The sequence below is a fragment of the Nonomuraea sp. NPDC050691 genome (assembly GCF_040654455.1).
Classification (GTDB): domain Bacteria; phylum Actinomycetota; class Actinomycetes; order Streptosporangiales; family Streptosporangiaceae; genus Nonomuraea.
Genome location: NZ_JBFAIA010000025.1, coordinates 1 through 55426, shown reverse-complemented (window position 1 = coordinate 55426; position 55426 = coordinate 1). Strand labels below are relative to the sequence as shown.

At 71.2% G+C, this 55426-nt stretch carries 57 protein-coding genes (1 of these 57 cut by a window edge); 27 read left to right on the top strand and 30 right to left on the bottom strand.

From position 1 onward, the window contains the following. Positions 1 to 221 carry the beginning of a phosphate ABC transporter substrate-binding protein PstS gene (gene pstS, locus AB0H81_RS13700; protein WP_358373617.1) on the bottom strand. It extends 889 nt beyond the left edge of the window, so only the first 221 of its 1110 coding nucleotides appear in the window; the start codon lies at positions 219 to 221; the stop codon falls past the left edge of the window. Between the two features lie 121 nt (positions 222 to 342). On the opposite strand from pstS, the gene AB0H81_RS13695 reads away from it, so the two are divergent. Both AB0H81_RS13695 and AB0H81_RS13690 read left to right on the top strand, forming a co-directional pair. Continuing rightward, positions 343 to 816: a low molecular weight protein-tyrosine-phosphatase gene (locus AB0H81_RS13695; RefSeq protein ID WP_358373614.1), complete on the top strand. Its 474-nt coding sequence runs from the start codon at positions 343 to 345 to the stop codon at positions 814 to 816. 42 nt (positions 817 to 858) lie between these two features. Further along, positions 859 to 1656, top strand: a complete 798-nt coding sequence (locus AB0H81_RS13690; RefSeq protein ID WP_358373611.1) for a fructosamine kinase family protein — start codon at positions 859 to 861, stop codon at positions 1654 to 1656. Positions 1657 to 1662: 6 nt separating this feature from the next. Here the strand turns inward: AB0H81_RS13690 and hisN are convergent, their stop codons facing one another. Further along, entirely contained in the window at positions 1663 to 2463 is an 801-nt protein-coding gene (gene hisN / locus AB0H81_RS13685) for a histidinol-phosphatase (protein ID WP_358373609.1), read from the bottom strand. A 281-nt stretch (positions 2464 to 2744) separates the two neighbouring features. On the opposite strand from hisN, the gene AB0H81_RS13680 reads away from it, so the two are divergent. The 4 genes from AB0H81_RS13680 to AB0H81_RS13665 all read left to right on the top strand — a co-directional run bounded on the left by AB0H81_RS13680 (position 2745) and on the right by AB0H81_RS13665 (position 5451). Beyond that, positions 2745 to 3017: a hypothetical protein gene (locus AB0H81_RS13680; protein WP_358373606.1), complete on the top strand. Its 273-nt coding sequence runs from the start codon at positions 2745 to 2747 to the stop codon at positions 3015 to 3017. Then, positions 3014 to 4477 carry an MFS transporter gene (locus AB0H81_RS13675; RefSeq protein WP_358373605.1) on the top strand — a complete coding sequence of 488 codons (1464 nt, stop codon included), beginning with the start codon at positions 3014 to 3016 and terminating at the stop codon, positions 4475 to 4477. Before AB0H81_RS13680 ends, AB0H81_RS13675 begins: the two co-directional genes overlap by 4 nt. 32 nt (positions 4478 to 4509) lie before the next feature. Next, positions 4510 to 4899, top strand: a complete 390-nt coding sequence (locus tag AB0H81_RS13670; protein WP_358373603.1) for a cupin domain-containing protein — start codon at positions 4510 to 4512, stop codon at positions 4897 to 4899. 105 nt (positions 4900 to 5004) lie between these two features. Further along, positions 5005 to 5451 (top strand): DUF4442 domain-containing protein, encoded by a 447-nt coding sequence (locus tag AB0H81_RS13665; protein ID WP_358373600.1) that lies wholly within the window; start codon positions 5005 to 5007, stop codon positions 5449 to 5451. A gap of 221 nt (positions 5452 to 5672) precedes the next feature. Here AB0H81_RS13665 and rsgA read toward each other — a convergent pair whose 3' ends face one another. Together rsgA and aroA are read right to left on the bottom strand one after the other, a co-directional pair. Then, entirely contained in the window at positions 5673 to 6722 is a 1050-nt protein-coding gene (gene rsgA / locus AB0H81_RS13660) for a ribosome small subunit-dependent GTPase A (protein WP_358373648.1), read from the bottom strand. A 367-nt stretch (positions 6723 to 7089) separates the two neighbouring features. Next, the gene (gene aroA / locus AB0H81_RS13655) at positions 7090 to 8367 is read right to left on the bottom strand and encodes a 3-phosphoshikimate 1-carboxyvinyltransferase (protein WP_358373597.1); all 1278 of its coding nucleotides are present in this window, start codon (positions 8365 to 8367) and stop codon (positions 7090 to 7092) included. A gap of 139 nt (positions 8368 to 8506) precedes the next feature. Here aroA and AB0H81_RS13650 point away from each other — a divergent pair, with 139 nt between their 5' ends. After that, positions 8507 to 9259, top strand: a complete 753-nt coding sequence (locus AB0H81_RS13650; protein ID WP_358373594.1) for an SOS response-associated peptidase — start codon at positions 8507 to 8509, stop codon at positions 9257 to 9259. Between the two features lie 154 nt (positions 9260 to 9413). Beyond that, entirely contained in the window at positions 9414 to 9746 is a 333-nt protein-coding gene (locus tag AB0H81_RS13645) for a TraR/DksA C4-type zinc finger protein (protein ID WP_358373592.1), read from the top strand. An 85-nt stretch (positions 9747 to 9831) separates the two neighbouring features. Here AB0H81_RS13645 and AB0H81_RS13640 read toward each other — a convergent pair whose 3' ends face one another. Further along, positions 9832 to 10620: a methyltransferase domain-containing protein gene (locus AB0H81_RS13640; RefSeq protein ID WP_358373589.1), complete on the bottom strand. Its 789-nt coding sequence runs from the start codon at positions 10618 to 10620 to the stop codon at positions 9832 to 9834. A 233-nt stretch (positions 10621 to 10853) separates the two neighbouring features. Between AB0H81_RS13640 and AB0H81_RS13635 the strand changes: the two genes are divergently transcribed. The 7 genes from AB0H81_RS13635 (at position 10854) to AB0H81_RS13605 (ending at position 17463) form a co-directional block, all read left to right on the top strand. Then, positions 10854 to 11459 carry a sigma-70 family RNA polymerase sigma factor gene (locus tag AB0H81_RS13635; protein ID WP_358373645.1) on the top strand — a complete coding sequence of 202 codons (606 nt, stop codon included), beginning with the start codon at positions 10854 to 10856 and terminating at the stop codon, positions 11457 to 11459. Continuing rightward, a complete protein-coding gene (gene rsrA, locus AB0H81_RS13630; RefSeq protein WP_358373587.1) occupies positions 11456 to 11722 on the top strand; it encodes a mycothiol system anti-sigma-R factor in 267 nt (88 codons plus the stop codon). The genes AB0H81_RS13635 and rsrA overlap by 4 nt, the downstream gene beginning before the upstream one ends. 10 nt (positions 11723 to 11732) lie before the next feature. Then, positions 11733 to 12671: an NAD-dependent epimerase/dehydratase family protein gene (locus AB0H81_RS13625; protein WP_358373584.1), complete on the top strand. Its 939-nt coding sequence runs from the start codon at positions 11733 to 11735 to the stop codon at positions 12669 to 12671. A gap of 229 nt (positions 12672 to 12900) precedes the next feature. Then, entirely contained in the window at positions 12901 to 14286 is a 1386-nt protein-coding gene (locus tag AB0H81_RS13620; RefSeq protein WP_358373581.1) for an HD-GYP domain-containing protein, read from the top strand. After that, entirely contained in the window at positions 14283 to 15548 is a 1266-nt protein-coding gene (locus AB0H81_RS13615) for an HD domain-containing phosphohydrolase (protein ID WP_358373579.1), read from the top strand. Before AB0H81_RS13620 ends, AB0H81_RS13615 begins: the two co-directional genes overlap by 4 nt. A 280-nt stretch (positions 15549 to 15828) precedes the next feature. Continuing rightward, a complete protein-coding gene (locus AB0H81_RS13610; protein ID WP_358373577.1) occupies positions 15829 to 17217 on the top strand; it encodes a biotin carboxylase N-terminal domain-containing protein in 1389 nt (462 codons plus the stop codon). A 33-nt stretch (positions 17218 to 17250) separates the two neighbouring features. Further along, positions 17251 to 17463 carry a biotin/lipoyl-binding carrier protein gene (locus tag AB0H81_RS13605; protein ID WP_358373574.1) on the top strand — a complete coding sequence of 71 codons (213 nt, stop codon included), beginning with the start codon at positions 17251 to 17253 and terminating at the stop codon, positions 17461 to 17463. On the opposite strand, the gene AB0H81_RS13600 is transcribed toward AB0H81_RS13605, so the two are convergent. Next, complete coding sequence (locus AB0H81_RS13600) at positions 17453 to 17836, bottom strand: hotdog domain-containing protein (RefSeq protein ID WP_358373571.1); 384 nt, start codon at positions 17834 to 17836, stop codon at positions 17453 to 17455. The genes AB0H81_RS13605 and AB0H81_RS13600 overlap by 11 nt on opposite strands. A gap of 279 nt (positions 17837 to 18115) precedes the next feature. Here AB0H81_RS13600 and AB0H81_RS13595 point away from each other — a divergent pair, with 279 nt between their 5' ends. Continuing rightward, entirely contained in the window at positions 18116 to 19939 is a 1824-nt protein-coding gene (locus AB0H81_RS13595; protein WP_358373568.1) for a serine/threonine-protein kinase, read from the top strand. A gap of 6 nt (positions 19940 to 19945) precedes the next feature. Here AB0H81_RS13595 and AB0H81_RS13590 read toward each other — a convergent pair whose 3' ends face one another. The 5 genes from AB0H81_RS13590 to AB0H81_RS13570 all read right to left on the bottom strand — a co-directional run bounded on the left by AB0H81_RS13590 (position 19946) and on the right by AB0H81_RS13570 (position 25283). Next, positions 19946 to 21592: an acetolactate synthase gene (locus AB0H81_RS13590; RefSeq protein ID WP_358373565.1), complete on the bottom strand. Its 1647-nt coding sequence runs from the start codon at positions 21590 to 21592 to the stop codon at positions 19946 to 19948. A 57-nt stretch (positions 21593 to 21649) separates the two neighbouring features. Further along, positions 21650 to 22423 (bottom strand): DUF4097 family beta strand repeat-containing protein, encoded by a 774-nt coding sequence (locus tag AB0H81_RS13585; protein WP_358373562.1) that lies wholly within the window; start codon positions 22421 to 22423, stop codon positions 21650 to 21652. Then, on the bottom strand, positions 22420 to 23073 hold the full coding sequence (locus AB0H81_RS13580; RefSeq protein ID WP_358373559.1) for a response regulator transcription factor: 654 nt from the start codon (positions 23071 to 23073) through the stop codon (positions 22420 to 22422). Before AB0H81_RS13580 ends, AB0H81_RS13585 begins: the two co-directional genes overlap by 4 nt. Then, entirely contained in the window at positions 23064 to 24224 is a 1161-nt protein-coding gene (locus AB0H81_RS13575; RefSeq protein ID WP_358373556.1) for a sensor histidine kinase, read from the bottom strand. The genes AB0H81_RS13580 and AB0H81_RS13575 overlap by 10 nt, the downstream gene beginning before the upstream one ends. A 90-nt stretch (positions 24225 to 24314) precedes the next feature. Continuing rightward, a complete protein-coding gene (locus AB0H81_RS13570) occupies positions 24315 to 25283 on the bottom strand; it encodes a hypothetical protein (RefSeq protein ID WP_358373553.1) in 969 nt (322 codons plus the stop codon). A gap of 101 nt (positions 25284 to 25384) precedes the next feature. On the opposite strand from AB0H81_RS13570, the gene AB0H81_RS13565 reads away from it, so the two are divergent. Beyond that, on the top strand, positions 25385 to 25969 hold the full coding sequence (locus AB0H81_RS13565) for a hypothetical protein (protein ID WP_358373550.1): 585 nt from the start codon (positions 25385 to 25387) through the stop codon (positions 25967 to 25969). A 27-nt stretch (positions 25970 to 25996) separates the two neighbouring features. On the opposite strand, the gene bioD is transcribed toward AB0H81_RS13565, so the two are convergent. After that, positions 25997 to 26719 (bottom strand): dethiobiotin synthase, encoded by a 723-nt coding sequence (gene bioD / locus AB0H81_RS13560; protein ID WP_358373547.1) that lies wholly within the window; start codon positions 26717 to 26719, stop codon positions 25997 to 25999. 200 nt (positions 26720 to 26919) lie between these two features. Further along, positions 26920 to 27639 carry a GntR family transcriptional regulator gene (locus AB0H81_RS13555; protein WP_175604581.1) on the bottom strand — a complete coding sequence of 240 codons (720 nt, stop codon included), beginning with the start codon at positions 27637 to 27639 and terminating at the stop codon, positions 26920 to 26922. 405 nt (positions 27640 to 28044) lie between these two features. Here AB0H81_RS13555 and AB0H81_RS13550 point away from each other — a divergent pair, with 405 nt between their 5' ends. Beyond that, a complete protein-coding gene (locus AB0H81_RS13550; protein ID WP_358373544.1) occupies positions 28045 to 29589 on the top strand; it encodes a histidine kinase N-terminal domain-containing protein in 1545 nt (514 codons plus the stop codon). Between the two features lie 276 nt (positions 29590 to 29865). On the opposite strand, the gene AB0H81_RS13545 is transcribed toward AB0H81_RS13550, so the two are convergent. Both AB0H81_RS13545 and AB0H81_RS13540 read right to left on the bottom strand, forming a co-directional pair. Continuing rightward, the gene (locus AB0H81_RS13545) at positions 29866 to 30120 is read right to left on the bottom strand and encodes a WhiB family transcriptional regulator (RefSeq protein WP_113705541.1); all 255 of its coding nucleotides are present in this window, start codon (positions 30118 to 30120) and stop codon (positions 29866 to 29868) included. 278 nt (positions 30121 to 30398) lie between these two features. Then, a complete protein-coding gene (locus AB0H81_RS13540; protein ID WP_358373541.1) occupies positions 30399 to 31433 on the bottom strand; it encodes a diacylglycerol kinase family protein in 1035 nt (344 codons plus the stop codon). A gap of 110 nt (positions 31434 to 31543) precedes the next feature. On the opposite strand from AB0H81_RS13540, the gene AB0H81_RS13535 reads away from it, so the two are divergent. Continuing rightward, entirely contained in the window at positions 31544 to 31939 is a 396-nt protein-coding gene (locus AB0H81_RS13535) for a hypothetical protein (RefSeq protein ID WP_358373538.1), read from the top strand. A 7-nt stretch (positions 31940 to 31946) separates the two neighbouring features. On the opposite strand, the gene AB0H81_RS13530 is transcribed toward AB0H81_RS13535, so the two are convergent. The 3 genes from AB0H81_RS13530 to sodN form a co-directional block, all read right to left on the bottom strand. After that, the gene (locus tag AB0H81_RS13530; protein ID WP_175592535.1) at positions 31947 to 32726 is read right to left on the bottom strand and encodes an RNA polymerase sigma factor SigF; all 780 of its coding nucleotides are present in this window, start codon (positions 32724 to 32726) and stop codon (positions 31947 to 31949) included. 17 nt (positions 32727 to 32743) lie between these two features. After that, positions 32744 to 33169: an anti-sigma factor gene (locus tag AB0H81_RS13525; RefSeq protein ID WP_175592534.1), complete on the bottom strand. Its 426-nt coding sequence runs from the start codon at positions 33167 to 33169 to the stop codon at positions 32744 to 32746. Between the two features lie 127 nt (positions 33170 to 33296). Further along, the gene (gene sodN / locus AB0H81_RS13520; RefSeq protein WP_358373535.1) at positions 33297 to 33698 is read right to left on the bottom strand and encodes a superoxide dismutase, Ni; all 402 of its coding nucleotides are present in this window, start codon (positions 33696 to 33698) and stop codon (positions 33297 to 33299) included. Between the two features lie 90 nt (positions 33699 to 33788). Between sodN and AB0H81_RS13515 the strand changes: the two genes are divergently transcribed. Continuing rightward, entirely contained in the window at positions 33789 to 34097 is a 309-nt protein-coding gene (locus AB0H81_RS13515; protein ID WP_358373533.1) for a S24 family peptidase, read from the top strand. An 11-nt stretch (positions 34098 to 34108) separates the two neighbouring features. On the opposite strand, the gene AB0H81_RS13510 is transcribed toward AB0H81_RS13515, so the two are convergent. From AB0H81_RS13510 to AB0H81_RS13495, 4 genes are all read right to left on the bottom strand, one after another. Next, a complete protein-coding gene (locus AB0H81_RS13510) occupies positions 34109 to 34543 on the bottom strand; it encodes a CGNR zinc finger domain-containing protein (protein ID WP_358373530.1) in 435 nt (144 codons plus the stop codon). An 86-nt stretch (positions 34544 to 34629) separates the two neighbouring features. Continuing rightward, complete coding sequence (locus tag AB0H81_RS13505; protein WP_358373527.1) at positions 34630 to 35373, bottom strand: amino acid ABC transporter ATP-binding protein; 744 nt, start codon at positions 35371 to 35373, stop codon at positions 34630 to 34632. Further along, positions 35370 to 36206 carry an amino acid ABC transporter permease gene (locus AB0H81_RS13500; RefSeq protein ID WP_358373525.1) on the bottom strand — a complete coding sequence of 279 codons (837 nt, stop codon included), beginning with the start codon at positions 36204 to 36206 and terminating at the stop codon, positions 35370 to 35372. Before AB0H81_RS13500 ends, AB0H81_RS13505 begins: the two co-directional genes overlap by 4 nt. A gap of 3 nt (positions 36207 to 36209) precedes the next feature. Continuing rightward, positions 36210 to 37067 (bottom strand): ABC transporter substrate-binding protein, encoded by an 858-nt coding sequence (locus AB0H81_RS13495; RefSeq protein ID WP_358373523.1) that lies wholly within the window; start codon positions 37065 to 37067, stop codon positions 36210 to 36212. A gap of 279 nt (positions 37068 to 37346) precedes the next feature. Between AB0H81_RS13495 and AB0H81_RS13490 the strand changes: the two genes are divergently transcribed. Both AB0H81_RS13490 and AB0H81_RS13485 read left to right on the top strand, forming a co-directional pair. After that, positions 37347 to 38552, top strand: a complete 1206-nt coding sequence (locus tag AB0H81_RS13490; RefSeq protein WP_358373520.1) for an NADP-dependent malic enzyme — start codon at positions 37347 to 37349, stop codon at positions 38550 to 38552. Positions 38553 to 38728: 176 nt separating this feature from the next. Further along, positions 38729 to 40087, top strand: a complete 1359-nt coding sequence (locus tag AB0H81_RS13485) for a hypothetical protein (protein WP_358373519.1) — start codon at positions 38729 to 38731, stop codon at positions 40085 to 40087. Here the strand turns inward: AB0H81_RS13485 and AB0H81_RS13480 are convergent, their stop codons facing one another. The 5 genes from AB0H81_RS13480 to AB0H81_RS13460 all read right to left on the bottom strand — a co-directional run bounded on the left by AB0H81_RS13480 (position 40088) and on the right by AB0H81_RS13460 (position 48156). Continuing rightward, on the bottom strand, positions 40088 to 41575 hold the full coding sequence (locus tag AB0H81_RS13480) for a hypothetical protein (RefSeq protein ID WP_358373516.1): 1488 nt from the start codon (positions 41573 to 41575) through the stop codon (positions 40088 to 40090). A gap of 177 nt (positions 41576 to 41752) precedes the next feature. Beyond that, on the bottom strand, positions 41753 to 43288 hold the full coding sequence (locus tag AB0H81_RS13475) for a hypothetical protein (RefSeq protein WP_358373514.1): 1536 nt from the start codon (positions 43286 to 43288) through the stop codon (positions 41753 to 41755). A 430-nt stretch (positions 43289 to 43718) separates the two neighbouring features. After that, entirely contained in the window at positions 43719 to 45248 is a 1530-nt protein-coding gene (locus tag AB0H81_RS13470; RefSeq protein ID WP_358373511.1) for a hypothetical protein, read from the bottom strand. A 462-nt stretch (positions 45249 to 45710) separates the two neighbouring features. After that, positions 45711 to 46877: a hypothetical protein gene (locus AB0H81_RS13465; protein WP_358373510.1), complete on the bottom strand. Its 1167-nt coding sequence runs from the start codon at positions 46875 to 46877 to the stop codon at positions 45711 to 45713. Positions 46878 to 47076: 199 nt separating this feature from the next. Further along, positions 47077 to 48156 (bottom strand): trypsin-like serine protease, encoded by a 1080-nt coding sequence (locus AB0H81_RS13460; protein ID WP_358373507.1) that lies wholly within the window; start codon positions 48154 to 48156, stop codon positions 47077 to 47079. A gap of 301 nt (positions 48157 to 48457) precedes the next feature. Between AB0H81_RS13460 and AB0H81_RS13455 the strand changes: the two genes are divergently transcribed. The 5 genes from AB0H81_RS13455 to AB0H81_RS13435 all read left to right on the top strand — a co-directional run bounded on the left by AB0H81_RS13455 (position 48458) and on the right by AB0H81_RS13435 (position 53397). Further along, on the top strand, positions 48458 to 48715 hold the full coding sequence (locus tag AB0H81_RS13455) for an SSI family serine proteinase inhibitor (RefSeq protein WP_358373505.1): 258 nt from the start codon (positions 48458 to 48460) through the stop codon (positions 48713 to 48715). Between the two features lie 165 nt (positions 48716 to 48880). After that, on the top strand, positions 48881 to 50317 hold the full coding sequence (locus tag AB0H81_RS13450; protein ID WP_358373503.1) for an acetyl-CoA synthetase: 1437 nt from the start codon (positions 48881 to 48883) through the stop codon (positions 50315 to 50317). Positions 50318 to 50553: 236 nt separating this feature from the next. After that, a complete protein-coding gene (locus tag AB0H81_RS13445) occupies positions 50554 to 51441 on the top strand; it encodes a hypothetical protein (protein WP_358373500.1) in 888 nt (295 codons plus the stop codon). Positions 51442 to 51450: 9 nt separating this feature from the next. After that, on the top strand, positions 51451 to 52407 hold the full coding sequence (locus tag AB0H81_RS13440; protein ID WP_358373498.1) for a zinc-binding dehydrogenase: 957 nt from the start codon (positions 51451 to 51453) through the stop codon (positions 52405 to 52407). Positions 52408 to 52569: 162 nt separating this feature from the next. Continuing rightward, positions 52570 to 53397 (top strand): oxygenase MpaB family protein, encoded by an 828-nt coding sequence (locus AB0H81_RS13435; protein ID WP_358373495.1) that lies wholly within the window; start codon positions 52570 to 52572, stop codon positions 53395 to 53397. 38 nt (positions 53398 to 53435) lie between these two features. Here AB0H81_RS13435 and AB0H81_RS13430 read toward each other — a convergent pair whose 3' ends face one another. The 3 genes from AB0H81_RS13430 to AB0H81_RS13420 all read right to left on the bottom strand — a co-directional run bounded on the left by AB0H81_RS13430 (position 53436) and on the right by AB0H81_RS13420 (position 55252). After that, positions 53436 to 54173 (bottom strand): PadR family transcriptional regulator, encoded by a 738-nt coding sequence (locus AB0H81_RS13430; protein ID WP_358373493.1) that lies wholly within the window; start codon positions 54171 to 54173, stop codon positions 53436 to 53438. Next, positions 54170 to 54970 (bottom strand): DUF4097 family beta strand repeat-containing protein, encoded by an 801-nt coding sequence (locus tag AB0H81_RS13425; RefSeq protein ID WP_358373490.1) that lies wholly within the window; start codon positions 54968 to 54970, stop codon positions 54170 to 54172. The genes AB0H81_RS13430 and AB0H81_RS13425 overlap by 4 nt, the downstream gene beginning before the upstream one ends. A 105-nt stretch (positions 54971 to 55075) precedes the next feature. Continuing rightward, complete coding sequence (locus tag AB0H81_RS13420) at positions 55076 to 55252, bottom strand: DUF6104 family protein (protein WP_358373642.1); 177 nt, start codon at positions 55250 to 55252, stop codon at positions 55076 to 55078. Between the last annotated feature and the right edge of the window lie 174 nt (positions 55253 to 55426).

Sequence of the window (55426 nt, the reverse complement as noted above, 5' to 3'; positions counted from 1 at the left end):
GGGTTCTTGGACTGGAAGTCCTTCTTCCACTGGTCGATCGCGTTGGCCTGGGCCGAGGAACCGGCGGCGTTGATGGTGCCGCTGAGCCCGCTGTCTGCGGCGCCGGTGGCGGCGGCCGAACTGGTGCTCGCGCTGCCAGAGGTGTTGTTGTCTGTGCCGCACGCAGCGAGCGAGAGCGCGCCGACGACGGCGACGGCGGCGAGCCGGCCTGCATACTTCACGGTTGGGTTCCTCCCACTTGGTCCTTAGTCGCCCTTGAAGCTATGCAGGCAAAGTGACTCACAACCCCTGACGAGGGTGAACGTTCGGTGAACGGGCCCGGTCGCCCCCATGATGGGGTTTATGACGTATCGCGTATGCCTGGTGTGCATGGGGAACATCTGCCGGTCACCGATGGCGGAGGTGGTTCTCCGTCACGCGCTGGAGGAGCACGGGCTGGCCCGCCGGGTCACCGTGGAGAGCGCGGGCACGGGCGGCTGGCACGCGGGCGACCCGATGGACGACCGCGCCCTGCGCACGCTGTCCGACCACGGGTACGACGGCTCGGCCCACCGTGCCCGGCAGTTCACCCGTGACTGGTTCGACCGCTACGACCTGGTGCTCGCCATGGACCGTGACAACCTCGCCGTCCTGCGCGGGATGGCGCCGTCCGGGGTCGAGGTGAGCCTGTTCCGCGCGTTCGACCCGGCGGCGCCCGAGGGGGCCGAGGTGCCGGACCCGTACTACGGGGGGCCGGAGGGCTTCGTGGAGGTGCTGGAGCTCGTGGAGGCGGCGGCCGAGGGCGTGGCCAAGCACATCGCCGACGAGATCGGCTGAAGGGCGGGCCGATGAGGTCGGCTTCGGCTGAGAGGTGGGCCGATGAGATCGGCTGAGGACCTGGGGGCCTCGCACGGCTGGCGGCTGCGGCGCGGCGTGCTGGACGACGGGCGCCAGGTGTTCGCCAAGGTGGGGGCGGCCTCGCCGGTGTTCGCCTCGGAGGCGGCCGGCCTCCGGTGGCTGGGCGAGGCCATGGACGTGCCCGAGGTGGTGGAGGTGGCCGAGGACCGCCTGGTGCTGTCGTGGGTGGACACGGAACCGCCCACCCCGGCCGCCGCGGAGCGGTTCGGGCGGGCGCTCGCGCGGATGCACCGGGCGGGGGCGCCCGCCTTCGGCGCGCCCTGGCCGGGCTTCATCGCCGACCTGCCGATGGACAACTCGGCCGCGGACGACTGGCCGGCCTTCTACGCCACCCGCCGCGTCCTCCCCTTCGTACGGCGGGCGCGGCTTCCCGCCGAGGACGTACGGCGCATCGAGCGGGCCGTGGAACGCCTCCCGGAGGCTGCCGGTCCGCCGGAGCCACCGGCCCGGATCCACGGCGACCTGTGGAATGGCAACGTGCTGTGGTCCGGCGGCACGGGTGTGCTGGTGGACCCCGCCGCCCATGGCGGGCACCGGGAGACGGACCTGGCCATGCTGGCGCTGTTCGGGGTGCCGTACGAGGAGCGGATCCTCGCGGCGTACCAGGAGGAGAGCCCGCTGGCCGACGGCTGGCGCGAGCGGGTGCCGCTGCACCAGCTCCATCCGCTGCTGGTGCATGTGGTGCTGTTCGGCGGGTCGTACCGGGAGAGCCTGATGCGGGCGGTGGACCGGGTGACGGTTCTCGGGCGGGCCGGGTGACGGGCCTCAGGCGCGGGGGGCGCGGCCCTCGTTGAGCCGTTTGATCACCTCGTCGTGCAGGAGGCCGTTGGTGCAGACCAGGCTGCCGCCCTCCAGGCCGGCGGTGCCCTCGACGTCGGTCCAGACGCCGCCCGCCTCCTCGACGATCACCGTCAGGGCCGCCATGTCCCACGGCGACAGCTCCGGCTCCGCCGAGATGTCGGCCGAGCCCTCGGCGACCATCATGTGCGACCAGAAGTCGCCGTAGGCGCGGGTGCGCCAGCAGGCGCGGCCGAGGTCGAGGAAGGGGCCGAGGCGGCCCGTCTCCTCCCAGCCGCCGAAGCTGGAGTATGAGAACGACGCGTCGCCCAGGGCGGAGACCTGCGACACCCGCATGCGGCTGGCCCTGGCCAGGCTCTTGCCGGTCCAGGCGCCGCCCTCCGTGGCGGCCCACCAGCGGCGGCCCAGGGCGGGGGCCGACACCAGGCCCACGACGACCTTGCCGTACTCCATCAGCGCGATCAGCGTCGCCCACACGGGCACGCCGCGCACGTAGTTCTTCGTGCCGTCGATGGGGTCGACGATCCACGACCGGGCGCCCCAGCCGGTCCGGCCGAACTCCTCGCCGACGACCGCGTCGCGCGGGCGGGCGCGGCGCAGCGTGCCGCGGATGACCTCCTCGACCGCCCGGTCGGCGTCGCTGACCGGGGTGAGGTCGGGCTTGGTCTCGACCTTGAGGTCCACGGCCTTGAACCGGCGCATCGTCAGGTCGTCGGCGGCGTCCGCCATCACGTGGGCGAGGCGTAGATCGTCGTTGTAACCCTGCACGGTTTGCCACGCTACCGTGCCGGGCCGCTCGCGCATCAGGGGCCCACGTCGCCTTTCCCCCTTTGTCGGGCCCCCGCGCCTTACGGGTGCTCCGGAACCCGCCCGACTACTCCTGGCGTCGTAGTCCGGCCGATCGTTGATCCCCGGGCGGTAGTGGCAGATGACTCCGCCCGCAGGACGCCCCTGAACAGCGTCTGGCCGACGATTGCGATCACGAGGACCGCGGCCCGCACATGAGGCGGATGCCGATGCGGTCATTGATCACGAGAGGGCGGGATGTTGTGAAGATCCGACTGGTGACTTGTGCGAGCGTGGCCGCGCTGGGGGTCGGCGCGGGCATGGTGACGGCGGTTCCCGCGCCGGAGGAGACGAGGGTGGTGCCGGCCGGTGGCACGAGCCCGTTGGCCGGCTTCGATCCCGCGAAGCTGAAGTCCGCCTTGGACGGCGTTCACGGCGCGGGGATGCCGGGGGTCTACGCCGAGGTGCGCGATGCCGGCCAGGTGTGGCGCGTCGCGTCGCGTATTCCTCCGGCGCAGAGGACTGAGTCGCGGTGACAAGCAGACAAGCAGCAGACGGAAGCGCGGTCATCGAGCCGGGTGCCCGGCCGGGGACCATCCTCGCCGCGGTGGCCGTCGTGCAGTTCATGGTGTCGCTGGACCTGTCGGTCGTGAACGTCGGACTCCCGCAGATCGCCGCCGGCCTGGGCTTCGGCGCGGTGGGCCTGACCTGGGTGATCCACGCCTATGCGCTCACCTTCGGCGGGCTGCTCCTGCTGGGTGGCAAGGCCGCCGACCGGTACGGTCGCAAGCGGCTCCTGCTGCTCGGGCTCACCTTGTTCGGCCTCGCCTCGTTCGTCGGCGGTTTCGCCCAGGAGCCCGGCCATCTTGTCGCCGCTCGCGCCGTACAGGGCATCGGGGCCGCCGCACTGGCTCCGGCCGCGCTGGCGCTGCTGACCGCGACGTTCCCCACGGGCAAGGCCCGCGTCCGGGCCTTCGGCATCTGGAGCGCGCTGAACGCCGCCGGAGGCGCCCTCGGCGTCCTGATCGGCGGCCTGCTCACCGAGTACGCCAGTTGGCGCTGGGTGATGTTCGTGAACGTGCCGATGGCCGCCTGCGCGCTGGCCATGGTCTGGCGGGTCGCCGCCGGCCCGCCGACCGCTCGCGCCGGCCGTCCGGACGTCCTCGGCGCCGTCCTGGCCACCGCGGGCATGACCCTGCTGGTGTTCGGCATCGTCCGCACCGACCAGTACGCGTGGACCTCACCGACCACCCTGACCACCCTGGCGGTCGCCGTCGCGCTGCTGGCCGCCTTCGTCCACGTCGAGCGGACCACCACCCGCGAACCGCTGATCCGGCTCGGCCTGTTCGCCAACCGCTCGGTCGCCGGCGCGAACGCCTACAACCTCCTCGTCGGTGCGGCCATGGCCTCGGCCTTCTACTTCATGTCCCTCTACCTCCAACGAGTGCTCGGGGTCGGGCCGGCCCTGACCGGGCTGGAGTTCCTGCCGTTCGCCCTCGGCGTGGTCGCCGGCTCCGTGCTCGCCGTCAAACTCGGCTACCGTCTCGCGCCGCGGACCCTCCTGGTCATCGGTGGACTGCTGACCGCGACCGGCTTGGCCTGGCTCGGCCTGATCAGCCCGGACGGTGCTTTCATCACCGACGTCCTGGGGCCCTCGATCGTCACCAGCGTCGGCTTCGGGCTCTGCCTCGGACCGGTCGTCTCCATCGCCACCGGCGGCGTCGCGCCCCACGAGACCGGTACCGCGTCGGGCCTGCTCAACAGTTCACGCCAGATCGGCGCCTCGCTCGGGCTGGCCGCCCTCGGCACCGTCGCGCACGACCACAGCGGCCAGGTCGTCACACCCGAGGCCCTCAACGACGGGTACGCGCTCGGTCTGACGCTCAGCGCCGCGCTCCTGGTCGCCGCCGCCCTCATCGCCCTCACCGTCCTGCGCCGGACCAGCCCGCCATCACGGGCTGAGCAGGCGCGCGATTCGCTCCCCGTCCGGAATTGACCAGCAGATCACTGCAGGAAGGTCGTCTCGGCATGACCGTCACCCCGATCGATCTCTTCGCGTCCTCTGTGCGCCTCGAACAAGACGGCAAGATCCACGCTGGGAAAGGAGCGACGGACTCCGGCCAGGACGGCTGGCAGCTCATGACCTTCCATGCGAAGACCGACGCCGACGTCCACGCCGACCACTGGGAGGTCCACCCCGAGGCCGAGGAGATCCTTTCCTGCCTCATCGGGAAGATACGCCTCTACCTCCGCCCGGAGGGGCCGGGACAACAGGAGGAAGAGGTCACGCTGACGGCCGGAACCGCGGCCATCGTCCCGCGCGGCCGATGGCACCGCATCGAGCTGGACACCCCCACCAACATCATGGCGATCACCCTGCCGCGTGGCAGCCGGCTGGAGAAGCGAACCGAACCCTAGGCACTCGCCGTGGACCAGCGGGCAGGAAGGAAGGTCGGAGAGGCGGCGTGCTCGTCAATCCCCGGCTCGGCTGCGCATCTGGTTACCCACCAGTAGCATCGGGGCATGACGCTCGACGCCGGAGCACTGCTGCTCCAGACCGTTCCGTTCGCCCGCACCCTGGGCGTCACCTTCGACCACACCGGGGACGGGCGCGCCGTGTGCCGCCTGACCGACCGCGCCGACCTGCACAACCATGTGGCCGGGCCGCACGCCGGGGCGCTGTTCACCCTCGCGGAGTCGGCCTCGGGCGCCGCCATGCTGTCGGCCCTCGGTGACCAGCTCTCCCGCGCGGTGCCGCTGACGACCGGCGCGACCGTCCAGTACCACAAGCTCGCCAAGGGCGACGTGGTCGCCGAAGGCCGCCTGCTCACCACGCGCGAGGAGGTGCTCGCCGAGTTGGACGCGGGCAAGAGGCCCGAGTTCGACGTCGCGGTGGAGATCAGGAACGCGGAGGACGTACCGGTGTGCTCGTTCACGTTCACCTGGACGCTGCGGCCCAACCGCACGTGACCACGGCGCGGAAGCCCTGAGCCCGCGAGCGCCTCGTGGGGTGGGGACAGGGCTGACTCGCTTGCCCGGTGGCGAGATCTTCGGTGGCGGGCGGGCTCGTCAGATGACACTGTCGGGCGACGTACACGCTGGTCAGGTGGCGAGACGTCCGGTGACGGGCGAGCTGGTCAGGTGGCGGGTCGGCCTGTGACGGGCGGGCCGGCCCGGGACGGGCGGGCCGGTCAGGTGGCGGGGGACTCGTCCGGGGCGCCCTCGCGGCTCGCCAGCAGGCGGCGGAGCGACTCCAGGCGGGCCGGGTCGGCGTGTCCCGCCGCCACCCATGCGTCCAGCGCGCACCCGTCACTCAGATGGGTGCACCCCTTGGGGCAGCTGACCGTGCCCTCCACCAGGTCGGGGAAGCTCGCGAGCACCGTCTCGACCGACACGTGCGCCAGGCCGAAACTGCGTACGCCGGGCGTGTCGATGATCCAGCCGCCCTCCGGCAACGCCAGCGCCACGGCCGACGTCGAGGTGTGGCGGCCGCGCCCGGTCACCGCGTTGACCTGGGAGACCGCCCGGTTGGCGTCGGGCACGAGCGCGTTGACCAGCGTCGACTTGCCCACCCCCGAGTGGCCCACGAGCACGCTGATGTGGCCCGCCAGGTGCTCGCGCAGCTCGTCCAGCGGGCCGCCCTTGTGCACCACGACGTGCGGGACGCCGAGCGGCTGGTAGAGGGCGAGCAGGTCGCCGGGCGGCGCGAGGTCGGACTTGGTGAGGCAGAGCAGCGGTTCGATCTCGGCGTCGAAGGCGGCGACGAGGATCCGGTCGATCATGCGGGGCCGCGGCGGCGGGTCGGCCAGGGCGGTGACGATGACGAGCTGGTCGGCGTTGGCCACGACCGGCCGTTCGATGCCGTCGGTGTCGTCCGTGTCGTCGGCCGAGCGCCGCAGCATCGAGGTGCGCGGCTCCACGCGCACCACCCGGGCCAACGAGTCGGGCTGCCCCGACACGTCGCCGACCAGCGCCACCCGGTCGCCCACCACGATGCCCTTGCGGCCCAGCTCACGGGCCTTCATCGCGACGACCAGGCGGGAACGCTGCTGCGCGCCACGCTTGGCGGCCGAACCCTTGGGCCGCTCCGCCTCGACCAGCGCGGTGTAGCGGCCCCGGTCGACCGCCACGATGAACCCTTCGACGGCGTCCTCATGCGCAGGACGGATCCGGGTCCGCGGCCGTGACCCCTTGCCCGGCCTGACCCGCACGTCGTCCTCGTCGTACTCCCGCTTTCTCAGCGGTCTTCACCCCTGTGATCGCTCCTGCATGCCTCCGCCGGCCCCCACGCCCGGAGTCCGGGCGTCGAGGCCGCGCGTCCTGCGTCACCCTGCCCACCGAACGTGGGTGATGACACCTTCCGCGCCTTCCCGTCCGCCTGGGAAGACGCGTTTGCTGACGCTGTAGGTGTCTTCCCGGCCGTCCCGGGCGCGCGCGAAGGCGCTGTAGGTGTCTCCTCACGCGACCCGCGTGCGTGCGATGACGCTGTACGCGCGCCCCTCAGCGTCCCCGGCTCAGACGTCGAGGCCGTGCGCGCCTTTCCTGGAGCCGGCGTCGGCGGATGCCACGTCGACGGCCGGCGCGCCGCCGGCCCGTGCCCGGGCGCGTTCATCTCGTGTCCAGCATCGACGCCCACATGTCCGTGAACTCCGGAAGGGTCTTGCCCGTCGTCGCGATGTTCTCCACCTCGACGCCCGGCACCGCGAGGCCGATGACCGCCCCGGCCGTGGCCATGCGGTGGTCGTCGTAGCTGTGGAAGACGCCGCCACGCAGCGGGCGCGGACGGATGATCAGGCCGTCGTCGGTCTCCTCCACGTCGCCGCCGAGCCGGTTGATCTCGGTGGCGAGCGCCGCGAGCCGGTCGGTCTCGTGGCCGCGCAGGTGCGCCACCCCGCGCACACGGCTCGGGGAGGAGGCCAGCGCGGCCAGGGCGGCGATCGTGGGTGTCAGCTCGCCCACCTCGCGCAGGTCGGCGTCGATGCCCTCGATCCGGCCCGAGCCCGTGACCGACAGCTCGCCCTCGTCGCTCAGGCGGACGGTGGCGCCCATGTCGGCGAGCAGGCCGCGCAGCGCGTCGCCCGCCTGCGTGGTGACGGCCGGCCAGCCCGGGATCGTGACCGTGCCCCCCGTGACCATGGCTGCCGCCAGGAACGGAGCCGCGTTCGACAGGTCGGGCTCGACCGTCAGGTCGCGGGGCGCGATGGGGCCGGGCTCGACCCGCCACACGTCACGCTCGCCGTCGTCCACACGCACGCCCACCTCCCGCAGCATCTGCACGGTCATGTCGATGTGCGGCTGCGACGGCACCGGCGGGCCGGAGTGGCGGATCGTGACGCCCTTCTCGAAGCGCGCCGCCGTGAGCAGCAGCCCCGAGACGAACTGGGACGAGGCCGACGCGTCGATCGTGACCTCGCCGCCCGCGACCGGCCCGCTGACGGTGAACGGCAGCGCGTCGCCCTCCACGCGGGCGCCCAGGGCGCGCAGCGCGTCGAGGATCGGGCCCATCGGACGCTTGCGCGCGTGCGGGTCGCCGTCGAACGAGACGGGGCCGTCGGCCAGCGCGGCCACCGGCGGGACGAAGCGCATGACCGTGCCCGCCAGGCCGGCGTCGACGTGCGCGCCGCCGCGGACCGGGCCGGGCGCCACCCGCCAGTCGACCGACGCCGAGGTCTCGGCCACCGGCTCCAGCGTCGCCCCGAGGGCGCGCAGGGCGGCGACCATGAGGTCGGCGTCGCGGCTGCGCAGCGCCCTGCGCACGGTCGCGGGGCCCTCGGCGAGGGCGGCGAGCACGAGGGCGCGGTTGGTGACCGACTTGGAGCCGGGCAGCTCGACGGACGCGGTCACGGGGCCGGTGGCGGCGGGAGCGGGCCAGTGCTGAGCGGGCATGGGGCAAGCCTATCGGGCGAGGCGTGAAGCGGCCGTCGTCCTCGTGGAGGGCCTGTGGACAGAGGTGCGTGGCGACGGCCCACCTGTGGACGGGGCGAGGGAACACGCGAGCGAAAGCCGTACGTGGCAATGTGGGGGCATGTGCGGTAGATACGCGTCGGCGCGCAAGAAGCACGAGCTGCTGGAGGAGTTCCAGGTCGAGCTCGACGGCGATCCCGACAAGGAGCTGGGTCCCGACTACAACGTGGCCCCCACCAAGAACGTCTACGCCGTGCTCAGCCGCGTGCCGAAGGAGGCCGAGCGGGCGGTGCGGCAGCTCAGGATCGTGCGCTGGGGGCTGGTTCCCGCCTGGGCCAAGGACCCGTCGATCGGCTCGCGCATGATCAACGCCCGAGCCGAGACGCTGGCGGAGAAGCCGTCGTTCCGGCAGGCGTTCGCCAAGCGCAGGTGCCTGCTGCCCGCCGACGGCTACTTCGAGTGGATGCCGGTCGAGGGCGACGACGGCAAGAAGCACAAGCAGCCGTACTTCATCCGCCCGGACGACGGCGGGGTGCTCGCGATGGCGGGCCTGTACGAGTTCTGGAAGGACCCCTCGCGCGAGGACGACGACCCGCTCAAGTGGCTCGTCACCTGTACGGTCATCACCACGGACGCCGAGGACGAGCTGGGCCGCATCCACGACCGGATGCCCATGATGATCGAGGCGGACCGGTGGGGCGAGTGGCTCGACCCCAAGCTCACCGACACGGAGACCGTCTCCGGGCTGCTGGTGCCCGCGAGCCCCGGCCGGCTGGCGGCGATTCCCGTCTCCACCGGCGTCAACAACGTCCGCAACAACGGCCCTGACCTCATCAAGCCGCTCCCGCCCGAGGAGGCTCCCGCCCTCTTCTGAAGGTGTAAAAGGACGGTCAAGTGGGCATTCGGTGAGGAAAGCGGTGCATTCGCTTACTAGGAGTCACCGCCGCCACATTGCCCCCCATGCGCCGCGCGGGACAACCGGGGAGTCCTGCCGCGGGTTGCCGTCATTCACCCGGAGGTGCGGATCCGTGGAGGCCACGTCCGCTCGCGAGCGGCTGCAGAAGATGCTCGCCGACCTCGACCGTTCGATCGGGGTGCTACGAGGAGACCCCCGCTCGGTCAACGACCGCTCGCCGGCCGACGCCGGCTCCGACCTCAGCGACGCCGATCGCGCCCAGGCCATGCTGACGGTCGCCACGGCGCAGCGGCGGGCCGTGCTGGACGCGCTCAAACGCCTCGACGAGGGCACGTACGGCAGGTGCGTCGACTGCGCCAAGCCGGTGCCGGAGGGCCGGCTGGAGGCACGTCCTGAGGCGGCGCGGTGCGTGCAGTGCCAGGGGAAGCGGGAACGCCGCCGCTGAGCGAGCCCGGCCGCCGGCCTGGACGCCGCCGCTGACGGAGCCCGGCTCCCGGCCCGGACGCCGCCGCCGAGGGACGAGACGCGCGTCAGAGCTTGCGGGCGCTGGCCACCAGGTGGATGCCGACCGTGTCGTCGTCGTCCGGGTGCGCCTCCAGCTCCGTGCGCACCAGCCAGGTCAGCGCGCGGGTGCCGGAGCCGAGCACGTGGTCGACCGTCGAGGGCGACAGCACCGTGCGCGGGCGCACCCACTCCACCTCCAGGCCCGCGCCCATGAGCAGCTCGCGCAGCTGCGCGCTGCTGAAGCAGCGGGTGATGCTGCCGTCGGGCCAGGGCACGAGCATGACCTCGCCGGTCTGGCGCAGGTGCTGCCACTGCCCCTGCTCGGCCAGGATCGCCATGCCCAGCACCAGCGAGTCGACGCAGACCAGCACGCGCCCGCCGGGCCGCAGCACGCGCGCCACGTCGCTCATCGCCGACTCGGCCATCAGCTCGATCGACATGGCCCGCTCCTCTGCGACGACCGCGTCGACGCTCTCGTCCGGCAGGAACGACAGGTCGTCGGCGCGTACCTGGCGCACCTCGCCGGCCTCGTGGCCCGGGGCGTCGGCCTCGCGCAGCCACGGCTGGCCGTCCACGGCCCGCAGCCTCGACTGGGGGTCGGCGACCCGTCGGAAGTCGAGCACCTCGATCACGTGGTGCCCGGCCCTCGCGAGCTGGCCGGACCACCGTCCGCGGCCGCCGGACAGGTCGAGCACCATGGAGGGTGCGGCGGGAAGCCACCGGCTCAACTGCTCGGCCACGACGGCACGGTAGAAGGTCCAGTACGGTCCGAGCGTCCCTGAGCCGTTCAGTTCCTCGGCCGGAATGGGCAGCACACGCGACTCCTGGGTTCCGGAAAATGGCTACCAGCCGGTACGTATGGTTTTCCCCGCACCGGGTCGTTCGTCACCTTCCATCTTGCGGGAACAGACGCGGGCACGGGCGTGTTGCGACGAGCATGCTCACACTGATCGACCCTCTCCCCGGTGGCCGGGTGCTGCAGGACGAGCGGGTATTCTCCCCTGAGTACGGTGTCCCGTCACAACCGGCCACCGGTGATCTTAGGGGGGTGGGCCTGGTGCCCGCGACAGGCGCGGAGACTCTCGAGCAGCGAAGCGAGCGGTTCGAGCGCGAAGCGATGCCCTATCTCGAGCAGCTCTACTCCGCGGCGCTCCGGATGACCCGCAACCCATCCGACGCCGAGGACCTGCTGCAGGAGACCTTCGCCAAGGCGTTCGCGTCCTTCCACCAGTTCCAGGAGGGCACCAACCTCAAGGCCTGGCTGTACCGGATCCTGACGAACACCTTCATCAACAGCTACCGGAAGAAGCAGCGCGAGCCGAAGCAGTCCGGCACCGAGGAGATCGAGGACTGGCAGCTCGCCCGCGCCGAGTCGCACACGTCGAGCGGCCTGAAGTCCGCCGAGGTCGAGGCACTGGAGCATCTGCCCGACGGCGACATCAAGGAGGCGCTCGCCGCGCTTCCCGAGGAGTTCCGGATCGCCGTCTACCTCGCCGACGTCGAGGGCTTCCCGTACAAGGAGATCGCCGACATCATGGGCACTCCGATCGGTACCGTCATGTCGAGGCTCCACCGCGGCCGCAGGCAGTTGCGGGCGCACCTGGAGGACTACGCGCGCGAGCGTGGCCTCGTCCCCGCGGAGGGTTCGAAATGAGCTGCGGCAACCCGCACGAGACCGACTGTCGTGAGGTGCTCGACAAGGTCTACGCCTACCTGGACGGCGAGCTCGACGAGGGTGACTGCGTCGACATCCGCGTCCACCTCGACGAGTGCGGCCCCTGCCTGAAGGAGTACGACCTCGACAAGGTGGTCAAGCAGCTGGTCGCCAAGCACTGCGGCTGCGACCCGCTGCCCGGCGACCTGCGCTCCAAGGTGCTGGCGCGGATCGCGCGGGTGAGAGCCGACCTGTCCGACTAGGATTCCCCCCATGCGCGTGCTCGTCACCGGGGGTGCCGGCTTCATCGGGTCCCATCTCGTCGATCGGTTGCTCGCCGACGGCCACGAGGTCGTCGTGGTGGACGACCTGTCGTCCGGCGACCGCGACAACCTGGCCGACGCCCTGACCAGCGACCGGTTCCGGCTGCGGCTGCTCGACGTGTGCGATCCCGCGCTGGCCGACCTGGCCGCCGAGGCCCGGCCGGAGGTGATCTGCCACCTGGCCGCGCAGATCAGCGTCCGCCGCAGCGTCGCCGACCCGCTCCACGACGCCCGGGTCAACGTGGTGGGCACCGCGTCGGTGCTGGCCGCCGCCCACGCCGGCGGCGCGCGCAAGGTGGTCTTCGCCTCCTCCGTCGCCGTCTACGGCCGTCCCGCCACCATCCCGGTGCCCGGCGACGCGCCGGTCGATCCCCGCTCGCCGTACGCGGCCTCCAAACTCAGCGGCGAGACCTACCTCGCCACCTTCCGCGCCCTGCACGGCATCGAGTACACGACCCTCGTGCTGTCCAACGTGTACGGCCCGCGCCAGTCGCCCGAGGGCGAGGCCGGTGTGATCGCCATCTTCACCGACGGCCTGCTCAGCGGCACGCCCACGGTCCTCTACGGCGACGGCACCCAGACCCGTGACTACGTCTACGTCGACGACGTGGTCGACGGGTTCGTCCGGGCGTGCGGCCCGGCCGGCGACGGGCGCAGGTTCAACATGGGCACCGGCATCCAGACCACCGACCGCAGGCTGCACACCCTCATCGCCGACGCCGCGGGCCGGCCCGACAAGCCCGGGTTCGCCTCGCCCCGGCCGGGCGACCTGCCCGCCATGGCGGTCGATCCCGTGCCCGCCTACGACGGGCTCGGCTGGCAGCCGCGCACCGACCTCGCCACCGGTCTGAAGGCCACGGTCGAGTGGGCCAGGAGTCGCCGCGGGTAGCCGGTTGATTACGCTTTGCTTGCGATTCGTGACTCGGCGGGTGCGATGACGCCGTCTTCTGTAGCGTGAGCCCCAGGACTCAAGGGGGAGGCACGCGGATGTCGAAGCCATGGATCGCCCGCCTCATCACGGGCATCTCGTTGATCGCTCCTGTCGCGCTGCTGATCACGGGTGGGGGCCTCGTCCCGCCCGGGGTCTCGTGGACCTGAGCCGGCCGTGAGGGGCCGCAATGCGTGAACTGTCGTGGCCTGCGAGGGTCTACCTGGTCGCCGTCATCGTCGTCGCGGCGGGGGTCATCGCGCACAGCGTGGCCTCCATCGGGCAGGCGATGGCCCCCGGGCACCCGGGCGGCGAGGGAGTGGGCGCCGAGGAGCTCGGCACGCTGCTCGTGCTGGCCCTGCTGTTCCTCGTGTGCGAGTCGATGCCGACCCTGCTCAACGTGGAGCAGTTCGCGGTGTCGGTGAGCTTCTCGGCCGCGCTCGCGGCCGTGGTGCTGATCGGGCCCGAGGGCACGGCGCTCGTGGGGTTCACCGCGGTGTTCAGCGTGCGGCCCGGGTTGCCGCTGGTCAAGCGGCTCTTCAACGGTGCCCAGTTCGCCATCTGCGGTCACGCGGCCGGCTGGGTCTACGTACGGCTGGGCGGCCGCATCGGGGTGCCGGAGGTGCACGCCTTCGACGACCTGATCGGCCCCTACGTGGCGGCCACGGCGGTCTTCGTGCCGCTGAACATCGTGCTCACGCTCACCATGATCCGCCTGGCGACCGGGGTGCGGGCCATGGAGGTCCCGATGCGGGGCCTGGCCCAGTTCCTGCTGTCGTACCTGGGGTACGGCACGTTCGGGCTGCTCGTGGCGGGGCTGTGGGCGACCGTGCAGTCGATCTCGGCGGTGCTGGTGCTGCTGCCGCTGTTCGTCGCCCGCTGGGCGCTCGGGCAGTACCACGCGCAGCAGCGTTCGTACGACGCCACCATCGCGGCCCTGTGCCAGGCGGTGGAGACCAAGGACTACTACACCCGGGGCCACTGCACCCGCGTGTCGGCCGCCTCCAGCATGATCGCCCAGGAGATCGGCATGGGCCAGGAGCGGCTGCGGGCCATCCGCTACGCGGGCATGCTGCACGACGTGGGCAAGCTCGGCGTGCCCACCAAGGTGCTGCAGAAGGAGGGGCCGCTCACCGAGGAGGAGTTCGCCGCGATCCAGCTCCACCCCATGCGCGGGCTGGAGATCGTCCGCGGCATCGACTTCCTCGACGAGGCGTACGCCGGGATCATGCACCACCACGAGCGCCACGACGGCAGGGGCTATCCCATGGGGCTGGCCGGTGACGAGATACCGGAGTTCGCCCGGATCATCGCGGTGGCCGACGCGTTCGACTCGATGACCTCCGACCGCTCCTACCGGGGCGCGCGGCCGGTCGAGGTGGCCGTGGAGGAGCTGCGCAAGAACGCCGGCACCCAGTTCGACCCCGTCATGGTCAGCGCCTTCGTCAAGGCGCTCGAACACGAGCCGTGGCAGCCGCCCCGCCGTGTCGAGCCGCCACCGCCCGAGGCGGACGAGGCGGCGGTCAAGGACCACGACGACCCGACCATGCCCATCGAAGTGGTGAGCGGGCCGTGAGCCGGGCCTTCCAGGGCCTCGACTCCGGTCAGCTCCTGCTGATCTGCGCGGCCGGGCTGGTCGCCGTCGCCGGGGTCGCGCACACGGCCGCGACCCGGCTGGACCATCCCGAGATCGCGGTCGGGTTCGGCGCGCTCATCGCGGTGGGGGAGCTGGCCCGGCTCACCATGCCGGGCAACAGGGAGGTCGCGCCCATCGGGGCCGCCGCCGCCCTCGGCTACACGCTGCTGCTGGATCTCAGCCAGGACCAGCTCCGCCACTCGGCGCTCCAGGTGGTGGCGGTGATCGCCGTCGGCATGATCGCCGGTGCGCTGCCGCACCTCGCGGTCGGCCGGCCCCCGCGGCTCGACGCGATGGCCCGGCGGCTGCTCACCGGCGCGCTGCTCGCCTTCGCGTTCCGGCCGCTGGCCGACCCGCTGTTCAGGCTCACGCAGGGACCCGACCCGACGTGGTGGCCGGCGCTCGCCGTGATGGTGGTGCTGATCGCCGTCACGCTGCTGGTGGACGTGCTGATCGCCGCGCTGCTGCGGGCCGAGCAGGTGCGCACCGCCTTCCGGGTCGCGGTGCGCGACGAGCTGAACATGGCGTTCCCGCTGGGCGCCGCGGTGGCCGCCTCCGGCGTGCTGCTCGCCCTGGCCACGCACAGCATGGACCTCGTCGCCCTGCTGGTGTTCGCCGCGCCGCTGCTGGTGACGCAGGTGGCTTTCCGCAAGTACGCGGGGATCCGCGCCACCTACCTGCAGACCGTACGGGCGCTGTCGCGCGTCACCGAGGTCGGCGGGTACGTCGAGCCGGGCCACTCGCGCCGGGTGAGCCGCCTGGCCGTGGCCATCGGCCGGGAACTGGGAATGGCCGAGCCGGAGCTGCTGGAGCTGGAGTACGCCGCGCTCATGCACGACATCGGCCAGCTCTCGCTGCGCGACCCGATACCCGGCGGCGCCACCGTGCTGGCCGATCCGGAGCAGGCGCGGCGCATCGCCGAGCTGGGCGCCGAGGTCATCAAGCAGACGGGCGTGCTGGACCGGGTGGCCGACGTGGTGCGCCGCCAGTGCGACCCCATCAGCGACGACCCGCCGCTGTCCAGCCGCATCATCAAGGTCGCCAACGCCTACGACGACCTGGTGGGCGGCTCCACCGACCGTGACCGGGCGGGGGCGGCGCTCGAACGCATCCGCCTGGCCGCCGGCACGGCCTACGACCCGGCCGCCATCGAGGCGCTGTCGCGGGTCATCGACCGCCTCGCCGCCGTCCACCGCCTCTGAGGGGGATCGTCCCCGCAAGCGCCCCAGGGCCACCCAGCCGCGCCCGAGGACCACCCCAGCGCCGCCCCAGCGCGGCCCCAGTCCCGCCCCAGCGCCGCCTCCCGTCCGGGCAGGGCGGCGAGGGCGGGCGGTCGTCCGACCTCTATAGCGCGAACGCCCGCATCCCCGCTTCCGCGTGGTCCGGATGGCGCATCTTTGTGGGATTCCTACAGATCGCGCTCTTCTGATCGGTGGCTTCAGCGGAACGGGCGGGAATCGCGCCGCCCGTAAGGTGGGCGGCGTGCTTACTGAGACGCTCGGACCCGTTCTGGTCGCCAACCGAGGGGAGATCGCGCGGCGGATCATCCGCACGGTCAAGCGGTTGGGCCTGCGCGCCATCGCCGTCCACTCCGAGGCCGACGCCGGCCTGCCGTACGTGCGCGAGGCCGACGAGGCCGTGCTGATCGGCCCCGCCAACCCCGCGCAGAGCTACCTCGACGCCGGCAAGGTGCTGGAGGCGGCGCGCGCCACCGGGGCGCGGGCGATCCACCCCGGCTACGGCTTCCTCGCCGAGAACGCCGCGTTCGCCCGCGCCGTCATCGACGCGGGGCTCGTCTGGATCGGCCCGTCGCCCGAGGCGATCGACCGGATGGGCGACAAGATCAACGCGCGCAACCTGATGGAGGACGCCGGCGTGCCGGTCGCCGCGGGCACCCGCGAGCCCGTCACCGACCTGGAGCTCGCGCAGAAGGCCGCCCTGGACATCGGCTACCCGGTCATGGTCAAGACCGCGGGCGGCGGCGGTGGCATCGGCATGAGCGTCGCCCACGACGACGAGGGCCTGGCCAAGGCGTTCGAGCAGGCGGCCAGGGCGGCGGCCCGGTTCGCGGCGGCCGCGGCGGAGGGCGGCGAGGGCGACGCGCCGGCCGGTCCCGCGATCCTGCTGGAGCGCTACATCGAGCGAGCCCGCCACGTCGAGGTGCAGATCCTCGGCCTGCCCGACGGCACCGTCGTGGCGCTGGGCGAGCGCGACTGCTCCGTGCAGCGCCGCCACCAGAAGGTGGTCGAGGAGTCGCCGTCCCCGGGCATCACGCAGGAGCTGCGCGAGCGCATGCTGGCCGCCGCCGTGCGGGCCGGCGAGACGGTCGGCTATCTCGGCGCCGGCACTGTCGAGTGCCTGGTCGACGCCGACAAGCAGGACTTCGTCTTCCTGGAGATGAACACCCGCCTCCAGGTGGAGCACCCGGTCACCGAGCTCGTCACCGGGCTCGACCTGGTGGAGCTCCAGCTTCGGGTCGCCGCCGGCGAGCAGCCGGAGGTGCGTCCTGAGGTGCGCGGACACGCCTTCGAGTTCCGCGTCTACGCCGAGGACCCCAAGCGGTTCTTCCCCGGACCCGGCAAGATCACCGCGTGGGCGGAGCCCGCCGGTGACGGCGTGCGCGTCGACTCGGGCTACGAGGAGGGCAACACGGTCACCCCGTTCTACGACCCGCTCCTGGCCAAGCTCTGCGTTCACGGCGAGACGCGCGGCCAGGCGCTGGAGCGGGCCCGCGAGGCGATCGCCGGGTTCACCGTGGAAGGGCCGAAGAACAACCTGCCGTTCTGCGCCGAGCTGCTGGACGAGGCGGATTTCGCCTCGGGTGACTATGACACCGGGCTGGTCGGGCGGATGCGCGGCGGGCGCGCATGACATCCTTGGATCTGTTGAAAGAGGGGAGTCCCGGTGGCTGAGGTACGCGCCGAGATGGTGGCGAACGTGTGGAAGGTCGTCGTCAAGGAGGGTGACACGGTGTCCGACGGCGACACCCTGGTCATCCTCGAGTCGATGAAGATGGAGATCCCGGTCCTCTCCGAGGACGACGGCGTGGTGACGCAGCTCAAGGTCAACGAGGGCGACGTGATCCAGGAGGGCGACCTGATCGCCGTCATCGAGTAGTCGCGCGCTCCATGAACGCGGCGCGGTCGACCACCACGCGTTCGATCGTGCCACGGCCGACGACCCTGTCCTTGCCACGTGCCTCGAACGCGAAGATCAGCCGCTTGCCGTCGACCTGGGTGAGCTCGGCGGTGAACTGGACGTGCGCGCCCAGCGGGCTCGGCGCCAGGTGCTCCAGCTCCACCCGGGTGCCGACCGTGCTCTGGCCGGGCGCGAGGTGGGGGCGCACGGCCTGGACGGTCGCCATCTCGGCGAAGGTGAGCAGCCGGGGCGTGGCGAGCACCGGCACGTCACCGCTGCCGACCTTCTGAGCCGTGTCCTCCCGCTCCACCATGATGAGCAGCTGGGAGCGGAGACCGGGCGCGAGCGTCATGACGCCAGCGTACTGTGACCGCTGTGGCGGACCCGCGGGTGAGGGTGATCACGCACGTCGCGGCATGCTGATCTCGCGAATCCCCGGACAAGTGCGGCCTCAAGGCCGCAGGATAGGCTTTGTACGGCTTGTGTGTGTTAAGTGGCTTGTGGGATTTCTGAGTCGTACACTCTCGGAATTCCGTGACCTCCGTGTGATCTCACCGCGACACAAGTCCGCTTTGTTGGAGAGCCCCGGGGTGGGAGAGGTCGCAGAGGCAGAGGGGTAACGGGGGAAGTCATGGTGGCCCAAGGGACGACGCTGGCGGGGCGGTATCGCCTGGATACCCGCATCGGCGCCGGCGGCATGGGCGAGGTGTGGCGGGGCGAGGACGTCGTCCTGGCGCGCACCGTCGCCGTCAAGGTGCTGCTCCCGGGCCGCATGGACGACCCTGGCTTCGTCGCCCGCTTCCAGGGGGAGGCGCGGGCGATGGCCACGATCAACCACTCGGGCGTGGTCGACGTCTACGACTACGGCGTCAGCGGCGACACCGTCTACCTCGTGATGAAGTTCGTGGACGGCGAGCCGCTCGACCGGCTGCTGGCCCGCCTGGGCCGCATCCCGCCCCAGGCGGCGATGGAGCTCATCGCGCAGGCCGCGGCGGCCCTGCAGGCGGTCCACGAGCAGGGGATCGTGCACCGCGACGTGAAGCCCGGCAACCTGCTCGTGCAGCGCGACGGCACGCTCGTGCTCACCGACTTCGGCATCGCCCGTTCCGACCTCGCCAACCGCCTCACCGACGCCGGCATGGTCCTCGGCACGGCCGCCTACTGCGCGCCGGAACAGGCCGAGGGCGCTCCGGTGACGCCCGCCGTCGACATCTACGCGCTCGGCGTCGTGGCGTACGAGTGCCTGGCCGGGCAGCGTCCCTTCGACGGTGACAGCGCCGTCACGATCGCGCTCAAGCACATCCGGGAGGCGCCGCCCCCGCTGCCCGCGGACATCCCGCCGGCGGTGCGGGCGCTGGTGGAGTGCGCGCTGTCCAAGGACCCGGCGCGGCGCTTCCCCACCGCCAAGGCCATGAGCGAGACGGCCCGCCAGATCGCCAACGGCCAGACGCCGGCCCTGCCGGCCCCGGCTCCGCACGTCACCGGGGCCACGATGGCCACACCCACGCATCCCGGCCAGACCGGCCAGTACGGCCAGAGCGGTGCCCAGCCCGCCGGAGGCAACCTGACCGGCGCGCACCCCACCGGGGCGCACTCCCAGGACGCGTCCCAGACGGGAGCCCACCAGAGCGGCTACCAGACCGGGGCGCACCAGGGCGGCTATCAGGCGGGCGCCCACCAGGGTGGCTACCAGACCGGTGCTCACCAGAGCGACGGCTACCCGCAGACCGGCTCCCACCACGCCCAGCCCCACCAGGCGGGCGGCCAGCGCACCGGCGGCTTCCAGGCCCAGGACGCCACCACCGTGGCCAACCCCCGGCAAGGGGGCCGGCGCGGCGGCAAGGCGCCGCGCAGGGGCGGCCTGATCGCGGGCATCGCCGCCGCTGTGGTGCTCGGCGCGGGCGCCGGCGCGGTCGCCCTGACGGGCCTGAACGGCGTGGAGGACCCGCCCGTCCCCACGGCCACCACGACCGACGTGGGCTCGGAGACCTCCAGAACACCCAAGCCGACCACTTCGAAGCCCAGGAAAACCAAGCCCACACCGACGGTCCAGGAGCCCGTCGCGACGCAACCGACCGAGACCGAGGAACCGCGCGAGACCGAGGAGCCGACCCGGGAGCCCACCAGGTCGCCTTCACCCACCCCCTCGACCACCAAGAAGACGCCCACGGCCACGCCCACGCCCACGGTCGTCAAGAGGGCCGTGCCCGTGGTGCTGGACCTGCCCTATCCGAAGGCCCGGGAGCTCATCCTCGGCGCCGGCTTCACGGTCCAGTACGACGACCAGACCCATGGCGCGATGCCGCTGACATGCCTCAGGGTCGGCCAGTCCATCCCCGACGGCGGCGAGCAGCTGGCGCTCAAGAAGCCGGTGAAGTTGGTGCTCATCGAAGGCACCTCCTGCCCGACCGGGAGCGCCAGTCCGTCGACGTCCGTGTCGCCGTACAAGCGGTAGCGGGTCTCACACCCCCGTCGTGTTGCGGGGATAGGCGACCTCGGGGTCGGTGGCGATGTTGACCATGTACGGCACGCCGGAGTCGAACGCGCGGCGCAGCGCGGGCCCGATCTCCGAGGGCTTGGTCACCAGCTCGCCGCCGCCGCCGAGCGCCGTGACCACCTGGTCGTAGCGGCACTGCGGCTGGAGGTCGGCGGCCACGTCGTAGCCGTACAGCATGCGCATGGGGTGCTTCTCCAGGCCCCAGATGCCGTTGTTGCCGCAGACCATGACGACGGGCAGGCGGTGGCGCACGAGCGTGTCGACGTCCATGAGCGAGAAGCCGGCCGCGCCGTCGCCCATCAGCAGCACGACCTGCGAGGACGGCCGGGCCAGGCGGGCCGCGACGGAGTAGCCGAGGCCGGTGCCGAGGCAGCCGTAGGGGCCGGGGTCGAGCCAGTTGCCCGGGCGGCGCGGCTCGACGTACTTGCCGGCGTAGGAGACGAAGTCGCCGCCGTCGCCGATGACCACGGCGTCGTCCTCCAGCACCTTGCCCAGCTCGCCGTAGATCCGCATCGGGTGGATGGGGTCGGAGTCGGCGGCGAGCAGGTCGGCGTCGCCGGCGACGGCCGCGGCGGCCGTGTCCGCCAGGCGGGACACCCAGGCGGCGTGGTGGTCGGGCTTGACCCCGGCCTCGCCGCAGGCCGCCGTGAGGCCCCAGAAGACCACGGAGAGGTCGCCGGCGGCCGAGGCGGCCGGCTGCATGTGGGTGGTGAGCTGCGACGGCGCGTCGGCGATGTGGACCACCTTGGCCAGCGGGGCGCCCTCCTTGCCGCCGAACCAGCCGTAGCCGAGACGGAAGTCGAGCGGCGTGCCGACGACCACGACGAGGTCGGCCTGGCCGAGGGCGAGGCCGCGGGCGCGGGTGACGAGCAGCTCGTGGCCGGCGGGCAGGATGCCGCGGCCCTGGCCGTTGGGGATGACGGGCAGCCGCCAGGTCTCGGCGAAGTCGCGGGCCGCCTCCTCGGCGCGTTCCATCCACACGTCCGACCCGTAGACGAGCACGGGACGCTCGGCCTCGGCGATCAGGCGGGCGATGGCGGCCAGGGAGTCGGGGTCGGGTTCCAGCGGCGAGGGGGTCTGCGTCTCGACCTCGTGGACGGTGGACGGGGCGAACAGGTCGTCCATGTACATGTCGAGGAAGACCGGGCCGCGGTGCGGGGCGACGGCCGTGCGGAAGGCCACCTCGACGTCCTGGCCGAGGGTCTCGGCGTCGCTCGCCGTGAACGCCAGCTTGGTGATCGGGCTGAACAGCGGCGGGTGGTCCATCTCCTGCAGGGCGCCGCTGCCCCAGCGCGAGCGCGGCGCCCGGCCGCCCAGGACGACCACGGGGGAGCCGTTGAAGTGGGCCGTGGCCACGCCGCTGACGCCGTTGGTGACGCCCGGGCCCGCGGTGAGCACGGCCAGGCCGGGTTTGCGCGTCAGGCGGGCCGTGGCCTCGGCGGCGAACACGGCGCTCTGCTCGTGGCGTACGTCGAGGATGCGCATGCCCTCGTGGACGGCACCGTCGTACAGGGGGAAGACATGCCCCCCGGAGAGGGTGAACATGGTCTCGACGCCGTAGGCCTTGGACACGGCGACGGCGGCGTCACCGGCGTGCTTCGCAGACTCCATGCCGGGAACTTACCAACCAGTCACACGAGTAAACAGGGAGCAACGAAGGACGGCGGATCAGTCGCAGCAGATGTCGACCAGGCCCTCGGCCACCGAGGCGGTGATGCGGCGCGGCGCCCCGGCCTCGCGGCGGACGTCCATGTCCACGTTGGGCGCATCGGCGGTCACGTCGTAGGTCGACTTGCGCGGCACCTCGACCATGACCGTCCCGGAGGTCCGCACGACCGCCCGCACCTCGGCCGGCGGCTGACGGAAGACAAGGTGGACGCCGCCGGAGCCGACCTCGACGTCGGCGCGCTCGCCGCCCAGCGCCATGGCCTTGACGTCGCCCGAGCCGCTCCTGACGTACAGGTCGCCGGCGGCGCCGTCGACGTTCACGTCGCCCGAGACGGAGGTCACCCGCACCTTGCCATGGATCTGGGACAGGTTCAGGGACGCGGTGGCCGTGGTGGCCTCCAGGGCGGTCTCCGGCGGCACCTGGATGGCGTAGCCGACCTGGCAGGAGGGCGGGCTGCGCCGGGCGGAGCTCTGGCAGTCCGTGCTGAGCCGCAGGCTGCCGGCGCCCCACTCCTCGGTGACCTCGGGCTTGCGGTCCGTCCAGCGGACCCAGCGCTCCACGACGACCTCCCCCGCCTCGCCGGTGATGATCGACACGTCGGTGACGCCCTCCTCGATCACCAGCCGCACCTGGGCGCCCTGCCAGGGGAAGGAGCCGCGGGAGAGCTCGCTGGGCCGCTCGGCGTCCGCGAATCCGTGGAAGAGCAGCGCCGTGGAGACGATCAGCCCGGCGATGGTGGCGATCGTGCCGACCGCCAGCCAGATGGCTCTCACGGCATGCTCCTGACGTTGAGGAAGCGCAGGACGGCCAGCACGCGCCGGTGGTCGCCCTCGGCGGGGGACAGGTCGAGCTTGGTGAAGATGTTGCCGATGTGCTTGCCGACGGCCCCCTCGCTGAGCACCAGCTCCTGGCCGATGCCGGCGTTGGAGCGGCCCTCGGCCATCAGCTTGAGCACCTCACGCTCGCGGGGCGTCAGCCGGTCCAGCGGGTCGCTGTGGCCGCGCAGGAGGAGCTGGGAGACCACTTCGGGGTCGAGGGCCGTGCCGCCCGCCGCCACCCGCCGCAGCGCGTCCATGAACTCGGTCACGTCCGCCACCCGGTCCTTGAGCAGGTAGCCGACGCCGCCGGCCGCGGAGGACAGGAGCTGGGCGGCGTAGCGCTCCTCGACGTACTGCGACAGCACCAGCACGGCCAGGCCGGGCTGCTGGCGGCGCAGCACGAGCGCGGCGCGCAGACCCTCGTCGGTGTGCGTCGGCGGCATCCGGACGTCGGTGACCACGAGGTCGGGCCGGTGCTCCTCGGCGGCGCGCAGCAGCGCCTCGGCCTCGGCGACCGCGGCCACCACCCGCATGCCGGCCGCGTCGAGCAGCCGCACCAGCCCCTCGCGCAGCAGCACCGAGTCCTCAGCGAGCACTACTCGCACGGCAGTTCCACCTCGATCGTCGTCGGCCCGCCGGGCGGGCTGGTCAGCCTGAACGCGCCGTCCACCGCTCCCACGCGCTGCGCCAGGCCGCGCAGGCCGGTGCCGGCGTGCAGTGTGGCACCGCCGTGCCCGTCGTCGTGGACGCGCACGCGCAGCCGCTCACCGTCGCGCGTCACGGTGATCTCCGCCAGCGTCGCGGCGGCGTGCTTGGCGATGTTCGTCAGCGCCTCGGAGACCACGAAGAATGCCACGGCCTCGATCGTGGGCGACGGGCGGCGGTCGATGCGGACGCGCAGCCGCACCGGGAAGGGGGCGCGGGCCGCGACGCCGGACAGGGCCGCGTCGAGGCCCTGGTCGTTGAGCACGGCCGGGTGCAGGCCGCGCACGAAGTCGCGCAGCTCCTTGAGCGCCTGCTTGGCCTCCTCGTGGGCCTGCGCGATCGCCTGGCGGGCCGGCTCGGGCAGGTCGGTGAGGGTGGCCCGGGCCAGGCCGAGGTTCATGGCCAGGGACACGAGCCGCTGCTGGGCGCCGTCGTGCAGGTCGCGCTCGATGCGGCGGCGCTCGGCGTCGGCGGCGTCGATCACCCCGGCCCGGCTCTCGGTCAGCGTCTCGATGCGCCGGTCCAGCTCGGAGCGGCTGGGACCGAGCAGCATGTGGGCCACGGCGAGGTCCAGCGCGGCCATGCCGCGCGCCAGCACCGGCGCCGTCAGCAGGAGGACCGCCCCCACGGCCGTGTAGATCCCGGCGATGACCGGGTCACGCAGGTCGAACTCGAACACCAGGGGCGGAGGCTGCAACCGCGGCTGGGCGAAGGCCGACAGCCCCACCACGGCCCCGCCCCAGCCGAAGCCGACGAGCGCCGCCCCGATGGCGCTGACCACAGGGGACAGGAGGTGGTAGCCGAGCTGCCGCCACGTCGAGGCGTCGCGCCAGCCGCCGGGCCTGCCGATGCGCGGGATGTGCGCGCCCTGGAACGCCTTGAACCGGGAGCGCTGCACCAGGGTGAACGCGGGCAGGCCGCGGCGCAGCGCGGGCGGCGCGACGGCCAGCACGAGCGTCAGCGTGCCGAGGACCACGGAGACCGGCAGACCGGTCATCACGTGGGCCGTGTCGAGCCAGGCCCGCGCCGACCAGGGCCGGGGGACTTTCATGCCCATAACGGTATTGATTCCGGCCGTCCGCGCGACAGGGGCCTGGTGTGCGCTCCGGGGGTGGGGTTTGCCCCACCCCCGGGCGGGATCTCACAGGGGTGGAACCGACCAGCCCTTCTCGTGGAAGAGCGGCGCGTGCTCGGCGTTGACGAACAACCGGTCCTCGGGGTTCGGCACGCGGAAGTAGCTCTGCGGGTGCAGCAGCTCGCGGGCGTCGTCCGACAGGTCCAGCACGTACCGGTCGGGCGCCCGGCGCTGGGCCAGGAAGCGCAGCTCGAACGGCAGGATCGCGAGCGGGTCCGTGTGCTCCCACAGGCCGAGCCCGCCCTCGCGGGCCCGCCGCACCGCCTCGCGGGCGCGGCCGAGGGCGCCCGCCTCGCCGATCGAGCGGGCCGTGCCGGGCGGGGGCACCGCGTCGGCCACGCGGCCCTCCTGGCGGACGAACGGGTCCACGTTGGGCCAGATGAAGTACGGGACCACGTGCCCGGCCGCGAGCAGGCGCTCGTTGTACGGGTCGGGGCGCGGCCGGTCGCGCTGGTCGCGGTTGACGTAGCAGAGCAGCCGGCCGTACCGGTCGAGGATCTCGTGCGCGAAGGCGAGCCGGAGCTTGAACGTGGCATCAGTGAGGCCCTGCTCGGCGATGTCGGCGGCGATCATCTCCTTGAGCGCCTTCGTGGCGGGCGCGGCGTGGACGGCGTGGTTGGCGGCGGCGTGCGGGCCGAGCCGGGCCGTGAGGTTCGCGCGCAGCGCCGTGCGGAGCGCCAGCTCGGGCAGGCCCTTGGCGAAGGGATCGGTGAGGAACGTCGTCCAGGCCGGATGCTCGATCTTGACGAAGCCTCCCGGGAAGTCCGGGAAGTCGGGGCTCTGGGGCAGCTCGAAGCTGACCTCGGGGGCGTCGACGCCCAGCATGCGCACGCCGAAGTTCCCGTCGGCCGCGATGTTGATCGTGTCGCCGTCGTGGACGATCTTGTCCACGGGTTCGGCCTGGCCGTTGCGCCGGGCGAGGAGGCCGTGGCCCACCGTGATGCCGGGAACGGGTTGTTCGATCGCCTTTGCCATGCCTGCATCATCACCCTGTTCGGCCGACAAGTCCCGCGATATCCGAACCAATGGCGCACCACGGTCATCTCACGGATCAGTCAAGGACGGGGGAGGTCCAGATGATGCAGACGGGGATGGCCGTGCTGGCCCTGGCGGGGGTTCTGAGCGGCGGGGGAGGGCTGCCGAAGGGGTTCCTCCCCTCGGAGACGCACCCGCCGGCGGCCAGTTGGGAAACCTACAAGATCAGCGACTCGCTCGAGCGCCCGCTGGCACTCAACCCGTGCTTCCGCACGAAGCCGTGGGACACGGGCCGGGTGGCGGCCCGCAGCGTCGTCCACGAGAACGAGACCCAGATCGACTACGAGCAGCTCGTCCTCTACAAGAACACGGCCGCCGCCGAGCGGGCCATGCACGGCATGCGCGCCCAGCTCGCGCGCTGCGCCGAGGTGGGCAAGGGCATCAACCGCTACCGGTACTTCAGCAAGCCGCTCGACGTGGGCGACGACGCGCTGCGCGCGGGCGGGCGCTTCTTCGAGAGCGGCGAGCAGGCCGTCGTCGTCCGGCGGGGCGCCGCGGTGTACGTGGCCGGCGAGTCGGCCTACCCGAGCCGGTCGCTGCCCCTCAGCCGCTTCCGCGGGCTCGTCGAACGCGCCGAGCGGATGGCCGAGAAGGTGTGCGAGCTGCCCGGAGCGGCCTGCCGGTAGACGCCCGGTGCCGGTCCGGGACGCCGGTCACGGGAAGAGCCCGAGCCGCCGCTTGAACGCCGTGGGGTCGAAGCCGCCACCGAGTGTCATCGCGAGCCCGCGCCTCGCCTCCTCGGCGAACTCCTCGGAGCCCAGGGCCCCGATGCCCTCCCGCAGGACCCCGGCCAGCGGGCGGGCCGCCAGCATCTCCAGGTCGGCCACGTTGCTCAGCTCGGCCGCTCCCGGCTCGGCCGGCCAGGAACCGATCACTACGCCGGCCAGGCCCAGCCCGCGGTTGGCCATGGCCTCCAGCGTGAGCGCCGTGTGGTTGAGCGTGCCGGAGCCGGCGTGGGCGACCACCAGCACCTGCGCCCGGAGCGCGCGCGCCAGGTCGGCGATCGTGCCGCCGTCCTCGTCGTAGCGCACCAGGAGCCCGCCCGTGCCCTCGACCAGCACGAGCCGGTGGGTCTCGGCCAGCTCGCCGATCCGCCCGGCCGCGGCCTCCAGCGACACCGGGGCCACGCCGCCGGCCCGCGCGGCGGCGGCGGGCGACAGGGCGGCCGGGTAGCGGGCCAGCTCGAACGTCGTCGTCACCCCGGACAGCCGGATGACCTCGTCCAGGTCGCCTGGCTCGCCGGGGGCCGCTCCGGTCTGCGCGGGCTTCACCACGGCCACGCTCGAACCCCGCAGCCGCGCCAGCGCGGCCACCGCGGCGGTGACGACGGTCTTGCCGACCCCGGTGTCGGTCCCGCTGACGACGAGCACACTCACGTCTCAAGCCTAGAGGCGGGACGTGGGGCAGGGGTGAAGCCGGAGGCCCGGGAGACGGGCCGTGTCGAACCCCGGCGACGGCCCAGAGGAGCCGTGACGGCGCCCGGCCCCGTGCGGGTCAGAAGCCGTCCCCCTGGAGGTCCCCAGCCCCGTACGGCGGCCGGCGGCCTGCCTGGCGGTGCCGCAGCGGAAGGAGAAGCCTACGGACGACGCAGCCGCGTGACGAACTTGTACCGGTCGCCGCGATAGAGGGACTGCGCCCACTCGACCGGGTTGCCGTCGGCGTCGAAGGCGTGGCGGGTGAGCAGCAGCATCGGCAGGCCCACGTCCACCCCCAGCGCCTTGGCGTCGTACGGGGTGGCGAGGACCGTCTCGATGATCTCCTCGGCGTCCGTGAGCCGCACGTTGTAGGCGTTGTGCAGCGTCTCGTACAGCGACGAGTGGACCTCCAGCTCGCGCCGCAGCCGGGGGAAGCGGCGCGCCGACAGGTGCGTGGTGTCGATCGACACCGGCTCACCGTTGGCCAGGCGCAGCCGGTGGATGCGCAGCACGCGCCCGCCCGGGTTGATCGCCAGGCGGCGGGCCAGCGCCTCGTCGGCGGTGATGTAGCCGATCTCCAGTATCTTCGTGTCCGGCTCCAGCCCGGCGGTGCGCAGGTCGCCGATGTACGAGGTGAGCTGGAGCACCTGCGCCACCTTCGGCTGGGCGACGAACGTGCCCTTGCCCTGGATGCGCAGCAGCCGTCCCTCGACCACCAGCTCCGTCAGCGCCTGCCGCACGGTCGTGCGCGAGGTCTCGAACCGCACGGCCAGCGTCCGCTCCGGAGGCAGCGCCGTGCCGGCCGGGAGGCTCTTGGTGAGCTCGAGCAGGCTCCGCTTCACGTCGTAGTACTTCGGTACGCGAGGGCCGTCGTCCGTCACGCTCTCACCTTCACTTCTGCCACGGCGGTGAGGGCGTGTCGGATCACCGCTAGATCATCGGAACTCAGATTGGCCCGAGCGGTCAACCGCCGGCAAGAGCGGCCATCCGGCACCGAGGGCGGGCGCGGGCGTCGAGGCGGCTCGGGCTGATGGAGAAGGATATCCATCGTGGCGCGGGCGGCCGCAACCGAGGCCGGTACGAGGCCGGTGTCGGAGATGTACGATCTAGCCGTCTCGACCAACGTCTCGATCACCTCCGGCTCCCCAGGGCTGTTTCCCCTGGACACGAGCGCCTTGGACAGTGTGACGGTTCTCACGTTGTGAGATTCCCGGAAAAGACCGGTTGAGTGCACCAAACAGGGGGGCCGGTTTGGTCGTACGGCGGGACAGCACGCATGATGCAGTGTGCCCACTCTCAGCGACCTCGTCGTCCGTCACACCGCGCTGGACGCGGCGGACCTCGAATGGCTGCACTCGCTGGTCTCCGACTGGCAGTTGCTTGCCGACCTGTCCTTCGCCGACCTCATCCTGTGGGCGCCGCTGCTCCCGTCCGCCGCGGAGACGGGGGACGAGGGGCGCGACGGGCACGCCGCCAACGGCCACGGGGAGCGGTACGGGAACGGCTGGATCGCCATCGCGCAGATGCGCCCGACGACCGGCCCGACCGTCTACCACGACGACGTCGTGGGCACCGTCGTCGCGCGCGGCGAGCGCCACCTGATCGACACCGCCTGGAACGAGCGGCGCATCTGCCGCGAGGGCGACCCCGACTGGTCCACGGGCGTCCCCGTGCGCGAGGAGACGATCCCCGTGCGCCGGGTGCTGCCCGACGGGCAGGGCCGCTTCCTCGCGGTCATCCAGCGCTCCACCAACCTGTCGTCGGCCCGCACCCCGTCGCGTCTGGAACTGACCTACCTCCAGAGCGCCTCCGACCTGGCGCAGATGGTCGCCGAGGGGCGCTTCCCGTTCTCCGGCGACGAGCCGATCCTGGTCCGCTCGCCGCGTGTGGGCGACGGGCTGCTCAGGCTCGACCGGGGCGGCCGGGTGACGTACGCGTCGCCGAACGCGCTGTCGGCCTACCGGCGGCTCGGCCTGCACGCCGACCTCGTGGGCGCGGAGCTGGGCCGGGTGACCGCCACCCTGTGCTACTCCGACGAGCCGATCAACGAGGACCTGATGATCGTGGCCAGCGGGCGGGCCGCCAAGGAGACCGAGGTCGAGTCGGGCGGCACGATCGTGCAGCTGCGCGCCATCCCGCTGATCGTGGGCGGCGGCCGTATCGGCGCGCTGGTGCTCATCCGCGACGTGACGGAGCTGCGGCGGCGCGAGCGCGAGCTGATGACCAAGGACGCGACGATCCGTGAGATCCACCACCGCGTCAAGAACAACCTGCAGACCGTCGCGGCGCTGCTGCGGCTGCAGGCCAGGCGCCTCCAGGTGCCCGAGGGGCGCGAGGCGCTGGAGGAGGCGGTGCGCAGGGTCGGGTCCATCGCGATCGTCCACGAGACGCTCTCCCACGCGCCGGAGGAGTTCGTCGACTTCGACGACATCGCCGACCGGGTCATCGCGATGGCGGGCGAGGTGTCGGCCGCGGAGTCCGCGGTCACGCCGCGCCGGGTCGGCGGGTTCGGGGTGCTGCCGTCGCTGATCGCCACGCCGCTGGCGATGGCGCTGACCGAGCTGCTGCAGAACGCGCTCCAGCACGGCCGGCCTAGGCGGCTGCAGGTGGTGGTCGAGCGGGTCGAGCCCGGCGGCGACCGGCTCAACGTGACCGTCTGGGACGACGGTCAGGGGGTGCCCGAGGGGTTCGACCTCGACAGCTCGACGAGCCTCGGGCTGCAGATCGTGCGCACGCTGGTGGAGGGGGAGCTGTCCGGCAAGCTCTCGATCGGACCGCGCGAAGGCAGCGGCACGGAGGTCACGCTGTCGATCCCGCTGCCCGCCGGGTGACGGGCCGCGCGGCGTGCTCGTCGTCCGCCCCTCGGGGCTGGTGGCCGCGCCCGCCGCGGTGTCGCGGCGGGGGACTGGCGGCCGTACGGATCGCTTCGAGGGCTTTCAGGTCGTCGAGGGCTTCGAGGACGGAACGGCTCGGGGCGCGCCTCGGGGACGAGGCGGCGTGGAGCCGGTGGAGGACCCATCACGGGCGGCGCGGCATGCGGGACGCGCCGGGGGCGACTGCCGGGGGCAGGGGCTCCGGGGACGGGGTGTTCTACTGGTCGGGTGGGATCAGGCGGAGGCGCGGGCGCGGGCACGGGCCGTGCGGCGCTTGAGCGCGCGACGCTCGTCCTCGCTCAGGCCGCCCCAGACGCCGGCGTCCTGGCCGGACTCCAGGGCCCACTTCAGGCACGCGTCCACGGCCGGGCAGGAACGGCAGACCTGCTTGGCCTCCTCGATCTGCATGAGCGCGGGGCCGGTGTTGCCGATCGGGAAGAACAGCTCGGGGTCCACGTCACGGCAGGCAGCTCGGTGGCGCCAGTCCATGCGTCCACTCCTTAGTAGATGGAGCCTGCGGTCGGGCTCCGTGCGGCTACTACTTTGTGAAGAGTTTCACTAAGGCGCGCGAGCAGAGACCCGGACCATGGGGGACCGGGAATTGCTCGCCGGACGACCGGAACGACCTCGGGGTTCTGGTTAAACGTCCTACGTTCCGACGTCAGTCTTGAGCCTGTCAGCCACGGAGAGTGCACGCAAGGGGTTCCGGGCGAAGTTTTGGCCGTAATGGATGTCGGATGCGTCACACAATGACCGAATGTAACCAGCTAGACCAGGACTTGTAACGCGTTCGGGATAGACCGGAACGTTACGGACTCGCGTTCGCCCAGGTAGTCGCCGTCCAGCTCGAAGGCCACCGGACGCTCCGCGGTGAGTGTGAACTCGGGCTCGTCGTGCAGCTGGACGAGGTGCCGGCCCGACGGAAGGGCGTCACTCTCCGTGAGAATGTGCTGGATGAGCGGGATCATGGACGTCAATCCCAGGCGCTGGAGTCCCAGCATGTCGAGGCCGGTCTCGAAGGAGGCCCACGGCGTGGGGCGGACGGGCCGCGTGCCGACGTACGTCCATGGAGAGGTGTTGGAGACGATCGCCATGAAGATCCCCCCTGCCGTGGGGATGCCGGGACCGGTCAGCGTCATCGCGGGACGCCTCTTGTCGGTCGCGACATAGTGCCGTAGCGCGGTGTTCACGTAGCGGGCGGGCGTCGCCTTGCGGCCGGCGCCGCGCAGCCCCTCGACGGCGCGGACGACCTCGGCGTCGTACCCCAGGCCCGCGCAGAAGGTGAAATACCGGCTCTCGTGGCCCCAGAGGGCCTGGCCCAGGCCGACGGTCCTGCGGCGGCCCTCACGCAGCGCCTCCAGCACCGCGCCGGTCGCCTCGACGGGGTCGTTCGGCAGGCCGAGACCGCGGGCGAACACGTTGGCGCTGCCGCCCGGGATGACGATCAGCGCCGGACGCCCGGCGCTCGGGTCGTCGCCCGCCCCGGAAGGCCCAGGGCCGGTGTCGCCGACCGGGCCGGAAGCCTCAGGAACGGCGCCCGCGCCGGGAGGCTCGGGGGCGGTGCCGTTGACGGGGTTGAGGAGGCCGTTCACCGTCTCGTTGATCGTGCCGTCGCCGCCGAGGACGGTCACCACGTCGTACCCCTTGGCGCGCGCGGTGGCGGCCAGCGCCGCCGCGTGGCCCCGGTAGCCGGTCTCCTCGACGGTCAGCTCCATGGTGGTGCCGAGCGCCCGGATCAGGACGTTCCGGGTGCGGGCGTTCGTGGTCGTCGCCTTGGGGTTGACCAGCAGCATCGCGCGCATGATGCCAGCGTATCCATGATGGATGTCTGTCTTGTCGAGAAGATCCCGGTTTCGTACACGACGGCCCGGGCGGAGACCGGACCGGGGGCCGGAACGGATAGGGTTCCCGTGTGTCGAAGCGTCCCCTGACCCTGCTCGTCGCCGCCGTCGTCGTCGCCCTGGAGGGCCTCGTGACGCTCGGGCTGGGTGGTTTCGTGGCGGTCGAGACCGCGCGCGGGCTGGCCGACAACGTGACCAGCGCCATCGCCGAGGCCGCCTTCGGCATGCTGGTCGGCGTGGGGCTGCTCTGGGTGGCATGGGGCGGCCTGCTGCGAGGCGAGCGGTGGGGGAGGACCCCCAGCGTGCTCGCCCAGATCTTCCTGCTGCCCGTCGCGATCACGCTGATCGACTCCGACCGGCCGGACCTCGGGGTCCCGCTGGTCGTGGTGGCGGTGATCGGCCTGGCCGCCCTGCTCGCACCCCCCACCACCAAGGCGTTGTACGGCGACGGCCAGGGAACCGGCTGACGGGGCGTCAGTCGTCGGCGGTGAGACCCTCGCGCAGCTGGGCCAGCGTGCGGGCCAGCAGACGCGAGACGTGCATCTGCGAGATGCCCAGCTCGGTGGCGATCTGCGACTGCGTCATGTTGCCGAAGAACCGCAGCAGGAGAATGCGCTTCTCACGCGGCGGCAGGCGTTCGAGCAGCGGCTTGAGCGACTCGCGGTACTCGACCCCCTCGAGCGACTCGTCAACGATGCCGAGCGAGTCGGACACGGCGGGCGCGTCGTCGTCGCCGGAGTCGGGCGCGTCGAGGGACACCGTCGAATAGGCGTTGGCCGACTCCAGCCCCTCCAGCACCTCCTCCTCGGTCATCTTGAGGTAGGCGGCCAGCTCGGCGACGGTCGGCGCGCGCCCCTCGCGCTGGGACAGATCGCTTATCGCCTTCGTCAGCGAGAGCTTGAGCTCCTGCAGGCGGCGCGGCACCCGGACCGCCCAGCCCTTGTCACGGAAGTGCCGCTTGATCTCGCCGACGATGGTCGGCGTCGCGTAGGTGGAGAACTCCACGCCGCGGTTGAGGTCGAACCGGTCGATCGACTTGATGAGCCCGATCGTGGCGACCTGCGTGAGGTCGTCGAGCCATTCGCCGCGGTTGCGGAAGCGCCGCGCGAGGTACTCGACCAGCGGAAGGTGGAGCTCCACCAGCTCGTCCCTGATGCGCTGACGGCGCGGCTCCTCGGGCCCCAGCTCGGCCAGCTCGGCGAACAGCATGCGGGCACGGACCCGGTCGGGCACAGCGTGGTCGCTGGTGGCCATGGCTCCCGTCCTTTCCGTCACGCCGGCCTCGCCGCGCCTCGGCGCTTACGCAGGACGATCGCCATGCGGTCGGGAGAGTCGGTAACCGCCTCCACATCGTCGGCCAGCGCGGTCAGGACCATCCAGGCGAAGTCGTCGCGCTTGGGCGCGGAGCTGCCGACGGTCGCCACCTCGACCTTGACCTGCATCTCCTGCCCGGTCAGCTCGAACTCGGCGGTCAGGTCGGTGCCCGGGACCGCCTCGTTCAGAAGCATGGCGCACGCCTCGTCGACCGCGATCCGCAGATCCTCGATCTCGTCGAGCGTGAAGTCGAGCCGGGCGGCCAGCCCGGCCGTGGCCGTACGCAGCACGGACAGGTACGCGCTCGCCGCGGGAAGCCTGATGCTCACCACGTCGCGGATGCCGGTCTCGCCTTCCATGCGCGTCTCGGTTTCCTCGGTCACGTTCCTCCTCGCGTATACGACGCTGACTGCAACTTACCGCCCCTGAGAGGTGCTTGGACGATTCAGACTCGCCATCAACGGAAAAGGCTCTGTGTAGCGGGTAACCACACAGAGCCTTTGCGCCGTTCTACGCGGCCTTGGTCTCCCAGAAGATCTTGGAGATCTCGTCGATCTTGCCGAGCAGGTCCTCGGCCTTGGCGGCGTCGACCGTGCCCTTGGCGCCCGCCGCGCCGGCCAGCTTCGTGGCGTCCCAGAAGAGCTGGTGGAGCTGGGGGTACTGCTCCAGGTGCGGGGGCTTGAAGTAGTCGGTCCACAGCACCCACAGGTGGTGCTTGACCAGTTCGGCCCGCTCCTCCTTGATGGTCAGCGCGCGAGCGCGGAACACCGGGTCCTCGTTGGCCGCGTACTTCTCCATGATCGCCTTGACCGACTCCGCCTCGATCCGGGCCTGGGCGGGGTCGTAGACGCCGCAGGGCAGGTCGCAGTGCGCGGAGGCGACATGCTTGGGTCGTAGCAGTCGTGCGAGCATCAGAAGGTCCTTCCTTGATGCTGAGTCAGCTTGGTCCAGTTACCGACCTTACTCGGGTCCGAAGGCCCGTGGCGGAGGGGGTCTCGGCGTATGAGAGTGCGTGTCGAAGGGGATTCGATGCGCCCCGCCCTGTTGCCCGGGGACTGGCTCCTGGTGCGCCGAGGGGCCCCGGTCAGGCCCGGCGACATCGTGGTCGCCAGGCTCCCCGGCGACTCCTCCCGGCTGATCGTCAAGCGGGCCGCCTGGCGGGGCGACGACGGGTGGTGGCTGGAGAGCGACAACCAACGGGCCTCGGGCCGGCGCGACAGCTGGGACTTCGGGCCCGTCGCCGACGTGGTCGGGCGGGTCGTGCTGCGCTACTGGCCCCCGCGGCGGGGTTCGCTCGAGCGGCGCCCGTAGTCGCGGCCGTGTCACCGGCCGCCGCGGCGGCGGGCCCGGTAGGCGGCGACGTTGGCCCGGCTGGCGCAGCGGGACGAGCAGTAGCGCCGCGAGCGGTTGGAGGAGGTGTCGAGGAACGCCCGGCCGCAGCGAGGGTCCTGGCAGCGGCCCAGCCGCCCGGCGCCGTGCTCGGCGACCACCGCGGCCAGGCCCATGACGGCGCCCGCGGCGGGGTCCTCCGTGGGGTCCTCGGCCAGGTGGAGGTGCCAGCCGCTGCCGTCGTGCGCGGCGAGCTGCGGCCGTACGGGATGGAGGACGAGCAGCGTGTTGAGCAGCGCCACCACGGCCGCCTCGTCCTCGGCGGCGAAGACGGCGGCGAGCTGGTCACGCAGCTCCCGCAGTGCGGACGGCGGGTCGGGGTCGTTGACGAGACGGACCGCCCACTCGGCGTAAGAGGTCAAGTCCATGTCGGAGTATTACACGCCGGAGGATCACCCGGCAGGGACCGGGGTGGCGCCCGGCCCGGCGGCCACCCCGATCCGTCCCTCGCGCGTCAGCCCTCGGGGTGCAGCACGCGCTTGAGGAAGGTGCGGGTGCGCTCCTGCCGCGGGTCGCCGATGACCTGGGCCGGCGGCCCGTCCTCGACGATGACGCCGCCGTCCATGAACACGACCCGGTCCGCGACCTCGCGGGCGAAGCCCATCTCGTGGGTCACCACGAGCATGGTCATGCCCTCCTCGGCCAGCTTGCGCATGACCGCGAGCACGTCGCCGACGAGCTCGGGGTCGAGCGCCGAGGTGGGCTCGTCGAACAGCATGAGGTCGGGGTCCATGGCCAGCGCCCGGGCGATGGCCACGCGCTGCTGCTGGCCGCCGGACAGCTGGGCCGGGTAGGAGCCCGCCTTGTCGCCGACGCCCACCCGGTCGAGGTTGGCCTGGGCGACCCGCTCGGCCTCCTGACGGCCGCGCTTGAGCACCCGCTGCTGGGCGATCATGACGTTCTGCAGCGCGGTCATGTGCGGGAACAGGTTGAACTGCTGGAACACCATGCCGATGCGGCGCCGGACCGCGTCGATGTCCACGTCGGGGTCGGTGACCTCGACGCCTTCCACCAGCACCTTGCCCCGGGTCGGCTCCTCCAGCAGGTTCACGCAGCGCAGCAGCGTGGACTTGCCGGAGCCGGACGGGCCGATCACGCAGACCACCTGGCCGGTGTCGACGGTGCAGTCGATGCCCCGCAGCACCTCGTTCTTGCCGAAGTGCTTGTGCAGGTCCTTGATCTCGATGGCGGGCGTCATCGGGCCCTCACCTCCCGCTTCTCCAGCCGACTGGAGAGGTGCCCCAGGGGGATCGTGACCAGCAGGTACGTCAGGCCGGACACCATGATGGGCGTCGCGTTGGCGTACTGGGAGGCCAGGTCGTTGCCGAACTTGGCCAGCTCCACGTACTCGCCGGACACGCCGAGGAAGAGCACCAGCGACGAGTCCTTGAGCAGCGCAACGAACTGGTTGGTGGTCGGCGGGATGACGATCCTGATGGCCTGGGGGATGACCACCGTGATCTGTGATCGCGCGGCCGACATGCCGAGCGAGCGCGCCGCCTCGACCTGCCCCTTGGGCACCGCCTGCAGACCGGCCCGGAACACCTCCGCCTGGTAGGCGGCGCCGACCAGCCCGAGGCCCAGGATGCCCTGGCCGTACGTGCCGCCGGGCACCTCGAAGCCGGGCAGCGCCAGCGGCAGGAAGGTGATCAGCAGGAAGATGAGCAGGGCGGGCAGCCCGCGGAAGATCTCGATGTAGAGCGTCGAGATCCAGCGGTACGGCCGGACGGTCGACAGCCTCATGAGCGCGAGCACCAGCCCGAGCACGAACGAGACGACGAACCCGCCGACCGAGTAGATGATCGTGTTGCGCAGCGCGACCGTGAACAGCTCCGGCAGGGCCTTGCCGGCCACGTCCGGCTTGGCGAAGTTCTCCGCCAGGCTGGCCCAGTCGGCGTAGAAGGCGATGCCGACGACGATCGCGACCAGGACGGCGTACTGGATCGCGCGGCTGATGCGTTGTTTCTTACGCGGGCTGAGCCGGGCCTTTCCGCCCGGCTCAGCCGCCACCGGTGGTAGGTGGTCCGTCATGGATCAACCCAGCTCGCCGGGCTTCTTGCCGAACCACTTGACGAAGATCTTCTCGTAGGTGCCGTCGGACTTGGCCTGGGTGATCGTGTCGTTGATCGTCTTGAGCAGGACCGGGTCGGCGTTCTTCTTCAGGCCGATGCCGTACTGCTCGCCCGTGTCGAGGCTGGCGATCATCTCGAACTTGTCGGCGATCTCCGGCTTCTTCAGCCAGGTGAGCACGACCGGCAGGTCCTGGACGATCACGTCGGCCTGGCCGGCCTGCAGGGCCAGCAGCTCCTTGGCGGAGTCGGCGTACTCGGTCGGGTCCAGGCCCTGCTTCTTGACGTAGTCGAGGCCCGTCGTGCTGGCCTGGGCGCCCAGCTTGAGCCCCTTGGCCTTGACGTCCTCCAGCGACTTGGCGCCGGTGCCCTTCTTGGCCAGCAGGGCCTGGGTGGCGTCGAAGTACGGCTCGGAGAACGTGATGTTCTGCTTGCGCTCGGGAGTGATCGTCATACCGGCGGCGGCGACGTCGCACTTGCCGGTGGCCATGGCCGCGCCGCTCTTGATGACGGCGAAGTCGATGTCCACGATCTCCTGCTGGACGCCGAGCTTCTTGGCGACCAGGTCGACGATGTCCACGTCGAACCCGACGATCTTGCCGTCCTTGTCCTTGAACTGGAACGGCTCGTACGGGATGTTGGTGCAGGTGGTGAGCTTGCCCGGGTGAACGAGCTTGGCTCCGCCCGCGGCCGTGTCACCTCCGGTCGTGGCGGAGGTGGAGCCGCCACCCGAACCGCCGCCGCAGCCGGACAGCGCCAGGACGGCGGTCAGGGCGAGCGCGCCGATGGCTTGGCCACGGCTGCTCCTGGGCCAGAGGGCCATGTCAGGCCTCCTCAGAGATATGTCATAAAAGTCGGATTTGGTGAAGTTTAAGTGGCAGGTTGCCCGGCTCCGTCATCGGACATTTAACAATGCGTCAACGGAACGGCGTCGGCGGCGATACCTGTGGTCGTCTCGGCATGTGGCACTATGGGGCGACGGGTGACCCCCGTAACCCCTCACGAGACGTTCGGGAGGGGACCCTGGCGGCTACCGAAGCCAGGCCTCTCGCGCCGTCTGCCGAAGGTCCTTCGTCCGCCCGATGACTACTGGGGTCTCTCTGTGACTGCCTCTTCTGCCTCGTCCGCATCGTCCTCCCCCACATCACTCGACGTCGATCCGGTCTTCGCCCTGCACCGCGGCGGCAAGCTGGAGGTCCGCTCCACCATCCCCGTCCGCGACGCCGGCGACCTGTCACTGGCCTACACCCCCGGGGTGGCTCAGGTCTGCACCGCCATCGCCGACACGCCGTCGCTCGTGAACGACTACACGTGGGTCTCCAACGTCGTGGCCGTCGTCTCCGACGGCACCGCCGTCCTCGGCCTCGGTGACATCGGCCCGGCCGCCGCGATGCCCGTCATGGAGGGCAAGGCGCTGCTGTTCAAGGAGTTCGCCGGGGTCGACGCCGTGCCGATCTGCCTCGACTGCACCGACGTCGACGCGCTCGTCGAGACCGTCGTCCGGCTCGCCCCCTCCTTCGGCGGCATCAACCTCGAGGACATCAGCGCCCCCCGCTGCTTCGAGGTCGAGGACCGCCTGCGCGAGCTGCTCGACATCCCCGTCTTCCACGACGACCAGCACGGCACCGCCATCGTCGCCCTGGCCGCCCTCACCAACGCCGCCCGCCTCACCGGCCGCACGCTCGGCGACCTGCGCGCCGTCGTCGCCGGCGCCGGGGCCTCCGGCGTCGCCGTCACCCGCATCCTGCTGGAGGCCGGCATCGGCGACATCGCCGTGGCCGACTCCAAGGGCATGATCCACGCCGGCCGCGACGACCTCAACCCGGTGAAGTCGGCCCTCGCCCGCGACACCAACCGCGCCGGCCACACCGGCTCCACCGAGCAGGCGCTGGCCGGGGCCGACGTGTTCGTCGGCCTGTCCGGCTCGACCGTGTCGGAGGAGGCCATCGCGTCCATGGCGCCCGAGTCGATCGTGTTCGCGCTGTCCAACCCGACGCCCGAGGTGGCGCCGTCCGTGGCCGCCCGCCACGCCCGGGTGGTCGCCACCGGCCGCTCCGACTTCCCCAACCAGATCAACAACGTGCTCGCCTTCCCCGGCGTCTTCCGCGGGGCGCTCGACGTCCGGGCCACCGCCATCACCGAGAACATGAAGGTGGCCGCCGCCACCGCGCTCGCCGCCGTGATCGGCGACGACCTCGCGGCCGACTACGTCATCCCCAGCCCCTTCGACGAGCGGGTCGCCCCCGCCGTCACCGCGGCCGTGGCCGAGCAGGCCAGGAAGGACGGCGTCGCCCGCGTCAAGGGGTGACGCGTACAGGATCTGCCGGGCCGGCGTCCGAGTAGTTCGCACGAGCATCGGGAAAGCGCAAAACTTCCTTTACTCAGCGTGCTATAACAGGAGCTCTCTGTAAGGACGCCGGCTCCCGCCTCCCTCGGTAAGGAGGCCACGATGTGGCCGGCTCCACTCCCGCGGTGAGGAGAGCGATGACACGCGAGCCCAACAGACTGCTGCGGCAGCTCATCGCGGAGTCGGGCTTCTCCCACAAAGGGCTGGCCAGGCGCCTCAACGAGCTGGGCGCCACGCGCGGCACCCCGGGCCTGAAGTACGACCACAGCTCCGTCCTGCGATGGATCGGTGGCCAGCGGCCCAGGGAACCCGTGCCGGCGCTGCTCAGCGAGATCTTCGCGCTACGGCTCGGCAGGCCCGTCCGACCCGAGGACCTGGGCATGCCGACGATCGTCACCCCCCTCCACCTCGGGCAAGAGTTCACGCACACGTGGCAGGAGGGGGTCGCGACCGTGACGGCGCTGTGGCGGGCCGACGTGGAGAGAAGAAGATTCCTGATCGACTCCACGTTCGCGATAGGAGCCGGCTCCGTGGGAGCCGTGCGCTGGCTGACCTCCCCACCCGAAGGCCGCCTCGAAGGCGGCGGCACCCGCCGCGTCGGCAGGGCCGACATCGCGGCCATCCACGAGGTGACCCGCTCGTTCGGCGAGCTCGACAACCGCTTCGGCAGCGGGCGCGTGCGGGCGTCCGTGGTCAAGTACCTCGACACCGCCGTGGCGCCGCTGCTCAAGGACGGCACGTACGGCGAGGGCACCGGCAGGCAGCTCGCCGCCGCCGCGGCCGAGCTCACCCGGCTGGCCGGCTGGATGGCCTACGACCTGGAGCAGCACGGCCTCGCCCAGCGCTACCTCATCCAGGCGCTGCGCCTGGCCAGAGGCGCCGGCGACGACGCGCTCGGCGGCGAGATCCTGGCCGGCCTGGCCCACCAGGCCATCTACATGGGGCAGCCGGCCCACGCCCTCGACCTGGCCAGGGCCGCCCAGCTCGCGGCGCGGCGCTCGGGCGTCCAGACGCTCATGGCGTCCTGCCACGTGCTCGAGGCCCACGCCCACGCCGGCCTCGGCGACGCCCGCTCCTGCAGCGCCAGCCTCCACCAGGCCGAGCTGGCCTTCGACCGCCGCTCCCCGGGGCGCGAGCCCGCCTGGCTCAGCTACTTCGACGAGGCCTACCTCGCCGCCAAGTTCGCCCACTGCTTCCGCGACCTCGGCGACGGCGCGCGGGCCGTGCGCCAGGCCCGCCGCTCGCTCGACATGGACGGTCGCTACGTGCGGGGCCGGATGTTCAACCTGTCGCTGCTGGCCGCCGGGCTGCTCCAGTGCGGCGAGCTGGAGGAGGCGTGCGGGGTGGCGGCCGGGGCCCTCGACCTGGCCGGGGAGCTCCAGTCGGTCAGGTCCCGGTCCTACGCCACCGACCTGCGCAGGCGGCTGGAGCCGTTCCGGCGCGAGCCCGCGGTCACGTCCCTGTACGAACGCGCCCGCGTCCTCGCGCCGGTGTGATCACTCGCCGATCAGTTCACCGTTGGGGCCGACGATCGACTTCGTCGCGGCCAGGTTGGCCTTGTTGTAGACGTCGGCGACCTCGCCGTCGAAGTAGGCCGAGCTGATGAAGTCGATCCGGTCGTTGCCGTCCTGGTCGTGGAACAGGCTCGTGACGCCGTTGAGGTAGCCGGTGCGCTTGTTGTTGTCGTAGCGCAGCAGCCACGGCGCGCCGTCGGAGCCGCCCGTCATCGAGCACTTGAGCACCTGGTGCGTCTCGACCTTGAACATGTTGACCTGGTAGGTCTTGGTGCCCGTCTTGCCGGCGCAGATCTTGGGGGTCACGCCGGTGAAGGGCTTGTCGCCGTCGGGGTGCGGGGCGGCCGGGTAGCCGAAGACGGTGACCTTCTGGCCCATGGGCTGGTTCCAGGCGACACCCTGACCACCGACGGCGTCCCCGAGCCGGCCGGCGTCCTTGGCCACGCCGAGGACGTACTCACCCTGGTAGAACGTACGCGAGGTGCCGGGCTTGAGCCACTTCTGCGTGTAGAAGCGGGTGATCGTGTAGTTCCCGCGCGCGTCCTCGACCTTCGTGCCGGGCCCCTTGTACGCGTCGTACTCGGCCTTCGTCACCAGGACGGACTCCGGCTCGCCGAACTTGTAGCCGTTGCCCCTGCCGGTCTTGGCGGCCTTGTACGCCTGCTCGCCGACCTCTTCCCTCTCCACGACCGCGCCCGGGTAGTCGGGCCCGACCCGGTCGGCCGGCTTGTCCTCGCCCTCGGACCAGCAGTTGCCCAGGTTCAGCTTGCAGCTGGCGAACTCCTTGGCGGAGATCTCGCGCGGCTTGATCCACTTGTCGCCGGCCCACTTGTCGAACTCGGCCTTCGTCACCGTCTTCTCGCCGGCGAGCTCGAAGCCGTTGTGCACGGCCACGAACGCGAAGTCGCCGTCGTAGTCGTCGTAGGTGTCGAGGTCGTAGGCGGTGAAGGCGTACGCGCCCGCGTAGACGCCGTACGGGGCCTTGCCCTGGTAGTAGCCGGGGACGAACACCCACTTGGCGAAGACGTCCTTGCCGCTCTCGTAGACGCAGTGGCCGGCGGTGGCGACCAGGTTGCGGTTCCTGGCCTGGATGGAGGTGGCGGAGCAGTAGCGGTAGTTGCCGCCGCGGTCGAGGAAGAAGACCTTGCCGAGGGTCTTCGGCAGGTTCACGTTCTTGCTCTTGGGCGCCGCGCCCGTGGTGCCGGTCGGTGCCGTCATGCCCGGCTTGCCGTCAGCCGTGGTGGTCTTGGGGTGCACCAGCTTGGGCACGTCCTTGGCGTCGACGCGGAACTCGGTCGCCTTCTTCAGCGCGGCGCCGTTGGCGTCCAGCCAGAAGTACGCGGCGCTGTAGGCGTCGGCGGGCTTGGGGGAGAGGGGGTCACTCACCCAGCTCGGCGCGGCGGTGGCGGGGGTGGCGAGGGCGGCGGCGCTGAGACCGGCGACGGCAAGGGGCACGAGCAGGCGCTTCACTGGGGGGCTCCACAAAGTTGTCAAGTGTCTCGTAAGACCCTATCGACCCACAGGTCACTGAGGTAAGGGGGCGTACCAAAAGACCCGGAAAAGGCCGAAGGGCCCGGCAGAAGCCGAGCCCTTCGGGTCAAGCATGTGAACGATGACCTAGGGCCGTCGTTCGGGTACCGCGGTGAACTACTTGACGAGCTTGCCGGACCACACGGCCGCAGCGGCCTTGTAGATCGCGGCGGTCTCGCCGTCGAAGATCGCCGAGGTGATGGTGTCGTACCGCTTGTTGTCGTCGGTGTCCACGATGAGGCTGGTGACACCGTTGACGTAGCCGAGACGCTTGGCGTTGCTGTACTTGTACAGCCAGGGGCCACCGTCGTAGCCGGCGGTCACCGGGCAGCGCAGGCTCTGGTGCTCCTCGACCTTCTTGGCCGGGACCTGCAGAACCTTGGAAGCGGTCTTGCCGTAGCACCACTTCGGCGTGACACCGGTGTAGGGCTTGTTCCCGTCCGGGTGCGGGCCCGCCGGGTAACCGAAGGTGCGGACGACCGTGCCACCGGGCTGGTTCCACGTCACACCCTGGCCGCCGACCATGTCACCGAGACGGCCGACGTCCTTGAGGGCGGCGGCGGTGTCCACGACGAAGAAGTCGGTGCGGTAGTACTTCGTCTCCGAGCCGGGCTTGTACCAGGCCTGGACGTAGTAGTGGGTGATGGTGGCCGTCTCGCGGTCCAGCTTGACGGTGCCGGGGTACTCGCGCGGGTTCCGCTTGGCCTTCTCGGCGTACTCGAAGCCCTCACGGTAGGTCACCTGCTCGACGATGGGCTCGCCGAACTTGTAACCGTTGCCCTTGCCGACCCGGGCAGCCTTGTAGGTGGCCTCGGAGACCTCGACCTTGGCAACCTCGGCACCCGGGTAGTCCGGGCTGGTGAGCTGGTCACGCGTGCCGTGCTTGCGGCTGTAGAGGTCGGTGGTCTTCGGGTCGAGCTTGCCCTTCTTGAACTCGTCCTCGGAGACTTCGACTTCCTTGGTGAACTTCTCACCGGTGGCCGCGTCGTACTCCGCCTTGGTGACCTGCTTGGTGGAGACGGCGTTGGGGCCGCCCACACCGTTGTACACGGTCACGAACGCGTAGTCGCGGTCGAAGTCCTCGTAGACGTCGAGGTCGTAGTGCGTGAACGCCTGCTTGCCGATGTAGATGCCGTAAGGCGTCTTGCCCTGGTAGTAGCCGGGGACGAACGCCCAGCGGCTCACGACCTCGTTGTTGGCAGCCATGTCGTAGACGCAGTGCCCGGCCGTGGCGACCAGGTTGCGGTACTGCGACTGGATGGACGTGCCGGAGCAGTAGTACAGCTTGCCGTCGCGACCCTCGAAGAAGACCTTGCCGATGGTCTTCGGCAGGTTCACGTTCTGGGTCTTGACCGCGACCTTCTTCTCCTCGCCGATCGGCACAGCCGAGCCCGGCTTGGTGTCGGCGGAGTAGCCACCGCCGCTCTTGATCTTCTTGACCTCGAGCGAGTCGGGGTTGAAGGCGACGGCCTGCTTCAGAGCGGCGTTGTTGGACTTGGTCCAGAAGTCGAGGACCTCAGCAGCCTGAGCCTCGGTCTTGGCCAGAGCGTCGGTCGCGACGTCGCCCTGGGCCTGAGCAGTGCCGGCCAGACCAGCAGCCAGCAGACCGGTGGCCAGAATGGCGCCACCGGCGGGGAGGAGGATGCGCTTCAAGGTAACTCCTTGGGCTGTCGTGGAACGCTTCTTGCGTCCCATGCGTCAGTAAAGGGATAGCCAGAAGATACAGGCGTGATCTTGGGGTGCGGTAGCCACTTTGGAAGGAAAACAGGGGGCTTGTCGGCCGTGATCGTTCTGTGATGTTTAGATCGCCTATCGCCAGGACTTGTCCGGTGTGCCTGACGCGCCCGTTTTCCCTGATCAACATAAGCGTGTTGTTAAAGTGACTACTGAGGGCAGCGAGTCGTCGATCAGACCCTCTCGGCATCGATGTGACGCACATCACACCCCTCGGATGGCACCGTACGCGCGTCCGATGCGTCAAAACGGTCCGCACTTTCCCCGGGAACGCCGAAGGGCCCGGCGATGCCGGGCCCTTGACGAGTGACGCGGGGTCGATCGGGTCAGCCCGATCGGGGTGCGTTACTTAGAGGATCTTGCCAGACCACACGTTCGAGGCGGCCTTGTAGATCGCCGCGGTCTCGCCGTCGAAGTACGGCGAGGAGATGTAGTCGACGCGACCGTTGGCGTCCTGGTCGTTGAAGGTGCTGGTGACACCGTTCACGTAGCCGAGACGCTTGCTGTTGCTGTAGTTGACCAGCCACGGACCACCGTCGGCGCCCTCGGTCATCGAGCACTTGAGGGCGATGTGCTCCTCGATCTTCTTGGCGGCGGAACCGACAAGCTTCTTCGAGGTCTTCCCGTAGCACCACTTGGGCGTGATGCCGGTGAAGTTCTTGTTGCCGTCGGGGTGCGCGGCGGCCGGGTAGCCGAACACGCGGACGTACTTGCCGGTGGGCTGGTTCCAGGCGACACCCTGACCGCCGACGTTGTCACCGAGGCGGCCGGCGTCCTTCGCGAAGCCCTCGATGATGTAGAAGACGGTCTTGTAGAACTTGGTGTCGGAGCCCGGCTTGTACCACTGCTGCACGAAGAAGTGCGTGATGGTCCAGTTGCCGCGGGCGTCCTGCTTGATGGTCGCCGGGTACTTCTCGGCGTTCTCGGCCTGGGCCTTCTTGTAGGCAGCGGCCTGCGCGTCGGTCACGATCTCCGTGACGGGCTCGCCGAACTTGTAGCCGTTGCCCTTGCCGAGCCGCGCGGCCTTGTACTTGGCCTCGGAGACCTCGATCTTGGCGACCTGGGCACCGGGGTAGTCGGGGCCGGTCGGCTCCGCCTGCGAGCCACGCTTGACCCAGCACGCCGTGGTGGAGGTCGGGTCCAGCTTGCACTTGCGGAACTCGTCGCGGGTGATCTCGACGTCCTTGGCGTCCTTGACGCCCTGGTACTTGTCGAACTCGGCCTTCGAGACCTGCTTGGCCGTGCCGCCACCCAGCTGGATGCCGTTGTACACGGTCACGAACGCGTAGTCGCGGTCGTAGTCCTCGTACACGTCGAAGTCGTAGTGCGTGAACGCCTGCTTACCGACGTAGATGCCCCACGGCGTCTTGCCCTGGTAGTAGCCCGGGACGAAGACCCACTTGGACATGACGTCCGTGTTGCCGGCCGTGTCGTAGACACAGTGGGCCGCGGTGGACACCAGGTTGCGGTACTTGGACTGGATGGAAGTGGCGGAGCACCACTTCTTCTCGCCCTTGCTGTTGACGAAGAAGACCTTGCCGATGGTCTTCGGCAGGTTCACGTTCTGAACCTTGACCGTGGTCTTCTTCTCCTGGCCGATCGGCGAGGCCGAGCCCGGCTTGGTGTCGGCGCTGTAGCCGCCCTTGCTCTGGAGCTTGGCGACGTCGTTCTTGTCCCAGACGTTGGACTCGGTCGCGGCCTTGAGGGCCGCACCGTTGCTCTCGGCCCAGTACTGGGCGATGGCCTTGGCGTCGGCCGCGCTCTTCGCCATCGGGTCGGTGGCGACGTCTCCGGCGGCCTGAGCGGTGCCGGCGAGGCCGGCAGCCAGAAGGCCGGTAGCCAGGAGGGCGCCACCGGCGGGGATGAGGATGCGCTTCAAGGGAACTGCTCCTTGGTCTGTCGTGAGACGCATGTTGCGTCCCATGCGTCAGTAAAGGGATAGCAAGGAACATAGCGCGGTGATCTTTGCAGGTGGAAGCCGGTTTGCCCGGTTCGGTAGGCACCCTTACCGCCGTGACCTTTCCGTGACCAGTCAGTGATCTTAGCGGTGGGTGATCAAGGGGTCACGTTTTCGCTGGGTATCGCGGGGTTCCGTAAGGCTCCGGTAAAGACGGATTAAACGGACATCACGCTGCGTGGCCGGATGTATGTGAGGTAGATCACAGGAACCAAAACGGGCTCCAACTCCGTCTAACTCCGCCCCCGGGCCGGATGATCTTGAGAATCGGCGTCCGGAACGGGGTTCTCGACCCTTCCCGGCCTTCCTGCGCCCAAACCGGCGGGCCCCCGGGAACGCGAAAAAGGGCCCGGCCGAAGCCGGGCCCCTCCGTGAAGCGGGGTGTTACTTGTACAGCTCGCCGTTCGAGCCGACGATCTTGCCGGACCACACGTTCTTGGCCGCGTTGTAGATCGACGCCGTCTCCCCGTCGAAGTACGGCGAGGTGATGTAGTCGATGCGGTCGTTGCCGTCCTGGTCGGCGAACGTGCTGGTCACGCCGTTGACGTAGCCCAGCCGCTTGCTGTTGCTGTAGTTGCTCAGCCAAGGGCCGCCGTCGAAGCCGGGCGTGACCGCGCACTTGAGGCCCACGTGCTCCTCGATCTTGAGCCACGAAGCGCCCACGGCCTTGCCGGTCGTCGCGCCGTAGCAGTGCTTCGGCGTCACACCGCTGTAGGGACGGTTGCCGTCCGGGTGCGGGCCGGCCGGGTAGCCGAACGCGCGCACGGTCTTGCCCGTGGCCTGGTTCCAGGCCACGCCCTGGCCGCCGACGACGTCGCCCAGGCGGCCCGCGTCCTTCGACAGCAGGATGTAGTAGCGGCCGCCCCAGCCGCGCTTCGGGCCGCTGAACCGCTCGAAGTCCTTGCGGTCCACCTGCTTGACGCCCTCGAAGGCGATGCCGTTGAAGACCGTGACGAACGCGTAGTCGCGGTCGTAGTCCTCGTAGACGTCGAAGTCGGTGTGGGTGAAGGCCTGCTTGCCCACGTAGATGCCGAACGGCGCCTTGCCCTCGTAGTAGCCGGGCACGAACACCCAGTTGCTCATCGTGTCCTTGTTGCTGTCCGTGTCGTACACGCAGTGGGCGGCCGTGGCGACCAGGTTGCGGTAGTTGGACTGCACGGACGTGGCCGAGCACCAGCGGAACTTGCCGGACCCGTCCACGAAGAACACCTTGCCGACCGTCTTGGGCAGGTTGACGTTCTGCGCGCGGCCGATGGGCTTCTTGTCCTCGCCGATGGGCGCGGCGGAACCGGGGTTGCCGTCCGCGGTGTAGCCGCCCTTGGAGACGACCTTCCTGACCTCCTTGGCGTCCCAGTCGTACGCCTTGGCGGCGCGGAGCGCGGCGCCGTTGGAGGCCAGCCAGAACGAGGCGACCGAGGCGGCCTGCGACGTGTTGCGGGCCATGGGGTCGGTGGCGATGTCGGCTCGGGCCTGCGCGGTGCCGGTGAGGCCGGCGGCCAGGAGGCCGGTGGCCAGGACGACGCCACCGGTCGGTAGGAGGATTCGCTTCAAGGTAACTCCAGGCTTTGCCTTGTGCTGCCGGGGTTCCGTACATCCCTCGGTGCAGCAGACGGACAGCCGGGAACCTATCGGTCTGACTTGGCGGCTGTGAATTTCACGAAGATCATGTCAGGGGCCGCCGGGGCGGCCGTGATCTTTTCGAGATCACGTCTTCCCTGATCATCGTGGCCGTTGCCACGCTCCGTGTAAGTTACGTCACATTTGGGGGAGTTGTGACCCCCGCCGCGTGCCGGTAGACCTCGCCGGCGGCGAGTGTGAAGTTGGGTGAGGAGACGGCGTCGTAGCCGCCCTTCGCGTCCCGGTTCCAGGTGAGGCTGTTGATCCCGTTCAGCGAACCGAGGCCCTGCGCGGCCTGGTAGTCGATCAGCCAGGGGCCGCCGCTGGCGCCCGCGGTGAAGTTGCACGGCTCGACCTGCACGCCGTACTGGAGGTCGAGGCTCGGGGCGACGGTCCAGCGGGTGCCGCCCGCGCACGACATCAGCCTGCGCCCGTCGAAGGGCCGCGTGCCGTCGGGCTGCGGGCCGGCCGGGTAGCCGAAGGCGGTGACGCGGTTGCCCACGCCCTTGGCGACGGCCAGGCCCTGGCCGCCGACGTTGTCCTGGAGGCGGCCGACGTCCTGCATGACGAGCTTGCCGCCCTTGGAGGCCCAGGTGAAACCGCGGTGCACGGTCACGAACGCGTAGTCGTAGTCGTAGTCGCCCCGGCCGCGCCAGTGTTCGTGCATGCTGACGGCCGCGCCGACGTAGATGCCGTCGGGCGTCTCCCCGTTGGGGCCGGGATTCGGGACGAAGATCCAGGAGTCGGCGGGCTTGAGCTGGCGGGCGTCGTAGGCGCAGTGCGCGGCGGTGGCGACGACGCTGCGGTTCTTGGCGGCCACCGCGCTGGCCGAGCACCAGTACTCCTTGGCTCCGAACCGGAAGTACACCTTGCCCATGGTCCGGGCGGTCGTGCCCTTCGCCGGCAGCTCCGGCGTCACGCTGAGCGGGACCTTGACCTTCTTGGCCGGGGTGAGCTGTTCGCTGGGCACGGTGGTCGCGCCCGCGCCCGTGGAGGACTGCGACCCCGGCGTCGCCGGGCTGTAGCTGTCGGCCTTCTTGAGGATGTCCGGCTTCCAGGACTCGGCGACCTTCTGAACGTCCGCGGCGGTCTTGGCGAGCGACACCGAGTAGACCCAGCTTTCGGTCCGCGCCGACGCCGTCCCCCCGAACGCGGGCAGCGCGAGCAGCGCGCTGAGCGCGGCGGCTGCCAGTCGCCGGACCGGGGGGATCATGGAAATGCCTTTCCTTGGGGTGTAAGGATGGATTTTTCCAGATCAACTGACTGTATTGCAGCTCGGATAGAGATTCGTTATCTGATCAAGAGTGACTTGTGTCGCATAAGGATGGTGTCAAGTAGACCATCCGGATAGGTGAGGCTCCTCCCACGTGTCGGTCGTTGCCGCAGCTCAGAGGCCACGGCAGGCTGCGAGCATGCGTCGACTTCTCTGTCTCGCCGTGCTTTCCTGTACGGCATTCGCCGCCACGCCAGCCGTGGCCGAGACTCACTCTCGTGACACGGACCGGAAGGTTTTCGTGATCATTGTTGGCGACAAGGGCGCCGTCTTGTCGTGCCGGCAGCGCTCGCCCAAGCCCGCGTGCGTCGCCCTCGAAAGGGCCGGCGGCGACCCCGCCCGGCTGCCCTCGCGGACCGACGCGGTCTGCACGATGGAGTACAACCCGGTGCGGGTCTCGGCGCTCGGCGTATGGGCGGGCCGCCCGGTCCGCTACGAGCGCACCTTCTCCAACAACTGCCAGATGCAGGCGGCGATGGGGCCGGTCTCCCAGTTCTGACCCGCGCCACTCCAGGAACAACGGGGACCTCGGCCGCCGGCCGGGGTCCCCTCCGCTTCTCGCGGGCGGGCGCGTGACGGGCGGGTGCACCGCATCGCCGTCTGTGGGGGACGGTCGAGCAAACCTGTCCAAGCGAACCGAATCACGTTCTGCTTTCATGGCGGCATGGACCCACGCACGCCCTGCCTTGTCGGCGCGGCGCAGTTGACCGTCCGCGAGCAGCCCGGTCCCGAGCCGCTGGACCTGTGGGAGGCGGTCGCGCGGGCCGCGGCCGACGACGCCCGGCTGCCGCCCGGGCGGCTCGGCTCGATCCAGGTGGTCCACACCGACTCCTGGCAGTACGACGACCCGCCCGGCCGCCTGGCCGAACGGCTCGGCGCGACGCCCGGGCACCGCGCGTACTCCAAGGTCAGCGGCACGGCGCCCCAACTGCTCATCGGCGAGGCCGCCGCGCGGATCGCCGCGGGCGGGCTCGACTGCGCCCTCGTCGTGGGCGCAGAGGCGCTCGCCACCCGACGCGCGTACCGGAAGGCGGGCGAGCGCGTGCCGTGGAGTCACCCGGCGGTCCCCAAGCCGCCCTACGGATGGGAGCGCCCGCCGCATCCCGCCGAGCTGGCGCACGAGCTGTTCCTGCCGGTCCACACGTACCCGATCATGGAGACGGCCCGGCGGGCGGCCCTCGGCTGGACCGTCGAGGAGGAGATGGCCGACCGGGGCCGGATGATGGCGCCCATGACCGAGGTGGCCGCCGCCAACCCGTACGCCTGGCGCCGCACCCCACGCACCCCGGCGGAACTGGCGGGCGGCCGGTTCGTCGGCTGGCCGTACACGCGCGACACCGTGGCCGTGCTGGAGGTGGATCAGGCCGCCGCGGTCGTCCTGGTCAGCGCCGAGCTGGCCGACCGGCTGGGTGTCCCCGAGGAGCGGCGGATCCACCTGCGCGGCTGGGCGTACGCCGAGGACACCTGGGAGGTGGCCGCGCGGCCCGCGCTCGGTTCGTCACAGGCGATCGCGCGGGCGGCGGAGGCGGCCTTCGCCCGGGCCGGGCTCGGGCTCGGCGACATGCGGGCCCTCGACGTGTACAGCTGCTTCGCCGTCGCCCTGCGGCAGGCGTGCGACGCGATCGGGCTCGACCCGTCCGACCCGCGCGGGCTCACGGTGACCGGCGGGCTGCCGTACGCGGGCGGCCCGGCCAGCGACTACGTCCTCCACTCGACCGCCGCCATGGCCGGGCTGCTGCGGGCCCGGGGCGGCCACGGCCTGGTCACCTCGGTCGGCATGCACCTGACCAAGCACGCCTACGCGATCTGGTCCACCGAGCCGGGAGGCGCGCTCGGCGACGGCCGCCCGGTCTTCACCGCCGACCCGGTCAAGATCGTCGATGTGTACGACGGGCCGGCGGTCGTCGCCGGCTACACCGTGGCGCACGGACGCGACGGGGCGGCCGAGCGGGGCATCCTCGTCGTGGACCTGCCCGGTGGCGGCCGGGCGCACGCGCTCGTCCACGATCCGGGCCTGATCGCGGAGGCGGAGGCGCGCGAACTGGTCGGCGAGACGGTGCGCCTGGCCTCCGACGGCCGGATGAACACCGCCACCTGGTGACGGCGGCCCCACGGTGACGGCGGCCCCATGGTGACGGCGGACTGACGGTGACGGCGGCCCCATGGTGACGGCGGACTGACGGTGACGGCGGCCACCTGATCGTGTCGCCCGCCTGCCGGCCAGGCCCTCGCGGCAGGCGGGGGAAGGTCAATGTGGCGATCAGGTGAATGCGCCGTACCCCGTCCCTGGACTGGACTGGGACGGAAGGCGAGAGCCCGCACGACACGAGGACCGCCGTGGCCGATCAGTTCGACGTCATCGAGGCCGGCCAGTCCAGCCGCCGCCGGCGCTGGACCGGCGTCGCGGTGCTCGCGGCGCTCCTCGCCATCCCCGTCGCCGGCCTGCTCGCCGGCCGTGACCCCGCGCCGGAGCCCCGCGACGCCGGGCACGAGGTGAGCCCCTCCGCCGCTCCCATGACCACGACGAAGGCCGCGCCCAACATCCTGTTCGCCAAGCCGAAGACCAAGGGCGGCGACGAGGTCATCCGGGTCGTCTTCCCCGACGGCACCCCCGCCGAGGTCCGCTATCCGGCGCGGCTCGGGCTCGCCGCCCTCGGGTCGCGGCCGTTCCAGGGCGCCTGGGTGGACGGCCAGTACCGCCGCATGTCCGCGCCGTACGGCGGCGAGGCCGAGGTGTCGAGAGGCGGCAGGCCCCTCCGCAACCTCACGCCCGACGTCGAGCTGTGGCCGCGCCAGCCCGGCAGCGGCTCGTACGGGCAGGTGCTGCTGTTCTCGTTCGGCGACTGGCGGCTCGCGATGTACGACCGGCCCGAGGGGCTCACCTTCGAGCAGCGCATGGCCGCGGCCGGGCACATCAGGGGCAGGATCACCAAGGGCGGCTACCTGGTGCTGACGGCCACGGCCCCGGTCCGCCTGGCCCGGCCGGGTGAGACCGTGCTGGGCGACCCGGTCGGGCCGCAGCTGTGGTTCGGCGGCGTGGCCGGCGACGTCGTGGGACTCATCCCGGTGCCGGACTGCGACGAGGTGTCGCCGGCGCCCATGATGATCGACCGCCGTGGCCGGCCGGCCCGCACCGCCTGTCGCGGCGGGGTGCAGATCGCCGCCTCCGGCGCGCCCGCGTTCGTCGAGCGGGCGGTCAAGGAGATCCGGATCACGCTGAAGTAGGGTGCGGCCATGTTCGCCGTTACCGCCACACAGACCGATCCCGACAATCCTCTGGCCGGGCTGACGCTCGGCGAGCGGCCGGAGCCCGCGACCCCGGACGGCTGGACCACCGTCACCGTGCGGGCCGCCGCGCTCAACCACCATGACCTGTGGACGCTCAAGGGTGTCGGTATTCGCCAGGACCGGCTGCCGATCGTGCTCGGCTGCGACGCGGCCGGTGTCGACGAGGACGGCAACGAGGTCATCGTCCACGCGGTGATCGGCGCGGGCGCCGACGAGACGCTCGACCCGAAGCGCTCGCTGCTGTCGGAGGTCCACGACGGCACCTTCGCCGAGCGTGTCGCCGTGCCGCGCCGCAACCTCGTGCCGAAGCCGGCGGCGCTCAGCTTCGAACAGGCCGCGTGCCTGCCGACGGCCTGGCTGACCGCCTACCGGATGCTGTTCGACAAGGCGGAGCTCCAGCCGGGCTCGACGGTGCTCGTCCAGGGTGCCGGTGGCGGCGTCGCGACGGCGCTGATCGCGCTCGGCCGGGCCGGGGGTTACCGCGTCTGGGCCACCAGCCGTTCGGCGGACAAGCGGGAGCGGGCCCGTGAGCTGGGAGCGGATCAGGTCTTCGAGACGGGCGCGCGGCTGCCCGAGCGGGTGGACGCGGTGATGGAGACCGTCGGCCAGGCCACCTGGGACCATTCGCTCAAGTCGCTCAAGCCGGGCGGCCGGATCGTGGTGTCGGGCGCGACCAGCGGCGCGGCGCCGCCGGCCGACCTCAACCGCGTCTTCTTCCTCCAGCTCGCGGTGGTGGGCTCCACCATGGGCACCCGTGACCAGCTCGGCCGCCTGGCGGTCTTCCTGGAGCAGACGGGGGTCCGTCCGGTCATCGACCGGACGCTGCCGCTGGCCGAGGCCCGTGACGGGTTCGCCGCGCTGGCCGAGGGCGACGTGTTCGGCAAGATCGTCTTCACGCCCTGACGCGTCCCTCCCCGATAGGCGTCACGGCCTGACGCGTCCCTCCCCGCGAGAGGCTTCACGGGCTGACGTCCCCGTCCGTGAAGGCCTTCGCGGCCTGAGGCAAGCCCCTGTTCGAGGGGTACGAAAGGGGAGAAGGCCCCCTTTCGACCGGGAGGCGTCGCCATGACCGTCGAACCCCTCGGGCCGGGCTCGCTGCACTGGGAGACCGCGGGCGAGTACCGCAACCTCCTCGGTGGCGGCAGCGCGCTGGTCCTGCAGACCATGCACCCCGCCGTCGGCGCGGCCGTGGCGCGCCACTCCGCCTTCCGCGACGACCCGTGGGGCCGGCTCGTCCGCACCCTCACCTCCGCCCAGACCTGGGTGTACGGGGGAGAGGCCGGTCCCGCCGAGGGGGCCCGGCTGCGCGAGCTGCACCGGCGCTTCGCCGGCGTGGACGAGCGGGGCCGCCCCTACCACGCGCTGAGCGGGGAGGCGTGGGCGTGGGTCCATCTGTCGCTGTTCGAGCGGTACGTCACGCTCAACCGCCTCTTCGGCGTGCCGTACGGCCCGGACGGCGAGCGCAGGCTGTACGCGGAGACGCGGCGGATCGGCGCCATCCTGCGAGTGCCCGAGCGGGAGATGCCCGGGGACATCGAGGCGTTCTGGCGGTACTTCGACGGCGTGGTGGCCGGGCGGCTGGAGGCGCATCCGACGGCGTTCGAGGTGCTCGCCATGCTGCGTTCGACGCCGCCACCTCCGGGACTACCCTCGCCGCTGCGTCACCTGTGGCTCCCGGTGGGCATCGGGTGGGGGGAGTTCGCCTGGTTCGTCACGGTCGGGACGTTGCCGCCGGCCGTACGGGAGAGGCTGGGGCTGCGCTGGTCGGTGCGCGACGAGCGGCGGCTGCGTCACCTCGGCCGGGCGGTGGCCGCGATCACGCCGCGGCTGCCGGAGCGGCTGCGCTACATGCCGCTCGCCTGCCGCGCCCGCCGCGCCGCCCGCCACGCCTGACCCCACCATCAAAGCCGCGCCCGCTCCGCTCCCGATCGTCAGTGGAGCGTGTCGCGGATGCGGCCGGACGCCTCGTCGAGCGTCGCCCGCACCCGTTCCAGGCGCCCGCGGTCCAGCTTGCCCCCGGACGCCTGCTCGCGCACCTGGGCCACGAAGTCGGCCAGCATGCCGCCCAGCTCGGCGTCGAGGTCGGCCCGCGAGCCCGGCGCGCCGCCCAGCGAGGACCACACCTCGGCCCAGATGCGGCGCCACTCGCCCGTCAGCCGCTGGCTCTCGCCCTGCCAGTGCTCGGCGTGCTCCATCCACTGCCGCTTCTGCTCCCGCTTGAGCCGCTGGAGGTCGGCCTTCTGCCGCTCGCGCGTGCGCCGGATGTCCTCGGCGGATCCCACGCGCACGTCCTTGGCCATCCTGGTCAGCTCCTCGCGCAGCGACTTCACCGTGTCGCGCACGTCCTCCTTGACCTCCCGTGCGATGTCGCGCACGGAGGCGGAGATCTCCTGCTCCAGGTCGTCGAGCTCGTCGAGGCGGGCGTTCAGCTCCTCGCGGCCCTTGTCGGTGATCGAGAACACCTTCTTGCCGTCGACCACCTCGTGCGTGACCAGCCCCTCCTCCTCCAGGCGGGCCAGGCGCGGGTAGATGGTGCCGGGGGAGGGCGAGTAGACACCGAGGAAACGGTCCTGGAGCAGCCGGATCACCTCGTAGCCGTGGCGCGGGCTCTCGTCCAGCAGCTTCAGCAGGTACAGCCGCAGGCGGCCGTGACCGAAGACAGGGCTCATTCCTTCTCCCCCTTGAGCAGCGCGACCTCGCCGGAGACCGTCGTCGCCGACAGCGAGGCCATGCCGCCACCGAGCCGTCCCGACATCGACTTCGCGCCGGGCCGACTCTCGTCGGACAGTTTCTCGAACGTGCTGACCGTCCGGCCGGAGGTGGACCGGATCGTCACGTCCGCCTCCACGTCCTCGGGCAGCCTGACCAGGATGTCACCCGAGACGCTGGTGAGCGTCACGTGACCCGTGGGCCGCAGCTCCAGGTCGGCCGTGATGCGCCCTGACACGCTGTTGGCGCGCAGCCGGCGCGGCACCCCGTGGGCGACGGTCAGGTCGCCGGAGACGCTGTTGAACGACAGGTCGCCGGACATGGCCCGGCTCTCGACGCTGCCGGAGACGGTGCCGGCGCTCACCTCACCGCTCACGCCGTCGAGCACGACGTCGCCGGAGACGCTCTTGACCGAGGTGAGGTTCTCGAACCCGGCGATCACCGCCGAGGCGTTGACCACGCCCGCCTTGACCTGGCAGTCCTTCGGCACGGTCAGCGTGGCGACGGTGCGCCGCAGCTTGTTGCGGATCAAGTTGAGCATGCCGTCCCAGGTGAGGTCCTTGTAGGCGACGGACAGCTCGCCGGCCTCCTCGTCGTACGTCACGATCAGTGGCGCACCGGCGATCTCGGTGATCTCCAGGACGGGCGGGCCGTCGCTGGCGAGCACGGCGAGCCGGCCCCCTACGATCCGCACGTCGAGCGCCTTCACCGGCCCGAACGTCAGCTGTCCCGGGTCGTCGATCGTCCACTGTTGCATGGTCCCCACCCTTCCTCGCGGCACGCTCTTCCCATGAGACACGATATGTCGCGTCTCACGGAATCTCAAGATGTATCGCGTTTAAGGGGCGGATGGACCCCGCCGTCACTCGTCCTCGTCGTCGAGGCGCGCCAGCCAGGTGGCCAGCCGCTCGATCGGGATCTCGAACTCGGGGTTGAGGTCCACGAACTCCCGCAGCCGCTCACCCAGCCAGAGGACGCTGACCTCCTCCTCGCCGCGCCTGTCGACGAGCTCCTCGATCCCCCGGTCGGTGAAGTACATCGTGCTCCGTTTCATCTTCGTGCTGCCGGGACAGCCCAACTTTAGTAAGCCCGCCGCCCCGCTCCGGCCGGTGCCCGGGAACGGGAAACCCCCGCCGGCGCGCGCCGGCGGGGGGTTGGGGTGAGGCCCAAGAGCCGAAGATCGGGGAGTGCATCTAGTGGAACACAGATCGGA

Coding starts and splice junctions, on each gene's coding strand:
- AB0H81_RS13420 (WP_358373642.1), bottom strand. CDS start 55,252: ATGTACTTCACCGACCGGGGGATCGAGGAGCTCGTCGACAGGCGCGGC.
- AB0H81_RS13620 (WP_358373581.1), top strand. CDS start 12,901: ATGCGTGAACTGTCGTGGCCTGCGAGGGTCTACCTGGTCGCCGTCATC.
- AB0H81_RS13450 (WP_358373503.1), top strand. CDS start 48,881: ATGGACCCACGCACGCCCTGCCTTGTCGGCGCGGCGCAGTTGACCGTC.
- AB0H81_RS13440 (WP_358373498.1), top strand. CDS start 51,451: ATGTTCGCCGTTACCGCCACACAGACCGATCCCGACAATCCTCTGGCC.
- AB0H81_RS13435 (WP_358373495.1), top strand. CDS start 52,570: ATGACCGTCGAACCCCTCGGGCCGGGCTCGCTGCACTGGGAGACCGCG.
- AB0H81_RS13595 (WP_358373568.1), top strand. CDS start 18,116: ATGGTGGCCCAAGGGACGACGCTGGCGGGGCGGTATCGCCTGGATACC.
- AB0H81_RS13600 (WP_358373571.1), bottom strand. CDS start 17,836: ATGACGCTCGCGCCCGGTCTCCGCTCCCAGCTGCTCATCATGGTGGAG.
- AB0H81_RS13425 (WP_358373490.1), bottom strand. CDS start 54,970: ATGCAACAGTGGACGATCGACGACCCGGGACAGCTGACGTTCGGGCCG.
- AB0H81_RS13460 (WP_358373507.1), bottom strand. CDS start 48,156: ATGATCCCCCCGGTCCGGCGACTGGCAGCCGCCGCGCTCAGCGCGCTG.
- AB0H81_RS13515 (WP_358373533.1), top strand. CDS start 33,789: ATGAGAGTGCGTGTCGAAGGGGATTCGATGCGCCCCGCCCTGTTGCCC.
- AB0H81_RS13670 (WP_358373603.1), top strand. CDS start 4,510: ATGACCGTCACCCCGATCGATCTCTTCGCGTCCTCTGTGCGCCTCGAA.
- AB0H81_RS13530 (WP_175592535.1), bottom strand. CDS start 32,726: ATGGCCACCAGCGACCACGCTGTGCCCGACCGGGTCCGTGCCCGCATG.
- AB0H81_RS13565 (WP_358373550.1), top strand. CDS start 25,385: ATGATGCAGACGGGGATGGCCGTGCTGGCCCTGGCGGGGGTTCTGAGC.
- sodN (WP_358373535.1), bottom strand. CDS start 33,698: ATGCTCGCACGACTGCTACGACCCAAGCATGTCGCCTCCGCGCACTGC.
- AB0H81_RS13510 (WP_358373530.1), bottom strand. CDS start 34,543: ATGGACTTGACCTCTTACGCCGAGTGGGCGGTCCGTCTCGTCAACGAC.
- AB0H81_RS13500 (WP_358373525.1), bottom strand. CDS start 36,206: ATGACGGACCACCTACCACCGGTGGCGGCTGAGCCGGGCGGAAAGGCC.
- AB0H81_RS13540 (WP_358373541.1), bottom strand. CDS start 31,433: ATGCGCGCGATGCTGCTGGTCAACCCCAAGGCGACGACCACGAACGCC.
- AB0H81_RS13695 (WP_358373614.1), top strand. CDS start 343: ATGACGTATCGCGTATGCCTGGTGTGCATGGGGAACATCTGCCGGTCA.
- AB0H81_RS13430 (WP_358373493.1), bottom strand. CDS start 54,173: ATGAGCCCTGTCTTCGGTCACGGCCGCCTGCGGCTGTACCTGCTGAAG.
- AB0H81_RS13650 (WP_358373594.1), top strand. CDS start 8,507: ATGTGCGGTAGATACGCGTCGGCGCGCAAGAAGCACGAGCTGCTGGAG.
- AB0H81_RS13570 (WP_358373553.1), bottom strand. CDS start 25,283: ATGGCAAAGGCGATCGAACAACCCGTTCCCGGCATCACGGTGGGCCAC.
- AB0H81_RS13665 (WP_358373600.1), top strand. CDS start 5,005: ATGACGCTCGACGCCGGAGCACTGCTGCTCCAGACCGTTCCGTTCGCC.
- AB0H81_RS13545 (WP_113705541.1), bottom strand. CDS start 30,120: ATGGACTGGCGCCACCGAGCTGCCTGCCGTGACGTGGACCCCGAGCTG.
- AB0H81_RS13590 (WP_358373565.1), bottom strand. CDS start 21,592: ATGGAGTCTGCGAAGCACGCCGGTGACGCCGCCGTCGCCGTGTCCAAG.
- AB0H81_RS13485 (WP_358373519.1), top strand. CDS start 38,729: ATGACACGCGAGCCCAACAGACTGCTGCGGCAGCTCATCGCGGAGTCG.
- AB0H81_RS13505 (WP_358373527.1), bottom strand. CDS start 35,373: ATGACGCCCGCCATCGAGATCAAGGACCTGCACAAGCACTTCGGCAAG.
- AB0H81_RS13495 (WP_358373523.1), bottom strand. CDS start 37,067: ATGGCCCTCTGGCCCAGGAGCAGCCGTGGCCAAGCCATCGGCGCGCTC.
- AB0H81_RS13690 (WP_358373611.1), top strand. CDS start 859: ATGAGATCGGCTGAGGACCTGGGGGCCTCGCACGGCTGGCGGCTGCGG.
- AB0H81_RS13575 (WP_358373556.1), bottom strand. CDS start 24,224: ATGAAAGTCCCCCGGCCCTGGTCGGCGCGGGCCTGGCTCGACACGGCC.
- rsrA (WP_358373587.1), top strand. CDS start 11,456: ATGAGCTGCGGCAACCCGCACGAGACCGACTGTCGTGAGGTGCTCGAC.
- aroA (WP_358373597.1), bottom strand. CDS start 8,367: ATGCCCGCTCAGCACTGGCCCGCTCCCGCCGCCACCGGCCCCGTGACC.
- AB0H81_RS13625 (WP_358373584.1), top strand. CDS start 11,733: ATGCGCGTGCTCGTCACCGGGGGTGCCGGCTTCATCGGGTCCCATCTC.